The organism is Streptomyces sp. NPDC058198, from assembly GCF_042882605.1.
Taxonomy (GTDB): Bacteria; Actinomycetota; Actinomycetes; order Streptomycetales; family Streptomycetaceae; genus Streptomyces.
In genome coordinates this window covers 41,979-99,649 of the sequence record NZ_JBHVVP010000005.1, presented here as the reverse complement: position 1 = coordinate 99,649, position 57,671 = coordinate 41,979, and the positions used below count along the sequence as shown (strand labels likewise).

The window sequence follows — 57,671 nt, the reverse complement described above, 5'->3', positions numbered from 1 at the left end:
AAGTACGGCAGGAACTGCAGCACGCGCTGGAGGTTGAGGTCGTCACCGATGTCCGGGGTGAGTGACGCGAGCGCGGCGACGGCCAGTGCGACCGGCAGTGGGTGGCGCAGCGCGCGCCAGATCGGGGTGGTCAGCCGCCAGACGAACAACGCGGCCAGGAACCAGGTGAGATACCAGGGGTCGAGCAGGCTGATCGGGTGGCCGGGGGAGTCGTCCGCGTACCGCTTGAAGAGCGAGTAGGCCAGCTCGAAGAGCACGTACGGCACGGCGATGCCGGTCACGAGCCGTTTGATCTGGTGCGGGCGGGCGGTGAAACTCCGGGAGAAGTAGCCGGAAATGATGATGAAGGCCGGCATGTGGAAGCTGTAGACGAGCAGGTAGAGCGCCTTGGTGGCGCGGCTGCCGTCCATGACCGGTTCCCAGGAGTGCGCCACCGCCACGAGCACGATCGCCAGGTACTTGGCGTTGTCGAAGAACGCGTCTCGTTCAGTGGACACCGGGTGCTGATTCGGCATCCGCTCGGCGGACCGCCGAACGGCCGGTCCCGGCGTGTCGGCCACCGTCGGAGTCGGGGTTCTGGGGGTGGGCTCCTGCTGCCTTGCCCGGGGGAGCGGGGACCTCGTATATCCATGGGGCGCCTGGAACATCTGAGGCACCCTAGCCGCGCGTATTGCAATTCGTAAAACCTCCTGCCCAGGTAGTCCATTCGAATCTGAAACCGCCGACAACCGGGCACTATGCCCCAATTAATCGGGTTAAATGGTGTGTTTCGTCGGGCTGCGGCCCGGTTGCGACCGGGCCGTGGCCACAGCTGTGACTCCCGGTTGATTACCGCGACGCCCATCATGGGAATGGCCTGTGAATGGAATGTGTGTGCGATGAAACGGCCGGCTCGAATTCACGTCCGCATTCGTCCGACGCCCCCGCGCGCCGGAGCCGTACCGGCGCGACGCGCCGGGCGTGCGATTGGCGTGATCCCTACGGCGACGATTCGTCACCCGGCAACATCCGCAGGGAGGTTGATGGCACGATGGTCCGAGCGGGGCGCACGACGTCGTGTACCCCCGCCTGGCAGGGGTACAGGGCAAGGCAGGACCGACCAAGGGTGTGATCAGTTGTGGCCATTTCACTGTCTGTGGTGGTGCTGTTGGCGGTCATCCTCGTGGTGCTGATCCGCGGTGGCTCCCTCAAGGCCGGACCCGCGGTCGTCGCGGTGCTCTTCGGCTTCTTCCTCGCCTCCACCAACATGGCTCCGTCGGTGAACCGGTTCCTCAACTCGATAGCCGACACCGTCAGTCAGATCAGCTTCTGAGCCGGATCAGCTTCTGAGCCGACCAGTGTCTGAACCGATCAGCGTCTGACGCCTCCGAACGGCCGCGCCGCGAACGCCGCCGGCCCGACCGGTGGCATGTCCACCTGATCGGGCCGGAGGCTGTGGAGCGGGCGACGGGAATCGAACCCGCGTAGCTAGTTTGGAAGACTAGGGCTCTACCATTGAGCTACGCCCGCACAGTGCGCGCCGCAGGTCGTGCGACCGCGGCATGGTCAGCATCGTAGCGGGTCCTGGCGGTTCACCGCACACCCGTAAGGACGCCACCCCGCGAGACCGGCCGGGACCGTTCGCCGCGCACTCGTCAAAGACTTTGCCACGCACCCGCTGAAGATACCGACGCGGCGGCCGGGGGCATGTACCCTACGTGTCGCACCGACGGGGTGTGGCGCAGCTTGGTAGCGCGTCCGCTTTGGGAGCGGAAGGTCGTCGGTTCGAATCCGGCCACCCCGACCAGTCCAGTCAAGATCACATTGTGGGGCGCTTCCTGCTTGCGGTTACTATGCAAGCTGCGTGCCCGTGTGTCTGAAGAGTCTCTGAAGAACCGGGCCGATCCGCTGGGCCGCCGCAGTGCGGCGGACACAGCAGAACCCCAGAATCAGCCACCAAGGAGACCGAACCGTGAAGAGCGCCGTGGAGACCCTGAACCCGACTCGGGTTCGGCTCACTGTCGAGGTGCCCTTCGAGGAGCTCAAGGACAGCCTCGACGCGGCGTACAAGAAGATCAACCAGCAGGTCACGGTGAAGGGCTTCCGTAAGGGCAAGATCCCGGCCCGAGTCATCGACCAGCGGTTCGGGCGTGGTGCTGTGCTGGAGGAGGCCGTCAACGACGCCCTCCCGAAGTTCTACACCGAAGCGGTCAACGAGGGTGAGCTCAATGTCCTCGGCCAGCCCGATGTCGACATCACCGAGCTGAAGGACGGCGAGCTGCTGGCCTTCACCGCCGAGGTCGACATCCGCCCCGTCATCGAGATCCCGGACTACTCCGGTATCGAGGTCACCGTCGACTCCGTCGAGGTCACCGACGAGGACATCGAGAAGTCGGTCGAGGAGCTCCGCGACCGCTTCGCCTCCACCAACCCGGTCGAGCGCGCCGCCGTCGAAGGCGACGTCGTGACGATCGACCTGGAGGCCAAGGTCGACGGTGAGGTGCTGCCCGACGGCGTCGCCAGCGCCGTGCAGTACACCATCGGCTCCGGCGAGCTGCTCGACGGCATCGACGAGGCCGTCACCGGCCTGGAGGCCGGCGGCGAGGCCACCTTCACCTCCGAGCTGAAGGGCGGCACCGCCGAGGGCAAGGCCGCCGAGGTCACCGTCAAGGTCACCCAGGTCGCCGCCCGCGAGCTCCCCGAGCTGGACGACGAGTTCGCCCAGATGGCGAGCGAGTTCGACACGCTCGACGAGCTGAAGGCCGACAGCCGCAAGCGCCTCGAGAACATGAAGCAGTACGACCAGGCCACCCAGGCCCAGGAGCGCGTCCTCGACGAGCTGCTGAAGCTGGCCGAGGTCCCGATCCCCGAGAAGCTCCTCGCGGACGAGATCAACACCCGCAAGCACAACCTTGAGCACCACCAGCTCGGCCAGATGGGCCTCGACCTCGCGAAGTACCTGGAGATCCAGGGCAAGACCGAGGAAGAGTTCGACGCCGAGACCAAGGAGCAGGCGGTCAAGGGCATCAAGACCCAGTTCATCCTGGACGAGCTGGTGAACAAGGAGAAGCTGAACGTGAACCAGGAGGAGCTCACCGAGCACCTCATGCGTCGCGCGCAGTCCTCCGGCATGTCCCCCGACCAGTTCGCCCAGGCGGTCGTCGAAGGCGGCCAGGTGCCGATGCTCGTCGGCGAGGTCGCCCGCGGCAAGGCGCTCGCGGTGGTCGTCGAGGCCGCCAAGGTCGTCGACACCAACGGTGAGCCGGTCGAGCTGGACGACGACGAGGACGAGACCGCCGAGACGGTCGAGGCCTCCTCGGACGACGCCGGCGACGCCGCTCCGGCCTCCGACGCCGAGCAGGGCGAGGACAAGGGCGGAAAGACCGAGGCCTGAGCGGTCTCGTTCTGAGCACGAGGACGGGCCCCGGGTGCGAGACGCGCCCGGGGCCCGTTCCGTCCGGCCCGCAGAACCCGCCGGAAGACCCCGGCGGTCCCCCGGGTCGGGACAGGGCCCACAGGCCCTCTGGAGCCCGCACAGAGCCTCAACTACCTTGCGCTCCCAGCGAACAGCCACGGAAGCGGGATGGCGCCCGCCGACCAGCGCGTTAGGGTCCATGAATACGAGGGCAGGGGAGTATCCCGTCCCCGGTACGAAGACGCTGAGACGGCCGCAGCCGTCAGAGACGAGCAGGTGTATACGTGACGAATCTGATGCCTTACGCCGCCGGTGAGCCGTCCCTCGGTGGTGGCCTCGGCGACCAGGTCTACAGCCGACTGCTCGGAGAGCGGATCATCTTCCTCGGCCAGCAGGTGGACGATGACATCGCCAACAAGATCACGGCGCAGCTCCTCCTTCTCGCGGCCGAACCCGACAAGGACATCTACCTCTACATCAACAGCCCCGGTGGCTCGGTGACGGCCGGCATGGCCGTCTACGACACCATGCAGTACATCCCGAACGACGTGGTCACCATCGGTATGGGCCTCGCGGCCTCGATGGGCCAGTTCCTGCTGACCGGTGGCACCGCGGGCAAGCGCTTCGCGCTGCCGCACACCGACATCCTCATGCACCAGGGGTCCGCGGGCCTCGGTGGCACCGCCTCCGACATCAAGATCCAGGCCGAGCAGCTGCTCCGTACGAAGAAGCGCATGGCGGAGATCACCGCCCGCCACTCCGGCCAGACCGTCGAGACGATCATCCGCGACGGTGACCGCGACCGCTGGTACACCGCGGACGAGGCCAAGGCGTACGGGCTCATCGACGAGATCATCTCCGCTGCCTCGGGCGTTCCGGGCGGCGGCGGCACCGGGGCCTGACCCCGCCCCGATCAGCCGGCCCAGCCCACCGAACGTCACAGGATGGTGAACACCCACATGAACAACTACTCCGCGAGCGGCCTCTACACCGGCCCGCAGGTGGACAACCGCTACATCGTCCCGCGCTTCGTCGAGCGCACCTCGCAGGGCGTGCGTGAGTACGACCCGTACGCGAAGCTCTTCGAGGAGCGCGTGATCTTCCTCGGTGTGCAGATCGACGACGCGTCCGCCAACGACGTCATGGCGCAGCTGCTCTGCCTGGAGTCGATGGACCCGGACCGCGACATCTCGATCTACATCAACAGCCCCGGCGGCTCGATGACGGCGCTCACCGCCATCTACGACACGATGCAGTTCGTGAAGCCGGACATCCAGACCGTGTGCATGGGACAGGCCGCCTCCGCCGCCGCCGTGCTGCTCGCCGCCGGCACCGCCGGCAAGCGACTGGCCCTGCCGAACGCGCGCGTGCTGATCCACCAGCCGTCCAGCCAGACCGGCCGGGAGCAGCTCTCCGACCTGGAGATCGCGGCCAACGAGATCCTCCGGATGCGTGCCCAGCTGGAAGACATGCTGGCCAAGCACTCCACCACGCCGATCGAGAAGGTTCGCGACGACATCGAGCGCGACAAGATCCTCACTGCCGAGGACGCGCTCGCGTACGGCCTGGTCGACCAGATCGTGTCGACCAGGAAGACCACGGCCGCAGCGGCCGCCTGACGCACCCGGCGCCCTCGGCGCGGTTCGCACGACCATGTGAACCGCGCCGAGGGGGGCCCGAACGGGGGCCCGGGCAAGGTACCGTCGGATATGAGGCACAGGAGCCGCTGAACCAGGCTGCTCCCAGGCGAAGGGGAAGCACCTCGTGGCACGCATCGGTGATGGCGGCGACCTGCTCAAGTGCTCGTTCTGCGGGAAGAGCCAGAAGCAGGTGAAGAAGCTCATCGCAGGTCCCGGTGTGTACATCTGCGACGAGTGCATCGACCTCTGCAACGAGATCATCGAGGAGGAGCTCGCCGAGACCTCCGAGGTGCGGTGGGAGGAACTGCCCAAGCCGCGCGAGATCTACGAGTTTCTCGAGGGGTACGTCGTCGGGCAGGAGCCCGCGAAGAAGGCCCTCTCGGTGGCGGTCTACAACCACTACAAGCGCGTCCAGGCCGGGGAGAACGGCGGCGGGACCGGGCGGGACGACGCGATCGAGCTCGCGAAGTCGAACATCCTGCTGCTGGGCCCGACCGGCTCGGGCAAGACCCTGCTCGCCCAGACGCTGGCGCGCATGCTGAACGTTCCGTTCGCCATCGCCGACGCGACGGCGCTGACGGAGGCCGGCTACGTCGGCGAGGACGTCGAGAACATCCTGCTGAAGCTGATCCAGGCGGCGGACTACGACGTCAAGAAGGCCGAGACCGGGATCATCTACATCGACGAGATCGACAAGGTCGCCCGCAAGAGCGAGAACCCGTCGATCACCCGCGATGTCTCCGGCGAGGGCGTCCAGCAGGCCCTGCTGAAGATCCTGGAAGGCACCACGGCCTCGGTCCCCCCGCAGGGCGGCCGGAAGCACCCGCACCAGGAATTCATCCAGATCGACACGACCAACGTGCTCTTCATCGTGGGCGGCGCCTTCGCCGGTCTTGAGAAGATCATCGAGTCGCGCGCCGGCGCGAAGGGCATCGGCTTCGGCGCGACGATCCGCTCGAAGCGCGAGATCCAGGCGAGCGACCAGTTCCAGGAGGTCATGCCGGAGGACCTGGTGAAGTTCGGGATGATCCCGGAGTTCATCGGCCGTCTGCCGGTCCTCACCTCGGTCCACAACCTGGACCGCGAGGCCCTGCTCCAGATCCTCATCGAGCCGCGCAACGCGCTGGTGAAGCAGTACCAGCGCCTCTTCGAACTCGACGGCGTGGAACTGGACTTCGACCGCCCGGCCCTGGAGGCCATCGCCGACCAGGCGATCCTGCGCGGTACCGGCGCGCGCGGGCTGCGCGCCATCCTCGAAGAGGTCCTCCAGTCGGTGATGTACGAGGTGCCGTCCCGCAAGGACGTGGCCAGGGTCGTCATCACGGCGGAGGTCGTCCGCGACAACGTCAACCCGACGCTGGTCCCGCGCGAGCCGCGCATCGTCAAGAACGACGGCCGTCACGAGAAGTCCGCGTAGCGGTTCCACGTACGTACCACGCGTACCACGCAGGGGCGCCCGGCCAGTCCAACTGGCCGGGCGCCCCTGCGTGTTGGGTCCGCTGCTACAGCTTGACGCGGACCTCGTTGCGCAGCTTGGCGGTGGTGGCGGCGGCGTCCTCGAGCGGGACGGTCTTGCCGGCCATGGCGCTCGCCAGCTCGATGTTCATGGAGAAGCCGAGGGTGCTGTGGTCGCCCCAGATGCAGATCGGGAAGGTCATCTCCTTCGGCCCTTCGGCGTCACCGGTCGCCGAGCCCGGGTCGTTCGCGGTCTTGAGGTTCTGGCACTTCATGACGGCGTCCTTCAGGCCGGCCGGCTTGTACTCCTCGGGAGTGCCGACCATCTCGCCCGCGTCCTTGTTGTCGGGGTCCGCCGCGGACTTCTTCGTCATATAGGCGAACATGGCGTCGACGACCTTCTCCGGGTCGTCGATCTCGCCGTAGACCCCGCCGAAACTCAAGTACTTGGCGGCCAGCGGATTGTCCTCGCTCACCGCCTCGTAGCCGGCGGACACGTCCTTGGGGTTCGTCACCCCCCACGCCTCGGCGTCCTTGAGGTCGCTCTCGCTCATACCGGTGTCGTTGGCGCTGCTGTCGGTCTTCTTGTACTCGCCGCCGAGCACCGTGGCCGGCGTCGTCAGCTTGTGCGGGCCGTCGTCGGCTATCGAGCTGCCGCCACCGCCGGACGTCAGGAAGTACGCGCCGCCGGCGATCACCGCGAGCGCCACGACGACCGCGCCGATGATCAGGCCGGTCTTCTTCTTCGGCGCGGGGCCCGGAGGGGGCGGGAACTGGCCGCCTCCGTACGGAGGCTGCTGCGGCGGCTGGCCGTACGGGCCAGGCTGACCGTAAGGGCCCGGCTGGCCTGGCTGCTGCGGGTAGCCGTAGCCCGGCGGAGGCGGGGGCTGCTGCGGCGGGACACCCTGGGGGGCCTGCTGCGGGTAACCGTAGCCGGGCTGCGGCTGGCCCTGCGGCGGCTGCTGGCCGTAGGGGCCCGGCTGGCCCTGCGGCGGCTGCTGACCGTAAGGACCCTGCTGGCCGTACGGTCCAGGCTGCTGGGGCTGCTGCCCACCGTACGGGCCCGGCTGGTTGTGACTCATGTGCTCTGTCCCCTCCAGATGCTTATGCGTTCCGAACATCCTGTCGGAAGAGGCGGTGGCGCGGGCCGCCGGGGGCGGCACCGTTACGGAACAACCCGTTTCAGTACGCGGCTGTGACACCTCTAAACTGAGCCTCGTGACCGAGAACCCTCAGCAGCAGCCAGCCAGCAACCCCGAACTGCCGACCCAGTACGCGCCGGCCGAGGTGGAGGGGAAGCTGTATGAGCGCTGGGTAGACCGCGGTTACTTCGAAGCGGACGAGAAGAGCGACAAGCCGCCGTACACCATCGTCATCCCGCCGCCGAACGTCACCGGCAGCCTGCACCTCGGGCACGCCTTCGAGCACACGCTCATCGACGCCCTCACCCGCCGCAAGCGCATGCAGGGGTACGAGACCCTGTGGCAGCCCGGCATGGACCACGCCGGTATCGCCACGCAGAACGTGGTCGAGCGCGAGCTCGCCAAGGAGGGCAAGTCGCGCCACGACCTGGGCCGCGAGGAGTTCGTCGAGCGCGTCTGGCAGTGGAAGGCCGAGTCCGGCGGGCAGATCTCCGGGCAGATGAAGCGGCTCGGCGACGGCGTCGCCTGGTCGCGTGAGCGCTTCACCATGGACGAGGGGCTGTCCAAGGCCGTCCAGACCATCTTCAAGAAGCTGTACGACGACGAGCTGATCTACCGCGCCGAGCGCATCATCAACTGGTGTCCGCGCTGTCTGACCGCCATCTCGGACATCGAGGTCGAGTATCAGGACGACGACGGCGAGCTGGTCTCGCTCAAGTACGGCGACGGTGAGGACTCCGTCGTCGTCGCGACCACCCGCGCCGAGACGATGCTCGGTGACACGGCCGTCGCCGTCCACCCCGACGACGAGCGGTACGCGCACCTCGTCGGCAAGCAGATCAAGCTGCCGCTCACCAACCGTACGATCCCGGTCGTCGCCGACACCCATGTCGACCCGGAGTTCGGCACGGGCGCCGTCAAGGTCACCCCGGCCCACGACCCGAACGACTTCGAGATCGGCCGGCGGCACAACCTGCCGAACATCACGGTCATGGACGAGCGCGCCGTGATCACCGCGCCGGGCCCCTTCGAGGGACTCGACCGGATGGAGGCGCGCAGCGCCATCGTCGGCGCGCTGCAGGCCGAGGGCCGCATCGTCGCCGAGAAGCGTCCGTACACCCACTCCGTCGGACACTGCTCGCGCTGCAAGACGACCATCGAGCCGCGGCTGTCCCTCCAGTGGTGGGTCAAGGTCGAGCCGCTGGCGAAGGCCGCGGGCGACGCCGTCCGTGACGAGCGAGTCAAGATTCACCCGAAGGAGATGGAGTCCCGCTACTTCGGCTGGGTCGACAACCTCCACGACTGGTGTATCTCCCGGCAGCTGTGGTGGGGCCACCGCATCCCCGTCTGGTACGGGCCGAACGGTGAGACCGTCTGCGTCGGTCCCGACGACGAGGCTCCGACCGGCGAGGGCTGGACGCAGGACAAGGACGTCCTGGACACCTGGTTCTCGTCCGGCCTGTGGCCGTTCTCCACGCTGGGCTGGCCCGAACAGACCCCGAGCCTCGAGAAGTTCTATCCCAACTCGGTCCTGGTCACCGGCTACGACATCCTCTTCTTCTGGGTCGCCAGGATGATGATGTTCGGCCTGTACGCGATGGACGGCACGCCGCCCTTCCACACCATCGCGCTGCACGGCATGGTCCGCGACCAGTTCGGCAAGAAGATGTCGAAGTCCTTCGGCAACGCGGTCAATCCGCTGGACTGGATGGACAAGTACGGCTCGGACGCGGTCCGCTTCACCCTCGCGCGCGGCGCCAACCCGGGCGTCGACGTCCCGATCGGCGAGGACTGGGTGCAGGGCTCCCGCAACTTCGCCAACAAGATCTGGAACGCCACCCGGTTCGCGATGATGAACGGCGCGACCGTCGAGGGCGAGCTGCCCACCGCGGCCGACATGTCCGCCGCGGACCGCTGGATCCTGTCCCGGCTGAACGAGACCGTCGCCCAGGTCGACGCGTACTACGAGGACTACCAGTTCGCGAAGCTCAGCGACGCCCTCTTCCACTTCGCGTGGGACGAGGTCTTCGACTGGTACGTCGAGCTGTCCAAGACCACGTTCATCGAGGGCGGCGAGCCCGCGAAGGTCTCAGGGCGGGTCCTCGGCGAGGTCCTCGATGTCACGCTGCGGCTGCTGCACCCGATCGTCCCGTTCGTCACCGAGACGCTGTGGACCACGCTCACCGGCAAGGAGTCGGTGGTCATCGCCGACTGGCCGGCCGACAGCGGCTTCCGTGACAAGGCCGCCGAGCGGGAGATCGAGAACCTCCAGCAGGTGATCACCGAGGTCCGCCGGTTCCGCGCCGACCAGGGTCTCCAGCCCGGTCAGAAGGTCCCGGCCCGGCTGGATCTGTCGGGCACGTCGCTCGCCGCGCACGAGGCGGCCATCCGCCAGCTGCTGCGTCTGCAGCCGGAGGGCGAGGGCTTCCACGCCACCGCCACGCTGCCGGTCGCGGGCGCGACGGTGGCCCTGGACCTGTCCGGCACCATCGACGTCGAGGCGGAGCGCAAGCGTCTGACGAAGGATCTCGGCGCCGCCGAGAAGGAGAAGGCCCAGGCGACGGCGAAGCTCGGCAACGAGGCGTTCCTCGCGAAGGCCCCGGACAATGTCGTCGACAAGATCCGTACCCGGCTCGCCAAGGCCGAGGCGGACATCGAGCGGCTCACGGCGCAGGTGGCGAGTCTGCCGCAGGGCTGACGCCCGTACGCAACGACACCGAGGCCCCCCGGCCCGCGACGGCCGGGGGGCCTCGGTGTCGGCGGCGCTCCGTAGACTGGTCCCGTGAGCGAGCACCGTCCTTCCGACCAGCCCGGCGAGTACGACGATTTCGATGAGATCGTCGGCGCCGAGACCGAGCGCGACCCCGACCTCGCGGTGATCGCGGCCGGCAGCCGTACCCTGCGCGCCCAAGCCGGGCCGTCGCAGGACGACGGCGTGCCGGCCCGCCCCCAGGACCCGGAGGTGGACAAGGCGCTGCGCGCCGTCGAGCAGGAGCTCGCGGGGCGCTGGGGTGAGACGAAGCTCGACCCGTCGCTCGCCAGGATCGAGGCGCTGATGGATGTGCTGGGCGACCCCCAGCGCGCCTATCCGTCGATCCACATCACCGGGACCAACGGCAAGACGTCCACGGCGCGGATGATCGAGGCGCTGCTCGGCGCGTTCGAGCTGCGCACCGGCCGGTACACCAGTCCGCACGTCCAGTCGGTCACCGAGCGGATCAGCCTGGACGGCGCCCCGATCTCCGCCGAGGGGTTCATCGAGACGTACGAGGACATCAAGCCGTACATCGAGATGGTCGACGGCGCGCAGGAGCACCGGCTCTCCTTCTTCGAGGTGCTGACCGGCATGGCGTACGCCGCTTTCGCGGACGCCCCGGTGGACGTGGCCGTCGTCGAGGTCGGCATGGGCGGCAGCTGGGACGCGACGAATGTCATCGACGGCTCCGTGGCCGTGGTCACCCCGATCGCCCTGGACCACACGGACCGGCTCGGATCCACGCCCGGCGAGATCGCCGGGGAGAAGGCCGGGATCATCAAGCCCGGCGCGACGGTGATCCTGGCGCAGCAGCCGGTGGACGCCGCGCAGGTGATGCTCAAGAAGGCCGTCGACGTGGACGCGACGGTCGCCCGCGAGGGCATGGAGTTCGGGGTGGTGGCCCGTGAGGTCGCCGTCGGCGGCCAGCTGCTGACCCTGCGCGGACTCGGCGGTGAGTACGAACAGGTCTTCCTTCCGCTGTACGGCGCCCACCAGGCGCACAACGCGGCGGTGGCGCTCGCCGCCGTGGAGGCGTTCTTCGGCGTCGGCGCCCAGCAGGCCCGCCTGCTGGACATGGACACGGTCCGCAAGGCGTTCGCCTCGGTCTCCTCGCCGGGCCGGCTGGAGGTCGTCCGGCGCTCGCCCACCGTGGTGCTGGACGCGGCGCACAACCCGGCCGGCGCCCGCGCGGCCGCCGAGGCCGTCACCGAGTCGTTCGGCTTCAGCCGGCTGATCGGTGTGGTCGGCACCAGCGACGACAAGGACGTCCGCGGGGTCCTCGAAGCACTGGAGCCGATCTGCGCGGAGCTGGTCGTCACGCAGAACTCCACGCATCGCGCGATGAACGCGGACGAACTGGCCGGCGTCGCCGTCGAGGTCTTCGGTGACGAGCGGGTCCAGGTCGAGCCGCGCCTCGACGACGCGCTGGAGGCGGCGATCACGCTCGCCGAGGAAGAGTCCGAGTTCGCGGGCGCCGGAGTGCTGGTGACCGGCTCGGTGATCACGGTCGGCGAGGCCCGGCTGCTCCTGAGGAGGGGCTGAACCCCATGCGTACGCTCTGTGCATCCACCCTGCTCGGCGAGTTCTTCGTGATCGGGTTCGCCGGACTCGTCGCCATGAAGTCCGACGATCTCTCGGTGGGGACGATCTGGACGGTCTGCGGGGTGGGCATGCTGCTGTCCGTTCTGCTCTGCGGTGTGATCACCCGTCCCGGTGGCATACAGCTCGGCTGGGCGCTTCAGATCGCGCTGATCGCCAGTGGCTTCGTGGTGCCCACGATGTTCTTCCTCGGCGCGGTGTTCGCGGTGCTGTGGTGGGCGTCGGTCCACTACGGCCGTGAGATCGACAAGGCCAAGGCCCGCTGGGCCGCCCAGGCGGAGGCCGCCCAGGCGGAGGCCGCCCAGGCGGAGGCGGGCTAGGTCCTGTCCGGCGAGCTTGTGGTCCGGGTGCCGTGCGTTCGGCGGCCCCCGGTAGCCTCACTCCACCGCACGTATCTGCCTGCAAGGAGCCGCACACCATGACTCAGCGCACTCTCGTTCTCCTGAAGCCCGACACGGTCAGGAGGAAGCTCATCGGCGAGATCATCAGCCGCATCGAGCGCAAGGCGGGCTGGACCATCAGCGCGCTGGAGCTGCGCACACTCGACCAGGACACGCTGGAGCAGCACTACGGCGAGCACAAGGGCAAGCCCTTCTACGAGCCGCTGGTCGACTTCATGGCCTCGGGCCCGGTCGTCGCGCTCGTCGTCGAGGGCGAGCGGGTCATCGAGGGAGTGCGCACGCTCGCCGGTCCGACTGACCCGATCGCCGCAGCGCCGGGGTCCATCCGGGGGGACTTCGGCAGCATCGTCCGGGAGAACCTGATCCACGCTTCGGACTCCGAGGAGTCCGCCATTCGGGAACTGAAGCTTTTCTTCCCGGGCCTTTCCTGACCTCAAGTCAGCCAAACGGCGCTGATCGTCTGAGGCGACCGAAGGAATTCGGTCGCCTTTGGGCATATGCGTGCCAATTCCGGGAACGCATCGGTCCGATACATCGTCACCGTTACTGAGGTGGGCCACCGCGCCGCCGCCGTGCAGGCGGCACTACGATGGAAGCCTCCAAGCAAGAGCACCCACCTCGCCATCCTAAAAAGCCGTCAATGCTCGATTTGGGAAGGCCAGACGCATCCTCATGGGGAACAACATGTCGTTCATCGGCCGTGACATGGCTGTCGACCTCGGGACCGCCAACACGCTGGTGTACGTCAGGGGCCGGGGGATCGTACTCAACGAGCCGTCCGTGGTCGCCATCAACACCAACACGGGCGGCATTCTCGCGGTTGGCGCCGAAGCCAAGAAAATGATCGGCCGGACACCGGGCAACATCGTTGCCGTCCGGCCACTGAAGGACGGCGTGATCGCCGACTTCGAAATCACCGAGCGCATGCTGCGCTACTTCATCCTGAAGATCCACAAGCGCCGCTATCTGGCCCGCCCGCGGGTCGTCGTGTGTGTGCCCTCCGGCATCACGGGCGTAGAGCGCCGTGCCGTCATCGAGGCGTCCACCCAGGCCGGCGCGCGGCAGGTGCACATCATCGAAGAGCCGATGGCCGCGGCCATCGGAGCCGGGCTCCCCGTCCATGAGGCCACCGGCAACATGGTCGTGGACATCGGCGGCGGCACCACCGAGGTCGCCGTGATCTCGCTCGGCGGAATCGTCACAGCGCAGTCCATCCGGGTCGCCGGTGACGAGCTGGACAACGCGATCATCCAGCACATCAAGAAGGAGTACTCCCTTCTTCTCGGCGAGCGGACCGCGGAGAACATCAAGATCAGCATCGGCTCGGCGTACGACCTCGACAAGGACGAGCACACCGAGATCCGGGGCCGCGACCTCGTCTCCGGTCTGCCCAAGACCGTCGTCATCTCGGCGGCCGAGGTCCGCAAGGCCATCGAGGAGCCGGTCAACGCGATCGTCGACGCCGTGAAGACGACGCTCGACAAGTGCCCGCCGGAACTGTCCGGCGATGTGATGGACCGTGGGATCGTGCTCACCGGTGGCGGCGCGCTGCTGCGCGGCCTCGACGAGCGGCTGCGCCGGGAGACCGGAATGCCCATCCATATCGCCGAGGACCCGCTGGACTCCGTCGCGCTCGGATCCGGCAAGTGTGTCGAGGAGTTCGAGGCGCTCCAGCAGGTGCTGGACGCGCAGCCCCGCCGATGACGGAATGTCCTCACCATCCCCCTGGGCCCACGGCCCGGGGGGACCTCCGGTATAGGGCCTGACTCCGCCTCACCCCCCGTACGGCGGAACGTTGATATGGGAATCGTTGATATACAGACAGAATCATTCCTACGAGGAAGGCACGGCCGCCGCACGTGAGGGACACACGAGAGAGCCGTCTGCTCCTGGTGCTGCTGATCGCCATCGCGTTCGCACTGATCACGGTGGATATCCGCGGGGGTGAGGAGTCTCCGGTCGACGGCGCGCGCCAGGTCGCCGCGTCGGTCTTCGGCCCGGTGGAGAACGGCGTCGCGTCCGCGGTCAACCCGGTCGGCAATGCCATCGGAGCGGTACGCGACTCCGGCTCGCGGCACGACCGCATCAGCGCACTGCAGCAGGAGAACGCCGCGCTGAAGCAGAAGCTCGGCAGCGACGACCGCAATCGCAGCCGGGTGCGCGAACTCGACAACATGCTCAACAAGGCGGGCGCGGGACAGTACGGAATCAAGGGCGCCGAGGTCATCGCGATAGGAGCGGCCCAGGGATTCTCCTGGACCGTCACCATCGACATCGGCGCCAACGACGGCATCAAGCGCGACATGACCGTCCTCAACGGGGACGGACTCGTCGGCCGGGTCACCACCGTCGGCCCCAACACCGCGACCGTACTGCTGGCCAACGACCCGGACTTCACCGTCGGCACCCGGATGGAGAAGACCGACGAACTGGGCTTCGCCACCGGCCAGGGCGACCGTCCGCTCTCCGTCCAGCTTCTCAACGGCAAGGCCAAGGTCAAGAAGGGCGACCGGCTGGTCACCTTCGGTTCCAGCAGGGACAAGCCCTTCGTGCCCGGCGTCCCGGTCGGCGAGGTCGTCCGTGTCGACCCCTCGGGCGGCGACCTCACCCGGACGCTCTACGTACGCCCCTTCGTCGGCTTCACCAAGCTCGACATCGTCGGCGTCGTCGTCGTGGCCCCCCGGGAGGACCCGCGCGACACGGTCCTGCCGCCCAAGTCCAAGGTCGAGCCCACGCCCACCGTCACCGTCACGGTCACCCCGTCGGCGAACGCCAGCCCCAACGGCGAGAGCGGTCTCGACACCACCGGCGGCGTAAACCCCAGCGCCGGTCCCACCCCCAGTCCCAACGCCAGCGGCAACGCCGATGTGAATGGCACCGACACAGGTTCGGGCGATGGCACCGACCAAGTCGACGAGCAGGAGTAGAGCTGATCCCCATGCGTGTGAACCGGATTCTGCTCTCGGCCACACTGGTCGTGGTCGCCCTGGTCATCCAGGTGTCCGTCCTCGGCCGGCTCCAGCTCCCGGGCGCCGTCCCCGATCTGATGCTCCTTGTCGTCCTCGCCCTGGCCTTCGTGTACGGGCATGTGAACGGCGCGCTCGTCGGCTTCGCCGCCGGCCTGCTCGCCGACCTGGTCCCGCCGGCCGACCACGCGGCGGGACGCTACGCCCTGGTGCTCTGTGTGATCGGCTATCTCGCGGGCCTCGCCCGCCCCGACAACGGCCGGCTCAAGTCGGCCGTCGGCCCGATGACCGTGGTCGTCGCCGCGGCGGTCGGCTCGACCCTGCTGTACGCGGGAGTGGGCGCCCTCGTCGGTGACACCGCCGCCCGCCATGTGGGTCTCGGCTCCATGATCTTCAGCGCCGCCGTCTACGACCTGCTGCTCGCGCCCTTCACCATCCCGCTGATCATGTGGCTGGCCAGACGCGCCGACAGCGATCCGCTCGTCGAGCCCCAGAGCAACGGCGATGTCGCGGCCGGCTGGCTCACCACCGGCACGGGCCTGCGCATCGGCAGCCAGCGGGGCGGACTGCGGGTCAGGGTCGCCCGGAACCGCGCGGCACGGGCCGGACGCGTCAAGCCGGCCCGGGCGGCACGCATCAAGGGGGTCAAGAGCATCAAGGGGGTCAAGAGGCTGTGAGCAATATCCCGGAGACCGGACGGACCCCCCGGGTCCAGATCCGGCTCATCGTCATCCAGATTCTCGTGGTCTCCCTCTTCCTCACGCTCGGCGGCCGGCTCTGGTACCTCCAGATCCGCAACGGCCAGGAGTACACGGACGAGGCCAAGAGCAACCACGTACAGCAGGTCGTCCAGCCGGCCGTCCGCGGCTCGATCCTCGACACCCGCGGTGTCCCGCTCGCCGACAACGAGACCCGGCTCGTGGTCTCCGCCAGCCGTACCGACCTGATGAAGATGAAGGACGACGGCAAGGCCGTGCTGACCCGGCTCGCCGATGTCCTCGACGTGACGCCCAAGGAGGTCATGGACAAGGTCAGGCTCTGCGACTCCAAGACCCCCCAGCCCTGCTGGAACGGTTCGCCCTATCAGCCGATCCCGGTCACCGACGAGGCCACCACCCAGCAGGCCCTGCAGATCCGCGAGCGCGCCGAGGACTTCCCCGGCATCACCGCCGAGCCCACCGCCGTACGCCGCTACACCGCGCCGGGTCTGGCCAACACCGCCCAGGTCCTCGGCTATCTCTCGCCCGTCACCGACGAAGAGATCACCAAGGCCCACGACACCAACTCGCCGTACCTGCGCTCCGACCAGGTCGGCCGCTCCGGCCTGGAGCGCACCTACGACAAGGCGCTGCGCGGCAAGGCCGGAGTCACCCGCTACGAGGTCGACAACCTCGGCCGCGTCATCGGCAAGGCGCAGAGCGACGACGCCAAGCCCGGCGCTCATGTCGTCACCTCCATCGACGCGCGCGTGCAGGCCGTCGCCGAGTACGAGCTCAACGAGGCGATGAAGGCCGCGCGCAAGGAGCTGGACCGGAACACCAACGAGAACTACAAGGCGGACTCGGGCGCCGTCGTCGTCATGGAGGGGAAGACCGGGCGGATCGTCGCGATGGCCTCCCAGCCGACGTACGACCCCAATGCCTGGGTCGGCGGTATCAGTGCCAAGGACTACGCCAAGCTGACCGGCAAGAAGTCCAACTTCCCGCTGCTGAACCGGGCCATCCAGGGCCAGGCGGCCCCCGGCTCGATCTTCAAGGTCATCTCGTCGACCGCCGCGGTCAACGCCGGATACGACTTCAACGGCAGCTACCCGTGCCCCAGTTCGTACAACGTCGGCAGCCAGGTCTTCAAGAACTTCGAGTCCCAGGGCTACGGCAGCATCAGCATCGGCAAGGCCCTCGAAGTCTCCTGCGACACCGTCTACTACGGCCTCGCGCACAAGGAGTGGCTGAAGGACGGGGGCATGAAGCCCAAGCACCCCAATGACTGGTTCTACAAGACCGCCCATCAGTTCGGCCTCGGCAAGGAGACCGGCATCGACCTCCCCAACGAGGTCACCGGGCGGATCCCCGACCGTCAGTGGAAGCAGAGCTTCTGGAAGGCCAACAAGGCCGGCTGGTGCAAGCAGGGGAAGAAGGGCGGCACGTATGTCCAGCAGCTCGCCTACGAAGGCTGCCTCGAAGGCAACCTGATGCGCGCCGGTGACTCCGTGAACTACTCGATCGGACAGGGCGACACCCTCGTCACCCCGATACAGATGGCCACGATCTACTCCGCCATCGCCAACGGGGGCACTCTCTACAACCCCCTCGTCGGCAAGGCCGTCATCAGCGCCGACGGCAAGCAGGTGGAGCAGATCGCCCCCAAGTCCCACGGCAAGCTGCCGATGAACAAGAAGACACGCGACCAGATCGACCAAGCCCTCGCCGGTGTGGCGACCAGGGGCTCCGCCGCCTGGCGGTTCGGCGGCTGGCCGCAGGCCAAGATCCCGATGCACGCCAAGACGGGTACCGCCGAGGTCTACGGCAAGCAGACGACCTCGTGGTTCGCCTCGTACACCAACGACTACACGATCGTCATGACGATCTCCCAGGGTGGTACGGGATCCGGAGCGTCGGGGCCCGCCGTCCGCAAGATCTACGAGTCGATGTACGGGCTGAACGCGAAGGGCGAGCAGGACACGAAGAAGGCCCTGATGCCGCAACCGCGCACGGCACTGCCCACGATCGAGCCGGACGGGTCGATCGACGCGCCGGAGATCAGGCCGTACGAGCCGGTGAAGGAAGCCCCGGAAGACACCCAAACGCTCGCGGGCGCGCCCGCACGGAGGGACTGAGCGATGGCCGGCACGAGTGGCTTCTCGGTCTCCGGATACGGTCCGGAACGCGGCACATGGGCCCGGCTCGCGGCCCGCGACTCGATGGTGCGCAGGCTCGACTGGCCGATGCTCTTCTCGGCGGTGGCCCTGTCGGTCATCGGCTCCCTGCTGGTCTGGTCCGCGACCCGTAACCGCACCCAGCTGAACCAGGGCGACCCGTACTACTTCCTCTTCCGCCACCTCCTCAACACCGGCATCGGGTTCGCCCTGATGATCGGCACGATCTGGCTCGGGCACCGCACCCTGCGCGGCGCCGTGCCGGTGCTGTACGGCTTCTCCGTCGTGCTCGTCCTGCTGGTCCTCACCCCGCTCGGCGCCACCATCAACGGCGCCCACGCCTGGATCGTGGTCGGCGGCGGCTTCTCGCTCCAGCCGTCCGAGTTCGTGAAGGTCACGATCATCCTGGGCATGGCGATGATGCTGGCCGCCCGGGTGGACGCCGGGGACCAGCTCCATCCGGACCATCGGACGGTCGCCAAATCCCTGGGCCTGGCCGTCATCCCGATGCTGATCGTCATGGCCATGCCGGACCTCGGCTCGGTGATGGTCATGGTGGTGATCGTGCTCGGTGTGCTGCTCGCCTCCGGCGCCTCCAACCGCTGGGTCTTCGGCCTGATCGGCGCCGGGGTGATCGGAGCCGTCACGGTCGCGGCGCTCGGGGTCCTCGACGAGTACCAGATCAACCGATTCGCGGCCTTCGCCAATCCGGAACTCGACCCGGCGGGCGTCGGCTACAACACCAACCAGGCGCGTATCGCCATCGGCTCCGGCGGTCTCAGCGGCACCGGGCTGTTCAAGGGCTCGCAGACCACCGGGCAGTTCGTGCCGGAACAGCAGACCGACTTCGTCTTCACGGTCGCGGGCGAGGAGCTGGGCTTCCTCGGCGCGGGGCTGATCCTGCTGCTGCTCGGCGTCGTCCTGTGGCGTGCCTGCCGGATCGCGCGCGAGACGACCGAGCTGTACGGCACCATCGTCGCCGCCGGGATCATCGCCTGGTTCGCGTTCCAGTCCTTCGAGAACATCGGGATGACGCTTGGCATCATGCCGGTGGCGGGACTGCCGCTGCCCTTCGTGTCGTACGGCGGTACCTCCATGTTCGCGGTCTGGATCGCCGTCGGACTGCTCCAGTCGATCCGTGTGCAGCGGCCGCTCGCGGCCTGAGGTCATATCGTCGGGCCGCCGTCATTCGGCGGCCCGACGATTAGACACCGCCGTTCCGGTTAGATTCGGTACATGGCGGACACAAAGCGCGAGATCGAACGGAAGTACGAACTCCCTGAGTCCCTTGACGGTCCCCAGGCCGGTGACCGGACCTGGCTGGCCGATCTGACGCAGGTCAAGGCAGTCTCGGCCGTCGTCCACCAAGGCGTCAGCGAACTCGACGCCGTCTACTACGACACCGCCGACCTGCGCCTCACCGCGGACTCCCGCACCCTGCGCCGCAGAACAGGCGGCGCCGACGCCGGCTGGCATCTCAAGTTCCCCGTCTCCACCGGCATCCGCGACGAGATCCAGACACCGCTGGCCGAGACCGTCCCGCCCGAGCTGTCCGCACTGCTGCGCTCCCGTATCCGCCGCGCCGAGCTGATCCCCGTCGTCCGGCTGCGGACCGCGCGTGACGTCACCCATCTGCTCGACGCCGACGGCGCGCTGCTCGCCGAGGTGAGTGTCGACGTTGTCCGCGCGGTACGCCTCACCGCGCACCCCGCCACCGCCTCCTGGACCGAGGTCGAGGTGGAGCTCGCCGACGACGGCGACCCCGCCTTCCTGGACGCCGTGGAGAAGAAGCTGCGCAAGGCGGGCCTGCGCCCGGCAGCCGCGGCCTCGAAGCTGGCCAGGGCACTGGCCGAGACGGCGCCGGAAGGGGCCGACGGCCCGCAGCCCGGGGAGACCGCGCCCGTGTCGGCCACCGCGCCCGTGTCGGCCACCGTGCCCGCGCAGGCCACCGCCGGGGACCATGTGCTGGCCTACCTGCGGACCCAGGCCGATGTGATCGTCGCCCAGGACCCCGCCGTACGCCGCGACCTGCCCGACTCGGTGCACCAGCTGCGCGTCGCCACCCGCCGGATGCGCTCCGCCTTCCGTACGTACCGGCAGATCCTCGACAGGTCCGTCACCGACCCGATCGCCGAGGAGCTCAAGTGGCTCGCCGGGGAACTCGGCATCGACCGCGACCACGAAGTCCTCGACGAACGGCTCGGAGCCCGGCTCGACGCGGTGCCGGAGACCCTGCTCCTCGGGCCGGTGCGCGCCCGGCTGCGGATGTGGAGCGTCGCCCAGCGGGCCGGCTCCCGGAGCAGCACGCTCGCCGTACTCGACAGCGAGCGGTATCTGTCCCTTCTCGACACCCTCGACGCTCTGCTCGCGGACCCGCCGCTGCGGCCGGCCGCAGCGGGCCCGCCGGGGAAGGTGCTGCCCAGGGCGGTCCTCAAGGACTACGACCGGCTGGCGGGCCGGGTCGCCCACGCGCTGGCCCTCGCGCCCGGCGAGGAGCGCGATGTCGCCCTGCACAACGCCCGCAAGGCGGCCAAGCGCGCCCGGTACGCCGCCGAGGCCGTGCGGCCCGCGCTGGGCAAGCCCGCCCAGCGCCTCGCCCAGCGGATGAAGGCCGTACAGACCGTGCTCGGCGACCACCAGGACAGCGTGGTGGCCCGTGACGCCCTGCGGAGCCTCGCCATCCAGGCCCATGCGGCGGGCGAGTCCGCCTTCACCTGGGGGCTGCTGTACGGCAGGGAAGAGGCGCAGGCCGACCGCCGCGAGAAGGAGCTGCCGGAGGTCTGGGCGAAGGCGTCCGCCCGGAAATGGCGCGCGGCGCTGACCCGGTGACCACCGGGGTAGCCTGGGTGGTCACCCCTGTCAGCCCATGGAAGTGCGAGATGTCTGCCGAATCGGTCTTCCCGCAGCTCGAAGCCCTGCTCCCGCATGTGCAGAAGCCGATCCAATACGTCGGCGGTGAACTCAACTCCACGGTCAAGGAGTGGGACAGCACCGACGTTCGCTGGGCGCTCATGTACCCCGACGCGTACGAGGTCGGGCTGCCCAACCAGGGCGTCATGATCCTTTACGAGGTGCTCAACGAGCGCGAGGGCGTCCTCGCCGAGCGTACGTACAGCGTCTGGCCGGACCTCGAAGCGCTGATGCGCGAGCACCAGGTCCCACAGTTCACCGTGGACTCGCACCGGCCGGTCTCGGCCTTCGACGTCTTCGGGCTGAGCTTCTCCACCGAGCTGGGCTACACCAACATGCTCACCGCCCTGGACCTGGCGGGCATCCCGCTGGCGGCCAGGGACCGTACGGTCGACCACCCCATCGTGCTCGCGGGCGGCCACGCCGCGTTCAACCCCGAGCCGATCGCGGAGTTCATCGACTGCGCGGTCATCGGCGACGGCGAACAGGCCGTCCTGGAGATCACCGAGATCATCCGCGCCTGGAAGGCCGAGGGACGCCCCGGCGGCCGCGAGGAGGTCCTCTTCCGTCTCGCGAAGACCGGTGGCGTGTATGTGCCGGGCTTCTACGACGTGGAATACCTCCCGGACGGCCGCATCGGCCGCGTCGTACCCAACAAGTCGGGCGTCCCGTGGCGGGTCTCCAAGCACACCGTCATGGACCTCGACGAGTGGCCGTACCCGAAGCAGCCTCTCGTGCCGCTCGCCGAGACCGTCCACGAGCGGATGTCCGTCGAGATCTTCCGCGGCTGCACCCGCGGCTGCCGGTTCTGCCAGGCCGGCATGATCACCCGCCCGGTCCGGGAGCGGAGCATCACCGGCATCGGTGACATGGTCGAGAAGGGACTGAAGGCGACCGGCTTCGAAGAGGTCGGCCTGCTCTCGCTCTCCTCCGCCGACCACAGCGAGATCGGCGACATCGCCAAGGGCCTCGCCGACCGGTACGAGGCGGACAAGGTCGGCCTGTCCCTCCCGTCCACCCGCGTCGACGCCTTCAATGTCGACCTGGCCAACGAGCTGACCAGGAACGGCCGCCGCTCCGGTCTGACCTTCGCCCCCGAGGGCGGCTCCGAGCGCCTGCGCAAGGTCATCAACAAGATGGTCTCGGAGGAGGACCTGATCCGTACGGTCTCCACGGCCTACGGCAACGGCTGGCGGCAGGTGAAGCTGTACTTCATGTGCGGTCTGCCCACCGAGACCGACGAGGACGTCCTCCAGATCGGCGACATGGCGGTCAAGGTCATCGCCGAGGGCCGCAAGGTGTCCGGGCAGAACGACATCCGCTGCACGGTGTCGATCGGCGGATTCGTGCCCAAGCCGCACACCCCGTTCCAGTGGGCCCCGCAGCTGAGCGCCGAGGAGACCGACGCCCGGCTGGAGAAGCTCCGCGACAAGATCCGCGGCGACAAGAAGTACGGCCGCTCCATCGGCTTCCGCTACCACGACGGCAAGCCCGGCATCGTCGAGGGCCTGCTCTCCCGCGGCGACCGCCGCATCGGCGCGGTCATCCGCGCCGTCTACGAGGACGGCGGCCGCTTCGACGGCTGGCGCGAGCACTTCTCGTACGACCGCTGGATGGCCTGCGCCGAGAAGACCCTGCCGGACTTCGGCGTGGACGTCGACTGGTACACGACGCGCGAGCGCACGTACGAGGAGGTCCTGCCCTGGGACCACCTGGACTCCGGTCTCGACAAGGACTGGCTCTGGGACGACTGGCAGGACTCGCTCGACGAGACCGAGGTCGAGGACTGCCGCTGGACGCCGTGCTTCGACTGCGGCGTCTGCCCGCAGCTGGACACGCAGATCCAGATCGGCCCCACCGGCAAGAAGCTCCTCCCGCTCATGGTGAAGTGACGGGCCGGCAGGGAGTGACCTGATGTCAGGCCCGGCCGCGGGGGTGATCCGGGGCCGGGCTTGGGTGTGTGGGGGCACAATGGCGGGATGCCGCGGTTCATCGCTCCCGACGTCCGGGTCCATGCCTCCTTCCTCGACGCGATGAAGGAGTTCGTAGAGGAAGGCGCCGGTGAACGGTCGCTGCTCCTGCACGAGATGGAGGAGTTCGCCGCCACCTGGCACCGGCCCGAGGTCTTCGCGACCTATGTGGACCGGCTGAACGCCGAGCCGCTGGAGGAGACTCCGCGCATCGAGGGCTGGGTGCCCAGCACCACGCTCTGGTATGTCGAGGGCGACACCTTTCTCGGGCGTCTGGCCATCCGGCACCGGCTCAACCCCTTCCTGTACGAACTGGGCGGCCACATCGGCTATGCCGTACGCCCCACCGCCCGTGGACGGGGTCATGCGACCGCCATGCTCGCCGAGGCGCTGCCCGTCGCCCGCGGGCTCGGGATCGGGTCCGTCCTGGTCACGTGCGACACCACCAACGTCCCCTCGCGCAAGGTGATCGAGGCGGCCGGCGGGGTGCTGGAGGACGAGCGCGGAGGAAAGCTGCGTTTCTGGATCCGAACGGCCGTCTGAGGCGTCCTGTCCTTCATGGAGCTGGACAAGGACAAGCCGCCCCGGGCTTACGGGAGTCAGCAGGCGCCGCCGCACTACGAGCCGGGCGAGGGCTGTCTGACGACGGCCGTGCGGATTCCGGTGCGGATCGTCGTGCTGGTGGTCGTCGTGCCCCTGCGCCTGGTGTGGGACGTCCTCGTCGTGAGTGGCAGAGCGCTCGACCGGGTGGTGCTGCGTCCGCTGGGCCGGTCGCTGGCGTGGCTGGGCCGGGTCCTGCTCGTGATCCCGCTGGTCTGGCTGTACGGCGCGGTGCTCACGCCGCTGGTGCGGTACGGGCTCGTGGTGCCGGTGGTGTGGCTGTACGGCGCGGTGCTCACGCCACTCGTGCGGTACGGGCTGGTTGCGCCGGTGGTGTGGCTGTACCGGAGCGGGCTCACTCCGGTGGGCCGCCTCCTCGGCCGGTTGCTGGGCCGGTTGTACGAGACGTTGCTCACGCCGCTGGGGCACGCTCTGGGGTGGCTCCTGGAGTGGCTGGTGAAGACGCTGCTGGTGTGGCCGGGGGTGGCGCTGTGGCGGTATGTGGTGGTGCCGGTCGTGTACTACGGGCTGGTGGTGCCGGTGGTGTGGCTGACACGCGTCCTGCTTGTCATCCCGGTCGCCTGGGTGTGCCGCGTGATCCTTGTCCCGCTCGGACGCGAGATCGGCGCCGCGTTCGGTGTCGCCTGGCGCGTTGCCGGATACATCTCGCGCGCTGTCGGCCGCGCCCTCGCCTGGCTCACCTGGAATCTGCTGGGCCGCCCGTTGCGCTGGACGTACCTGAGCGTCTGTACGCCGGTCGGTCACTGGCTGCGTGACAGCGTCTGGGCCCCGGCCAGGAACATCGCCGCCGTGGCGGGCCGGGCGGCGGGTGACGCGCTCCGCTCCGCGCGGGCGACCGTCCGGCAGGCCCGGCGTGACGCCTGGCGCGCGCTGGTGGGTCCACCCCGGGCTCCAGAGCCTGGGGAACCGTTGGTGGACCGGGCGCGTACTCTGGGTAGTACAACGATCGTCCCCGGCGCGGAGCCCGCACCTGAGATCTCCTTGCACAAGCGGGGCTGAGCCGGGATCCGGGGGTCATCCCCACGTCCGAGGGCGGCGCGTCACCGCGTACCGCCCGCACCGAGGAGAAGAACCACTGGGCAAGCGACAGCCCGAAGGCCCGCCGCCCGCACCGGCGGTGCAGCGCATCCGACTGCGCTACACCAAGCGCGGCCGCCTCCGGTTCACCAGCCACCGTGACTTCCAGCGCGCCTTCGAGCGGGCGCTGCGCCGTGCCGAGGTGCCTATGGCGTACTCGGCGGGGTTCACCCCGCACCCGAAGGTGTCGTACGCCAATGCCGCACCCACCGGTACGGGCAGCGAGGCCGAGTTCCTGGAGATCGCCCTGGTGCGGGCATGCGACCCCGACAAGCTGCGTGAGCTGCTCGACGAGTCGCTGCCGGCCGGCCTCGACATCATCGACGCCGTCGAGGCCCGTACGTCCGGACTCGCCGACCGGCTGACCGCTTCCGTGTGGGAGCTGCGGCTGGACGGCGTCGACCCCGCGCAGGCCGCACAGGCCGTGTCCCTCTTCCTCGCCGCCGAGTCGGTCGAGGTGGAACGCCGTACGAAGAACGGTCTGCGGACCTTCGACGCCCGGGGTGCCGTGGCCGACCTGCGGGCGGCTCATCCACAGCCTGATAGGCCCGGGGACGGGCCCTGTGCGATACTGCGGCTGGTTGTTCGGCACGTGACACCTGCCGTTCGACCCGACGACGTCCTGTCCGGTCTCCGAGCTGTGGCCGACCTGGCGCCGCCGGTCCCCGCAGCGGTGACCAGGCTGGCGCAGGGGCTCTTCGACGAGGAGTCCGGCACGGTGACCGACCCGCTCGCGCCCGACCGCGAGGCAGTCACGGCCGCCCCATCCAAGGCCGCCGGACCCGCCGCCGCGAAGGCGCCGGAAGGTGCAGGTTCCGCGTAGGGCGGTCGTTGTAGCGCAGCCCTGGTACTCGGGAGCCACCTGGGTCGGGCAGCGCACTGACCAGAAGACTTTCGCCAGGCCGTACGTACATCGCGTAGGGAACCGGCGAGCCAGACATAACAGCTCCCGTGCGGCGCCCGCGCCCCGGACGGCGGCAACCGCGCACCGCGCGGGCCGCGGCCGGACCGGAATCAGGCGCGGCGCCCGGGAGCGCGACGGGAGAACCGCCCGCATGCTTGAGTCCACCGAACCCGGTACACCCGGGAACACCACCAACGAAGACAACAACTCGCCCAGCGACACGCTGCCGCCGCGCCGCAGGCGCCGCGCCGCGTCCCGCCCGGCGGGGCCGCCCACCGCGGGCGCCGAGGCCACGAACGGCGTCACAGTCGCGGAGACCGTCGCCCCGGCCATACCGGCCGGTGAGGCTGCCGACGCAGCCGCGACCAGCGGGGCGGCGGCCGAAGAGGCCCCCGCGCCGCGTACGCGTCGTCGTGCGACGCGCAAGACCGCCGCACCCGAGGTGACCACCCAGCCGGCCGAGGCCGTCGAGGCCGTGGTCGAGGCCCCGGCCGAGGAGAGCCCGGCCGAGGAGGCCGCGCCCGCCCCTCGTACGCGCCGTCGTGCGACCCGTAAGGCCACCGCGCCCGTGGGTGCGCCGGCCGAGGAGAGCGCCGAGACCGCCGCCGAAGCTCCGGTCGCGGAAGCACCGACCGCCGAAGCCCCGGTCGCGGAAGAGGCCCCCGCGCCGCGCACGCGCCGCCGTGCCACCCGTAAGACCGCCGCTGCCGAGGTCACCACCGAGGTCGCCCCCGAGCCGGTGCAGGCCGTCGAGGCCGTCGTGGCGGCTCCGGCCGAGGAGAGCCCGGCCGAGGAGGCCGCGCCCGCTCCCCGTACGCGCCGTCGTGCGACCCGTAAGGCCACCGCGCCCGAGGGTGCGCCGCAGGCCGCGGAGAACGTGGCGGGCGAGAGCCTGCCGCAGGATGTCGTCGCGCAGATCGCCGCCGAGGACGAGCAGGTCCAGGCCGCCGAGAAGGCCGCCACCCGTGGCCGTACGCGCCGCAGGGCCGCCGCGCCCGAGACCACCCCCGAGCCCGCGCCCGAGCCGGTCAAGGAGACCAGGGCGAAGGCGAAGGCCGGCGACAAGGCCGCCGTGAAGGAGGCCGAGGCCCCGGAGCGCTCGCGCCGCCGTGCGACGCGGCCCGCCGTGGCCGTTTTCCAGGCGCCCGTCTTCACCGAGCCGATGTTCCAGACCCCGGAGACGGCCGCCGCCGCGGCACACGCCGCCGGGACCGTGGAGGACGACGAGGAGGAGGACGTGACGGAGGCCGCGGCAGTGGCCGAGCCCGTCGCCGCGCCCGAGCCCTCGGGCCGCCGCCGGCGTCGCCGCCGCGGTGAGTCCGCCGAACCCGTGGAGACCGCGGAGACCGCGCCGGCCGCCGAAGAGGCGCCGCAGGAGTCCCCGGACGAGACCGACACGGACACCGACACCGAGGCCGAGCAGTCCGGCGACGGTGACGACTCCGACGAGTACGAGGACCGCCCGTCGCGGCGCCGCCGCCGGGGTGGCCGTCGCCGCCGCCGTGGCGAGTCCGCGGACGCGGACGACACCACGGACGAGCACCACGACGACTCCGCCGAGCAGTCCGAGGACAGTGACGGCGACGGGGACGACGAGGAGCACGACGACACCGAGGGCTCCTCGGGCGGCGGTTCCTCCAGCAGCCGGCGGCGTCGTCGCAGGCGCCGTCGCAGCGGTGACGGCGGTTCCGAGGCCGAGAGCGGTACGGACGACCCGGAGCGTACGGTCGTCAAGGTCCGCGAGCCGCGCAAGAAGGAAGAGCGCGAGCACAGCACCAGCTCCGACGAGGTGCAGTCCATCAAGGGCTCGACCCGTCTGGAGGCCAAGAAGCAGCGCCGCCGTGAGGGCCGCGAGCAGGGCCGGCGCAGGGTGCCGATCATCACCGAGGCGGAGTTCCTCGCCCGCCGCGAGGCCGTCGAGCGGGTGATGGTCGTCCGCCAGAACGGCGAGCGCACCCAGATCGGTGTCCTTGAGGACAACGTGCTCGTCGAGCACTACGTCAACAAGGAGCAGGCCACCAGCTACGTCGGCAACGTCTACCTGGGCAAGGTACAGAACGTACTGCCCTCCATGGAGGCCGCCTTCGTCGACATCGGCAAGGGGCGCAACGCCGTCCTGTACGCCGGTGAGGTCAACTTCGAGGCGCTGGGCATGGCCAACGGCCCGCGCCGGATCGAGACCGCCCTCAAGTCCGGCCAGTCGGTGCTCGTCCAGGTGACGAAGGACCCGATCGGCCACAAGGGCGCGCGGCTGACCAGTCAGGTGTCGCTGCCCGGCCGCTATCTGGTCTACGTGCCCGAGGGCTCGATGACCGGCATCAGCCGCAAGCTGCCCGACACCGAGCGGGCCCGGCTGAAGACCATCCTCAAGAAGATCGTCCCCGAGGACGCGGGCGTCATCGTCCGTACGGCCGCCGAGGGCGCCAGCGAGGACGAGCTGCGCCGCGATGTCGAGCGGCTCCAGGCGCAGTGGGAGGACATCAAGAAGAAGGCGAAGAGCGGCAACGCGCCGACCCTTCTCTACGGTGAGCCCGACATGACCGTCCGGGTCGTCCGCGACATCTTCAACGAGGACTTCACGAAGGTCATCGTCAGCGGTGACGAGGCGTGGCAGACCATCCACGGCTATGTCGCGCATGTCGCGCCGGATCTGTCCGACCGGCTGTCGCGCTGGACGAGCGAGGTCGACGTCTTCGCGACGTACCGCATCGACGAGCAGCTGATGAAGGCGCTGGACCGCAAGGTCTGGCTGCCGAGCGGTGGTTCGCTGGTGATCGACAAGACCGAGGCCATGATCGTGGTCGACGTCAACACCGGGAAGTTCACCGGCCAGGGCGGCAACCTCGAAGAGACCGTCACCAGGAACAACCTGGAGGCGGCCGAGGAGATCGTGCGTCAGCTGCGGCTGCGCGACCTGGGCGGCATCGTCGTCATCGACTTCATCGACATGGTGCTCGAATCGAACCGGGACCTGGTGCTGCGGCGGCTGCTGGAGTGCCTGGGCCGGGACCGTACGAAGCACCAGGTCGCCGAGGTCACCTCGTTGGGCCTGGTCCAGATGACCCGTAAGCGGGTCGGCCAGGGCCTGCTGGAGTCGTTCTCCGAGACCTGCGTCCACTGCAACGGCCGCGGTGTCATCGTCCACATGGAGCAGCCCACGGCGGCCGGTGGCGGCGGCAACGGCAAGCGCGCCAAGAAGCGCGGCCGCGGCGGCGCGGCCGGTGGCGACCAGGGTCACGAGCACGACCTCGCCCAGGACCACGACCACGACCACGAGCACGCCGGTGTCGCGGCGGAGACCGAGGCCGAGCTCGCGGCGGAGGCGGCGGTCCCGACCGCGCTGCCCGAGCCCGAATTCGCTCCGGACGAAGAGCTGTTCAGCAGTGCGGCGGAGGCCGAGGCGGCCGTCCGCGGCCGGTCGCGCCGCCGGGCGTCGCGCAAGGCGTCGGCTCCGGCCGGTTCGCCGAAGGCCGCCGAGCCGGAGGCCAGGACCGAGGCGCCCGTCGCCGAGACGCCTGTCGAGGCACCGGTCGAGGCTCCGGCCGCCGAGCCGGAGGCACCCGCGGAGGAGGCGGCCCCCACGGGCCGTACGCGCCGTCGGGCCACGCGCAAGGCGTCGGCTCCTGCCGGTTCGCCGAAGGCCGCCGACGCGGCAGTGGCCGCCGAGGTCGTCCTGCCCGTGCCGGCCGAGCCCGAGGCCGTGCCCGAGCCGGTCGCGGCCGAGGCGCCGGCCGTCGAGGAGGCACCCGTCGCGGCCCCGCCGCGTGCGCGCCGCCGGGCGACCCGCAAGGTCACCGCACCCGCCGGATCGCCCTCGGGCGCCGACGACGCGGCGGTCGTCGTGGTGGAGTCCGTGAAGGACACGAAGGCCGAGGAGCCGGCCGAGGCGCCCGTGGAGGACGCGTCGGACGGTGCCGGGTCCGAGGGCGCCGCCCCGGCCAAGAAGACGGTCCGCAAGACCGCCAAGAAGGCCACCACCGCGAAGAAGACGGCCGCCAAGAAGACGACGACGGCCAAGAAGACCGCGGCGAAGAAGACGACGGTCAAGAAGACGGCCAAGTCGGCGTCGAAGAAGACCGCGGCGGCCGAGCAGCAGGCGCCGTCCGGCGTCACGGCTTCCACGGAGGACTGAGCGCGTTCGCAGAAGGCCGTCGGCCGGACCCTGGATTCCCGGGTCCGGCCGACGGCCGTTCCGTCTCCGCCGCGCCCTCGGGCGCACGGGCCCAGTCACGGTGCGGGGGACCTGGTTTGACCCCCTGTACAGGGGCCCCGTACTCTAAACCTTCGGCGTGTTCCAATGCGCGCCCACTCCTGAGCACCCACCTCCCGGATTTCCGGGGGAGGCCGCTCGTCCTGTCAGGATCGCCATGGGCCCCGGCCCGTGCGAGCGGCTGGCATCAGGGGTTCCGTTCCGAGCGAGAGTGAGATCCGCGTGTACGCCATCGTGCGCAGCGGTGGTCGCCAGCACAAGGTTGCTGTCGACGACATCGTTGAGGTTGACAAGATTCCCACCGCCAAGGTTGGCGACACGGTCGAGCTCTCGACCCTGCTCGTGGTCGACGGCGACACCGTCACCAGCGACCCGTGGGTGCTTGACGGCATCAAGGTCACGGCCGAGGTCGTGGACCACCACAAGGGTGTGAAGATCGACATCCTTCGCTACAAGAACAAGACCGGCTACCGCCGTCGCCAGGGTCACCGTCAGCAGTACACGGCGATCAAGGTCACCGGTATTCCCGCGGCTGCGAAGTAAGGGACTGAGGAGACATGGCACATAAGAAGGGCGCATCGTCCACTCGGAACGGGCGCGATTCCAATGCTCAGCGGCTCGGCGTGAAGCGCTTCGGCGGTCAGGTCGTCAACGCCGGTGAGATCCTGGTCCGCCAGCGCGGCACGCACTTCCACCCGGGCTCGGGCGTCGGCCGTGGCGGTGACGACACGCTGTTCGCGCTGAACGCCGGTGCGGTGGAGTTCGGCACCAGCCGTGGCCGTAACGTCGTGAACATCGTTCCGGTTGCCTGATCAGGCACCCGTAGAGCGGTTTTCTTCGCGAGGGCGGACCTCACTTCCCGGTGACGGGAAGCGGGTCCGCCTTTCGCGTGTTGCAGGTTAGACATTTCCGTATGTACTGGAGGCAACCCCCATGACCACCTTCGTGGACCGCGTCGAGCTGCATGTCGCCGCGGGTAACGGAGGCCACGGCTGCGCCTCCGTACACCGTGAGAAGTTCAAGCCGCTCGGTGGCCCCGACGGCGGCAACGGCGGCCGGGGCGGCGACGTCATCCTGGTCGTCGAGCAGTCGGTGACGACGCTGCTCGACTATCACCACTCGCCGCACCGCAAGGCCACCAACGGCAAGCCCGGCGAGGGCGGCAACCGCTCGGGCAAGGACGGCCAGGACCTGGTCCTGCCGGTCCCCGACGGCACGGTCGTCCTGGACAAGCAGGGCAATGTCCTCGCCGACCTGGTCGGCCAGGGCACCACCTATGTCGCCGCCGACGGCGGCCGCGGTGGTCTCGGCAACGCCGCGCTGGCCTCGGCCCGCCGCAAGGCGCCCGGCTTCGCGCTGCTCGGTGTGCCGGGCCGCGGCGGGGACATCGTCCTGGAGCTCAAGACGGTCGCCGACGTGGCGCTCGTGGGCTACCCGAGCGCCGGCAAGTCCTCGCTGATCTCCGTGCTCTCCGCGGCCAAGCCCAAGATCGCGGACTACCCCTTCACCACGCTCGTCCCCAACCTGGGCGTGGTCACCGCCGGCTCCACCGTCTACACCATCGCGGACGTCCCCGGGCTGATCCCGGGCGCCAGCCAGGGCCGCGGCCTCGGTCTGGAGTTCCTGCGCCATGTCGAGCGCTGCTCCGTCCTCGTACACGTCCTGGACACGGCCACGCTGGAGTCCGACCGTGACCCGGTCACCGACCTCGATGTCATCGAGGAAGAGCTCACGCAGTACGGCGGTCTCGACAACCGGCCGCGGATCGTCGTCCTCAACAAGATCGACATCCCGGACGGCAAGGACCTCGCCGAGATGATCCGTCCCGAGCTCGAACAGCGCGGCTACCGCGTCTTCGAGGCGTCGGCCGTGGCCCATACGGGGCTCAAGGAGCTGTCCTTCGCGCTCGCCGAGGTCATCGCCAAGGCCCGTGCGGAGAAGCCGTTGGAGGAGGCGACCCGGATCGTCATCCGTCCGAAGGCCGTCGATGACGCGGGCTTCACCGTCACGCTGGAGGAGGACGGGATCTACCGCGTGCGCGGCGAGAAGCCGGAGCGCTGGGTGCGGCAGACCGACTTCAGCAACGACGAGGCCGTCGGCTACCTCGCGGACCGGCTGAGCCGGCTCGGTGTCGAGGACCAGCTGATGAAGGCCGGCGCCCGGGCGGGCGACGGAGTGGCCATCGGCGCCGAGGACGACGCGGTCGTCTTCGACTGGGAGCCCACGATGATGGCGGGCGCGGAGATGCTCGGCCGCCGCGGCGAGGACCACCGTCTTGAGGCACCGCGTCCGGCGGCGCAGCGGCGCCGGGACCGGGACGCCGAGCGGGACGACTCGGACCGCGAGTACGAGGAGTTCGACGCCTTCTAGTCCGACGCCTTCTGATGCCCCTCCCGGCCCGGGAGACCATGGCGGAAAGCCGTGGTCACCCGGGCCGGTGTCACAACCGGTGACCGGGTGGGAGCGGTGCGTACGCTCTCATCTGTGACCCCCGCTGCTCCGACGTGAATCTTGTGTGGTGTCCTTCACGTACGACTCCCGCCCCGAACCATTGGCGCACTGGTCTTCGCAGGTGAATCAGGGGTTGCGGGCCGGTGTCGCACAGTTGTGGTCCACCTTGCAAGAGGATTGCCGCGGGTGGGACCATCGCTTCATCCTCTGAGCCCGCAAGGTAGGTCAGTTCTGTGTCTGCAACTCCCGCGTCGCCCGTGAAGCCCCGTACCACCGCCGTCGTCCTGGCGGGCGGTACCGGTCAGCGAGTGGGCCTGTCGATCCCGAAGCAGCTGCTGAAGATCGCGGGGAAGGCGGTCATCGAGCACACACTGTGGATCTTCGAGCAGGCCGATTCGATCGACGATGTGATCGTGCTCATGGCGCCGGGCTATGTGCCCGACGTGGAGAAGATCGTCGCGAAGGCCGGGCTGACCAAGGTCAGCAAGGTCATCGAGGGCGGCTCGACGCGGAACGAGACCACCGAGCGTGCCATCGCCGCCCTCGGCGAGGGCCTGGCCGAGGGCGAGGACCGCAACGTCCTGTTCCACGACGCCGTCCGCCCGCTGCTGTCGCGGCGCGTCATCGAGGACTGCGTGGCCGCGCTGGACCGCTACCAGGCCGTCGACGTGGCCATCCCGTCCGCGGACACGATCATCGTGACCCGTACGCACGGCGAGGACGGCGAGTTCATCACCGACGTCCCCGACCGGTCCCGGCTGCGGCGCGGCCAGACCCCGCAGGCGTTCAAGCTCTCCACCATCCGCAGGGCGTACGAGGTGGCCGCCGGCGACCCCAACTTCCAGGCCACCGACGACTGCTCGGTCGTGCTGAAGTACCTGCCCGACGTGCCGATCTATGTCGTCGCGGGCGACGAGTACAACATGAAGGTGACCCAGCCGGTCGATGTCTTCATCGCCGACAAGCTCTTCCAGCTGGCCTCCGCCGCCGCCCCGCAGCAGTCCTCCGAGGACTCCTACCGTGAGCTGCTGACCGGGAAGACCCTGGTCGTCTTCGGCGGTTCCTACGGCATCGGCGCGGACATCGCGAAGCTCGCCGAGTCCTTCGGCGCCACGGTGTACGCGCTGGGCCGCTCCACCACCGGTACGCATGTCGAGAACCCCGAGCATGTCGACGACGCGCTGTCGCGCGCGTACGGCGAGACCGGCCGGATCGACTACGTCATCAACACCGCGGGCGTGCTGCGCATCGGCAAGCTGGCCGAGACGGACAACACGACCATCCAGGAAGCGCTGAACGTCAACTACCTCGCGCCGGTGCAGATCGCCCGCGCCTCGTACAAGTACCTGGTGGAGACCAAGGGACAGCTGCTGCTCTACACCTCCAGCAGCTACACCCGCGGGCGCGCGGAGTACAGCCTCTACTCGTCCACGAAGGCGGCCATGGTGAACCTCACCCAGGCGCTCTCGGACGAGTGGGCCGGCGAGGGTATCCGGGTGAACTGCGTGAACCCCGAGCGCACCGCGACCCCGATGCGCACCAAGGCGTTCGGCCAGGAGCCCGAGGGATCGCTGCTCTCCTCCGAGGCGGTCGCCAAGACCTCCCTCGATGTGCTGCTCTCCGAGCTGACCGGCCATGTCATCGACGTACGGCAGCAGGACCCGACCCGCGGCGCCTCCGAGGCATCCGATTTCGAGCAGGCGCTGGCCGCCGTCCTGGACCGTCAGGGAGATGTGTAATAATTCTTGACAATCTTAGATCCGGGCCTCTGTGGTCGCCGACGTGCGAACCATGGAGGCCCGAGCTCGTGAAGCTGCGTCTTCACACTTTCCTTGCAAGGCAACAGCAGGCACGGTCTGGAGCAAGTTTTTCGTGATTTCGACAGCCATTCGCGTCGCCCGGGTGGGCAGCGGATCAGAGCTGGCAGCCGCACTTCTACTGGGTCTGGGTTTCCCGTGCGTCATGCTCGCCGCGATAATTCCCAATCTCTGGTTGTTCGCGGCGGCCGCGGCCGTGACCTATCTCGCGGACACTTTCCTGCACCAGCGGGGCAGCTATCTGGTGAACCGGCTCGCCAAAGTGCGGGCCGGTCTGTCGATCCGCTTCCTGATCCGGCAGATGCTGCTGGTGCTGATGGTCGCGCGCTCGGGCCTCGGTGAGGACCGGATCTTCTACGTGACCGTGGTCGCGGTGCTGGTGTTCTACGGACTCCAGGCGCCGCACGGCGCGATCGTCACCCTGCTCCGGCTGCGCCGCAGGCTGCCGGTGGTCACCCGCAATATCGACCTCGGCGCCATCCGGATCCCGGACGCCCCGCCGCGCTGGCTGCTCGACCGCTCCGCCGAGAAGATGCTCCACCTGGACATCTTCGCCGTGGTGGGCGTGATCATCACGGTGGAGACCCGCGACAACATCTTCGGCTTCGCGGGCCTCGCCGCCAGCCTGTTCCTCGCCTTCGGCTACATCGTCGCGCTGCTGCCGTACCTGCGGCCCAGCCGGCTCGTGCCGTCCGCCGAGAAGGTGCTCAAGGCGGTCGACGGCTGGCTGGCTGACTACCGGCCGACCGTGATGTTGTACTTCTCCGGCTCCAAGGAGTCCGCGTACCAGGTCAACATGTGGCTGGACACGATGGACCAGCTCGAAGGACGGCCGCTGATCGTCCTGCGCGAGCGGGTCATCGCGCAGCAGCTGGGCCCGACGGGCGTACCGGTGCTGTGCATCCCCGGCGGAGTGCATCTGATGAACCTGGACCTGTCGACCGTCCGGGTCGCGCTCTACGCGGCCAACGTCGGCAAGAACATCCACATGCTGCGCGTCCCCACCATGAAGCACGTCTTCATCGGGCACGGCGACAGCGACAAGATCGCCAGCGTCAACCCGTACAGCAAGGCGTACGACGAGGTGTGGACCGCGGGCCGGGCCGGCCGCGACCGCTACGCGCTGGCCGACGTCGGGGTGCGCGACGAGGACATCGTCGAGGTGGGCCGTCCGCAGCTGGCCCCGATCGAGCCGGCGAGCGGCGCACCGAAGAACCCCATCCCCACGGTGCTGTACGCGCCCACCTGGGAGGGCTGGGACGACAGCCCCGGCAACACCTCGCTGCTGCTGGCCGGCGAGAACATCATCAAGCGGCTGCTGAAGGCCGAGGAGCCGGTGCGGGTCCTCTACAAGCCGCACCCCTTCACCGGGACGCGCAGCGCCAAGGCGAAGGCCGTGCACGACCGCATCATCGCGCTGGTGGAGAAGGCCGCCGCCGCGCGTGCCACCGACGCCCGCTGGGCGCAGGAGGCGGCCGCGCTCCGCACGGAGCAGACTGCGGCGCGGGCCGAGCTGACCCGTATCGGGGCCCGGCTGACCGAGCTCTCCGGGGTGGCGGACGCGAGCCGGGACGAGGCCGAGGAGTCGCGTGACTCCACGGCGGACCCGGAGCGGCAGGCGGAGCTGACGCGGCTCAGGACCGAGTGGAACAGCGCGTACTGGCGTTCCTTCGGCTGGTGGGAGCACCGGGTCATCGGGGGCGCCGAGCCGCGGCTGTACGACTGCTTCAACGAGTCGGACGCCATGGTCTCCGACATCTCCAGCGTGGTGTCGGACTTCATCGCGAGCGGCAAGCCGTACGCGGTCACCGACTCGGCGGCGCTGGGCGCGGAGGAGTTCAAGCGGCAGAACACCGCCGTACGGGCCGCCGTGATCCTCTCCAACAGCGCGAACGAGCTGGACCAGCTGCTCGCGGCGGTCGCCGATCCGTCCGCCGACCGGCTGGCGGATGCCCGTCATGAGCTCAAGCGGTATCTGCTGGGACCTGACGAGCCCTCGTCGATCGACCAGTTCAACGCGGCGACGCGCGCGCTGTCGGTGAAGTCCGAGGCGCGCAACGTGAGCGTCGAGAAGCGCCTCGCGGAGCCCGAGGAGTCGGCGGCGCCGGACGACTCGGCACCGGTCGAGCCCCGGGCCGAAGAGGGCCTGGAGACGGCCAAGGACGCGCGGACGGAGCCCGAGAACAACGACCTGGACTCGCCCGTGCGCGGCTGAGCACCAGCTGTACCGTTTTTTCCAAGGCCCGGCAGGGCCGCCTTCTGGCGCCCTGCCGGGCCTTTCCGTATGGCCCCGAAAGTCCACTGTGACCGGCATCACATACGCAGAGGAAGGTGACAAGACAACCAATTTCCGGTGCCACCTGTCTTGAATTGCGATGAACGATATGCCTGTTCCTGATGTGAGTGTGATTGTCGGGGCATATGAAGCGATGCCCTACCTGATCCGCTGCCTGGAATCGGTGGAGGCCCAGACCATGGCCCACCGAATCGAGATCGTCGCCATCGACGACGGCTCGACCGACGGCACGGGGGAATATCTGGAGAAGTTCGCCGCCTCGACGGCCATCCCGACCAGGGTGGTACGACAGGCCAACTCGGGTGGCCCCAGCGGGCCGCGCAATGTGGGTCTCGGGCTTGCCCGGGGGCGTTACGTGTTCTTCCTGGATGCCGATGACTATTTCGCCGAGGAAGCGCTGGAACGCATGGTGGCCATGGCCGACCGTGCCGGTACGGACGTGGTGCTCGGCAAGGTGGAGGGGGTGAACCGGGGCGCTCCGGGGTCGATGTGGACCCGAACGGCCGAGCGCGTCGACATTTACAGCTCGCAGGTGATTTTCACGCTGAGCGCGCAGAAGCTCTTCCGGCGCGAGCTGCTCGTCCGGCTGGGCCTGCGGTTCGACGAGGGGCTGAAGACCGGCGAGGACGCGCTCTTCACGATGGAGGCGTACATCCGCGGTAAGGGTGTTTCGGTGATCTCCGACTACACCTGCTACTACCTGGTCGGCCGCGACGACGGCAAGCATGTGACCAAAAGCGGCAGTTACCAGCTGCGGTTCGACTCCGCGGGGGCCCTCATGCGGCTCATCACGGACCTGGTGCCGGCCGGCCCGAAGCGTGACCGGCTGATGGTCAGACCCTTCACGGTCGGGCTGATCCAGCAGTTCGGGCAGGGGCTGCTGAAGCAGCCGGAGAAGGTCCAGCGCCACAAGATGGAGCTGGCGGCGCCCCTGATGGCGCGGTACTGGACCCCGGCGGTGGCCAAGCGCATAAAGGTCTCCGAGCGGCTGCGGCTGGAGTGTGTCGCCCTGGACCGGCTCGACCTGCTGAAGGAGCTGCTCGCCTTCATCAAGGCCGGGACGAAGCCGGAGGTGGTCCGCCGGGGCCGCGCCCGCACGCCGTACCTGGCCTATCCGCACTTCGGGGAGGCGGGGACCGGCCTGCGGGACGCGTCGTACGAGGTCACCGTGCCGGACTGGGTGGGCGAGCCGGGTCTGGAGCGCATCGAGGCTCCGAAGGCCGCGCGCCGGCGCAAGTCGCTGGCCCGCCGGGTGGCGCGGCGCTTACGCACTCACGTGCGATGCCGCGCCCTCGTACTGAAAGGGGGCTCGTGAGCGTACTTTTCCGCGCCCCCCGAGCGCGCCGATCCGCCCACTCAAGGTGACCATCAGCGGGCCGCAGCGGGAATCGTAGGTAAAATCGTGCCGTCGGGCGACGCCCGGGCAGCATCGCAATCAGAGCATGGGATAGGGATCGTGAAGGCTCTCGTACTGTCCGGCGGGGCGGGCACCCGTCTAAGGCCCATCACCCATACCAGCGCGAAACAGCTGGTCCCCGTGGCGAACAAGCCGGTGCTCTTCTACGGCCTGGAAGCCATCGCCGAGGCGGGTATCACCGAGGTCGGTGTGATCGTGGGGGACACCGCCGAGGAGATCCGCGAGGCGGTCGGCGACGGCTCCCAGTTCGGCATAAAGGTCACCTATCTGCGCCAGGACGCCCCCCTCGGCCTGGCGCACGCCGTGCTCATCGCCCGTGACTTCCTGGGCGACGACGATTTCGTGATGTACCTCGGTGACAACTTCATCGTCGGTGGCATCTCCGGTCTGGTGGACGCCTTCCGCGCGGACCGGCCCGACGCGCAGATCCTGCTGACGAAGGTCCCCAACCCGACCTCCTTCGGTGTGGCCGAACTCGACAGCAACGGCCGGGTGGTGGCCCTGGAGGAGAAGCCGAAGGAGCCGAAGAGCGATCTCGCGCTCGTCGGTGTCTATCTCTTCACCCCGGCCGTCCATGAGGCCGTGCGCTCCATCGAGCCCTCCTGGCGTGGCGAGTTGGAGATCACCCATGCCATCCAGTGGCTGATCGACCAGAAGCGCGACGTCCGCTCCACGACCATCTCCGGGTACTGGAAGGACACCGGCAACGTCAGCGACATGCTGGAGGTCAACCGCTCGGTGCTGGAGACCCTGGAGCCGTGCCGTGAAGGCACCGTCGACGCTGCCACGGAGATCATCGGGCGGGTCAGGATCGAGAAGGGCGCGCAGGTCACCGGCAGCCGCATCGTCGGTCCCGCGATCATCGGTGCGGGCACGGTGGTCAGCGACGCCTACATCGGTCCTTTCACCTCGGTCTCCGAGGGCTGCCGGATCGAGGACAGCGAAATCGAGTACTCCATCGTCCTGCGGGGCGCCTCCCTCACCGGCGTGCGCCGGGTGGAGGCGTCCCTGATCGGCCGCCATGTCGAGGTCACCCCCGCGCCCCGTAACCCCTCCGCCCACCGGCTCGTCCTCGGCGACCACAGCAAGGTGCAGATTTCCTCATGACGAATTCCGCGGCCCCCAGCCGCCCCACCAGGATCCTGGTCACCGGTGGTGCCGGCTTCATCGGCTCGCACTACGTCCGTACGGCGCTGGGCCCCCAGGGCCCCGGTGACGTCGAGATCACGGTGCTCGACAAGCTCACCTACGCGGGCAATCCCGCCAACCTCGACGAGGTCCGCGGCCATCCCGGATTCGCCTTCGTCCAGGGCGACATCTGCGATCCCGAGCTGGCCGCCAAACTGATGGCCGAGCACGACCAGGTGCTGCACTTCGCCGCCGAGTCGCATGTGGACCGCTCCATCGACGGCGGCGCGGAGTTCGTCCGCACGAACGTCGTGGGTACCCACACGCTGATCGACGCCGCGCACCGCGCGGGCGTCAAGACCTTCGTGCACATCTCCACCGACGAGGTCTACGGCTCGATCGACGAGGGCTCCTGGCAGGAGACCCACCCGCTGGAGCCCAACTCGCCGTATTCCTCGGCGAAGGCGTCCAGCGACCTGATCGCCCTCTCGTACCACCGCACCCATGACCTCGATGTGCGGGTGACCCGCTGTTCCAACAACTACGGGCACCACCACTTCCCCGAGAAGGTCATCCCGCTGTTCATCACGAACCTGCTGGACGGCAAGAAGGTCCCGCTGTACGGGGACGGGGGGAACGTCCGCGACTGGCTGCACATCGACGACCATGTCCAGGGCATCGAGCTGGTCCGTACGAAGGGCCGCGCCGGCCAGGTCTACAACATCGGCGGCGGTACGGAGCTCTCCAACAAGGAGCTGACCGGGCTGCTGCTGGAGGCATGCGGGGCGGACTGGGACACCAGCGTCGAGTACGTCACCGACCGCAAGGGCCACGACCGCCGCTACTCCGTCGACTGCGCCAAGATCCGCACGGAGCTGGGGTACGAGCCCCGCAAGGACTTCGCCACCGGCCTCGCGGAGACCGTCGAGTGGTACCGCGACAACCGCGCCTGGTGGGAGCCGCTGAAGGGGCGTGCGGCCCTGTGAGCGGCTGGCTCGTCACCGGGTCAGGCGGCATGCTCGGCCAGGATCTGCTGGCCGCGCTCGCCGCGGCCGGGGAGCGCGCGGCCGGCCTGGACCGTACCGCGCTGGACATCACGGACCCCGGCGCGGTGCGCGCCGCCCTGGAGGCGTACGCACCGGCCGTGGTGGTGAACTGCGCCGCTTGGACGGCCGTGGACGACGCCGAGGTCAAGGAGGCCGAGGCGCTCGCGGTCAACGGCGCGGGGCCCCGGGTCCTCGCTGAGGCGTGCAAGGCGTCGGGCGCGGTCCTCATCCAGCTCTCCACGGACTACGTCTTCGCCGGGGACGCGGAGACGCCGTACGGCGAGGAGGCCCCCACGGGGCCGCGCAGCGCCTACGGCCGCACCAAGCTGGCGGGGGAGCGCGCGGTGCTGGACACGCTCCCGGAGACCGGCTACGTGGTCCGTACGGCGTGGCTGTACGGCGTGGGCGGCGGCAACTTCGTCCGCACGATGATCCGGCTGGAGGGCGTCAAGGACACCCTGGACGTGGTCGACGACCAGTGCGGCCAGCCCACGTGGGCCGCTGACCTCGCCGGCCGGCTGGTCCTGCTCGGCAGGGCGGCGCTCGCGGGGACGGCTCCGGCCGGGGTCTATCACGGCACCAGCGGCGGCGAGACGACGTGGTTCGCGTTCACGCGGGAGATCTTCCGGCTGCTCGGCGCGGACCCCGAGCGGGTCCGTCCGACGACCAGTCAGGCCTTCGTACGGCCCGCTCCGAGGCCCGCGTACAGCGTGCTGGGACACGACCGGTGGAAACCCACAGGAATCGACCCGATCCGTGACTGGCGTTCCGCGCTCGCGGAGGCCCTTCCGGCGCTCGTCGAGGCAGACCGCCAAATGGGTGTTACCAACCAGTAGATGTTTACGTACAGGCCAGAGACCTACTAGGTTCACTGAGAATCAATCCCCTGGTTGTTGATTCTCAGTGAAGGGCCCCTTACGTGGATCGCCACGGCTTCCTGCGCCAACTGCACCGTGTTTACAAACCCCGCACCTATCTGGAGATCGGGGTCAATGACGGGCGCAGCCTGGCACTGTCCCGGGTTCCGTCGGTAGCTGTCGACCCGGCCTTCCGGGTGGTCACGGACATCAGCTGTGATGTCCACCTGGTCAAGGCCACCAGCGACGACTTCTTCGCCCGCAAAGATCCCCTGATCCATCTGCGCAATGGCCGTAACCCGTTCCGCGCACTGGCCCGCCGGGATCCGGTCAACCTCTTCGGCGGCGACCCGAAGCTGGAGCTGTCGTTCATCGACGGCATGCACCTGTTCGAGTACGCGCTGCGCGACTTCATGAACGTCGAGAAGCACTCCCGCTGGTCCAGTGTGATCGTCCTGGACGACATGCTGCCGCGGGACGTCGACGAGGCGGCGCGCGACCGGCACACGAAGTTCTGGGCCGGTGACGTCTACAAGGTGGCGCAGGTGCTGCGGCGCTTCCGCCCCGACCTGCTGGTGGTCGACGTCGACACCGCGCCGACCGGGGTGGTGGCCATCTTCGGCGCCAACCCCGACAACGTCGTGCTGAAGAACGCGTACGACAAGATCATCGAGGAGTACGTCGTTCCGGACCCGCAGGACGTGCCCGACGAGGTGCTGGTCCGTAAGAACGCCGTACAGCCCGAGGCGCTGCTCGGCGCCGACTTCTGGCCCGGCCTGATCCGCGCCCGCAATCTGCGCCGCTCCCGGTCGGCCTTCGCGCCGCTGCGCAAGCAGATCGAATCGGTCCTGAGCTGACGCGCACGTATTGAAGGAAGGGGCCTGAGCGATCCTGGATCGCTCAGGCCCCTTCCGTATGCCGCTCAAGCCCGTCCCGGTGGGGGTCAGCCGAGGGCGGCCAGCTGCGCGTAGTACGCCCGGCAGTCCTCGTACGACGGAAGCAGGCCCTGGGCCTCGGCCTCCGCGAGGGTCGGGGCGACCGCGTCCTTGTCGGACAGCAGCGGGGTGATGCCCTCGGGCCACTCGATACCGATCGCCGGATCCAGCGGGTTGAGGCCGTGCTCGCGCCCGGGGGCGTACCCCGTGGAACAGAGATAGATCACCGTCGCGTCGTCGGTCAGCGCCATGAAGGCATGGCCGAGCCCTTCCGCCAGATAGACGGAGTGGTGGTCCACGTCGTCGAGCCGCACGGCTTCCCACTGCCGGTAGGTCGGCGAGCCGACCCGGATGTCCACGATGACGTCGAGCACCGCGCCGCGCACACACTTCACGTACTTGGCCTGGCTGGGAGGCACATCGGCGAAGTGGATGCCCCGCAGTGTGCCGCGGCTGGAGATGGAGCAGTTGGCCTGGGCGAGGTGCAGCGGGTGGCCGGCCGCCTCGGTGACGTCGGGGGTCTTGAACCACTCGTGGAAGCTGCCACGGCTGTCCGGGAAGACCTTCGGTTCATGCACCCAGGCGCCTTCGACGGAGAGCTGCCGCATGTGATCACGTCCTTGTTCTGTTGTCCGGGAAAACGAGGGCCGGTCGGAGCGGCCGGTGGAGGAGCCGGTGGAGCGGCCGGTCAGATGAGGGCGGCGAGACGGCGCACCTTCTTGCGCGCCGACGGGGGGAGACGGCGCAGGATCGGGCCGCCGGCCAGGCTGAGCAGCCGCTTCACCGCCGCTCTGCGGCGCTTGACCGTCACCACCCGGACCAGCAGGGGGTCGACCACGGGCAGACCGCTCTGGTCCAGCCGGATCCGGCCGTCGCCGGTCACGGGCACCTCGCAGAGCGGCAGCCCGGGGTTCCCCTCGCCGTCCAGCCGTACCGACAGCCGCGCGGTACCGACGGGCAGGCCGGGCACGCGGGCGGGGATCCGGACGTGGGCCCGTCCGTGATCGGGGCGCAGCGTGCCGGGCACCGTCCTCGTGACCCCGTCCGCGGAGGTCAGCTCCAACTCGACGGCCCAGGAGCCGGACTTGGTGCCGGTGAACACGTCGAGGCGCAGCTCCTGGCGGCTGCCCGGCATCCGGAGCACGGGACGGTCGGCGAGGTAGACGGCCAGTTTCTTGGCGCGGCCCGCGACATCGAAGGTGAGGTTGCCGTGCGGGTCGGTGAAGTACGGGATGACCGGACGGGCGGGCGAACCGAGCAGCGCCGGCAGGCACTTGGCGTCCACCTGCGGCGCGCGGTCGGCGCCGAGCCGCGCCTTCCGTACGAGCCCGAGGCCGCGCAGCGGCACCCAGACGTCCCAGAAACCGCGGGAGACTTTGCCGCGGCCCTTGACCGCTTCGCTGGTCACCTGGCCGGTGCCGTGCAGCACGACCTCGTACGTGTCGTCCCCCAGCGCCTCGATCTCGGTGGTGTACGTGGCGGGGCACGGCCACTCGACCGCGCTCTCCCGGTTGCGCAGCGAGATCTCGCCCTTGAAGCCGCCCAAGTCGTCGGTGACGTCGAGCAGTTCACCGTCCGGCAGTAGCCCCTCGGTGATGTCCGGGTGCAGGAAGTACCGCTCGTCGCGGCGGATGAGGCGCAGCGGCTCCCGGTCGTCGCCGTGGACCAGCCGGCCGGTCACGGAGAGCGCGACCTTGCCGTCCTGCTGCCAGTCGAAGTCCTCCAGCCGGGCCACGCCCTTCACCGACTTGGCGAAGCGGGCGGTCTTCAGCAGCCCCTCGCGGTCGTCGGCGCGCAACTGGGTGGAGCGCAGCCGGGTCAGTGAGCCGAGTCCGTCGTGCACACCGTCATGCATGAACTCGGCGGCGAGCGGGCGGATCGCCTCGCACATCTCGTCGAGGTGCTCGCGCGGGTAGCCGAGGACGCTCGGTTCGCTCAGCCGGCCGAGCATCTCGACCCGGTAGAAGCGCCGCAGCAGGCGGTCCCGGAATTCACCCGGTTCAGTGTTGTCGACGACGACCTGCAGGACCTCGCGGAGGTTGCCGTAGTAGCCGGCCGGCACGAGCTTCGCCGAACCCGCGTTCTGTCCGTCGTCCCGCTTCGAATAGTAGTAGCAGGTGTAATTCCCCAGAATCGAGACCACCTTGGCGGGGAAATACGCCTGCATCATGTACAGCTGGTCCTCGAGGCGGCGCTTTCCCTCGGGGTACGCGATGTTGTTCTCGCGCAGGAACTGGGTGCGGAACATCTTGTGCGGGGTGAGGCTGTCGTACAACGGAGCATTGCTCAGGTCGCACTTCTCGCGGTTCACCCGGAAAACGCCGTGCGGGACACCGCGGAAATTGGACGCGACCTTGCCGATGACAATGTCGGAGCCGTTGCGGTTCCCCATCTCGTACATCCGCCGCAGAGCGTCGGACGCCAGGTGGTCGTCATGATCCACGAACTGGACGTACTCTCCCTTCGCCTCGGACACCCCGATGTTCCTGGGCTTGCCGGGCCAGCCCGAGTTGGGGATGTGGATCACCCGGAAATGGGGATGCTCGGCCGACAGCTTGTCCAGACGTTCGGGGCTGTCGTCCGTCGAGCCGTCGTCGACGAAGAGCACCTCGAATTCCTCGGCCGGCAGCGTCTGGGCCAGCAGCGAATCGATGCAGGGGTCGATGTACTTACCCGGGTTGTACACCGGAATGACGACGCTCACTTTTACTGACATTGCTGAAAGCTCATCTCGTGTGTGGTTGCCCAGGGTTCTGTACGCGGGGAAGGAGTCGCCGCCGTCTGCGAAGTGCGAGGCACCGCTGATGGCCAGCCTATCTCTGCGCGCGGCAGCGATGTTTCCCGACCGTTGTCTCACCCGTGTTACACCTGACAGACTGTCGTTACCTCCGTTCGGTTGTGCGGATGGCTCATATTTGACCAGCGAGGTGGGCGTGTCGGCCGCCGTCCCACCCACTGAAAAGGCCCGCCGTCCCAGGTCACCGCTCGCGTACGCTGACCGGCCGGGAGGCAGCCCGACAGTGAGAGCAGAGGCAGAGCACGTGGCAGCGGCACGGCAGGACGTAGTGGCGGGCGCTCGCAGGATCGTCGTCAAGGTCGGCTCCTCCTCGCTCACCACCGCCTCGGGAGGGCTCGACGCCGACCGGGTGGACGCCCTGGTCGACGCTCTCGCCACGGTCCGCGGTGCCGGGGCCGGTGAGAACGCGGCGGAGAAGGAGATCGTGCTGGTGTCCAGCGGCGCCATCGCCGCCGGGCTCGCGCCGCTCGGTCTGCCCGGCCGCCCCAAGGACCTGGCCCGCCAGCAGGCCGCGGCCAGCGTCGGACAGGGGCTGCTGGTCGCCCGCTACACCGCCTCCTTCGCCCGCTACGGGGTACGCGTCGGACAGGTGCTCCTCACCACGGACGACACCAGCCGCCGGGCCCACTACCGCAACGCCTACCGCACCCTCGACCAGCTGCTCGGCATGGGCGCCGTGCCCGTCGTCAACGAGAACGACACCGTCGCCACCGACGAGATCCGCTTCGGCGACAACGACCGGCTGGCCGCCCTCGTCGCCCATCTCGTACGGGCCGATCTGCTCGTCCTGCTCTCCGACGTCGACGGGCTGTACGACGGCGACCCGAGCAAGCCGGGCACCTCCCGGATCGCCGAGGTGCGCGGCCCCGCCGAACTGGTGGGTGTCTCCCTCGGCAGCGCCGGCAAGGCGGGACTCGGCACCGGCGGCATGGTCACCAAGGTCGAGGCCGCCAGGATCGCCGCCGCGGCCGGCGTGCCCGTGGTGCTGACCTCCGCCAGCCGCGCCGCCGACGCCCTCGCGGGCCGCGACACCGGCACGTACTTCCACAGCACGGGACGCCGCTCCGCCGGCCGGCTGCTCTGGCTCGCCCACGCCTCCACCCCGCAGGGCGCGCTCACCCTGGACGACGGCGCGGTACGGGCCGTCGTCGAGCGCCGCACCTCACTGCTGCCGGCCGGAATCGCCGCCGTCGAGGGCGAGTTCAGCGCCGGCGACCCGGTGGAGCTGCGGGACACGGCGGGCCGCGCCGTCGCCCGTGGCCTGGTCAACTTCGACGCCAAGGAGATCCCCCAGCTGCTCGGCCGCTCCACCCGGGAGCTGGCGCGCGAGCTGGGCCCCGCCTATGAACGCGAGGTCGTGCACAGAGACGATCTCGTCATCCTGCATCCTTGACCGAACCCCTGAAACGGCTGAAACCCCGGCCTTTGAACAGGGACCTTCACCAAAACCGCCCCACATCCTGCCCGGGACTGGTCAACTTTGTCCCACGGGTACACACGGGGTACAGCACGACGAGCATCAACAGGAGGCCGCTGGTGAGACGAGCGCGCCCGGGTGCGGTGACCCGAGCTACCGGGGGCAGCGCCCACGCCCGCAGGGCAGTGGGCGAAGAACGTGCCCTGACCAGTGTCGAAGCGGGGGAAGACTTCGACGAAGAGCGACAGCGGGAGGCCGGATCGAGGACGGACGCGCGCGGCGGGGGGCGGCGCCCGGCGTCCAAGCTGTGGCATATCACGCTCAGTGTCTCGGGCGCAGACGCTCCGCTGACGGAGGTCCGGCGTGGCCTGGAACAGCTGGCCCATGACCACCCTTTCCTGCTGACCAGCCGGTACGCCCGCGACCACGCGGAGATCCGCTACTGGGAGGAGGCCCGGGACCTGCACGACGCCGCCGCGGTGGCGCTGCGGCTCTGGGGCGAACACCGGTCGAGCGCGAAGCTGCCGCCGTGGGAGATCGTGGGTCTCGAGGTCATCGACCGCGAGACGTACCACCAGCGCATCGCCGAGGGCTACGGCCCGCCGCCGGCGGCGGGCGTGGGCGTTCATCCGTTCTGAGCTCATCCGTTCCTATATGACGGCCGGCCGTTCTGATCCGAGGGCCGTCTCCGCCGAAGTGTCTCGCAGTACGGAATACGTGCGGAATGCCCGCAGGAGGCGCATTACCCTGCGGGCATGACCTCGCTCTCGCCGTACGACAACCTCTCCCCGGTCGCCAGGGCCGCCTACCGGTCCCGCGCCGCGGCCGCCGATATCGCGCCGCTGCCACGCGGGGCCAAGGACGACGCACTGCTGGCGGTCGCGGACGCGCTGGAGGTCCGTACGCACGAGATCGTCACGGCCAACGCGGAGGACGTCGCACGCGCCCGGGAGGCCGGCACCGGTGAGTCGGTCATCGACCGGCTGACGCTGACGCCGGAGCGGGTGCGGGCCATCGCCGCGGATGTTCGGGACGTGGCGGCGCTGCCCGACCCGGTGGGTGAGGTCGTACGCGGTTCGACGCTGCCCAACGGGATCGATCTGCGCCAGGTACGGGTGCCGCTCGGCGTGGTCGGGATCATCTACGAGGCCCGCCCCAATGTCACCGTGGACGCCGCCGCCCTCTGTCTGAAGTCGGGCAACGCCGTCCTGCTGCGGGGGTCCTCCTCGGCGATCTCCTCCAACACCGCGCTCGTGCGCGTGCTGCGCGACGCCATCGGCGGGGCCGGGCTGCCCGCCGACGCCGTACAGCTCGTGCCCGGCGAGGGCCGGGACGCCGTACGGGAGCTGACGCGGGCGCGCGGTCTGGTCGACGTACTGATCCCGCGCGGCGGCGCCTCCCTGATCCGTACGGTCGTCGAGGAGTCCACCGTCCCCGTGATCGAGACCGGCACCGGTAACTGCCATGTGTACGTGGACGCCGAGACCGATCTCGACATGGCCGTGAACATCCTGATCAACTCCAAGGCGCAGCGGCCCAGCGTCTGCAACGCGGCCGAGACGCTCCTCGTCCACCAGGACATTGCGGCCGCGTTCGTGCCGCGCGCGCTGGACGCCCTCGCCGACGCCGGGGTCACGGTGCACGCGGACGAGCGGGTGCTCGCGTACGGCGAAGGGACGAAGGCGACGGTCGTGGCGGCCACCGCCGACGACTGGGAGACCGAGTACCTCTCGTACGACATCGCCGCCGCGGTCGTGGATTCGCTGGACGCGGCCGTCGCCCATATCCGGCTCTGGTCCTCCGGCCACACGGAGGCGATCGTCACCACCTCGCAGGCCGCGGCCCGCCGATTCACCCAATTGGTCGATTCCACGACGGTCGCTGTCAACGCGTCCACCCGCTTCACGGACGGTGGCCAGTTCGGCTTCGGCGCCGAGATCGGGATCTCCACCCAGAAGCTGCACGCGCGCGGGCCGATGGGGCTGCCGGAGCTGACCTCCACGAAGTACATCGTGACCGGCGACGGTCACACACGGTAGGCGACGGGGTGGCGCGGGCCCCGTCCAGGAGCGCTGAACTCCGGAACGGCGAATTTGGGAGAGTCCGGACTCCGCCTGCCCAAAACCACCTCCCAGGCTTACTCTGAAGAGGTGCCGGACGACGTGGGGGGCAGGCCGTTCCCGGACGGCTGGGAGCCCGACGACGACCGCGGAGGCGCGGACGAGGACTTCGCCTCCGTGGTGTTCGACGAGGACTTCGTCCGGTCCGCCACCCTCCATGAACCCTCCGCCGTGGAACGGCTGCTGGCCGCCGCCCAGGCGCGCGCCGAGGCCGAGGCGGCCCGGGCGCGGGCCGGCGGGGGACCGCCCGAGGACGAGCTGTACGACGAGCTCTACGGGCACGGGGGATACGGCAGGGACGGCGCCTACGACGGCGACTACGACCCCGACGACCCCGATGAGGACAGAGGACCGTACGGACGCCACGGCGGCGCTCTGCGCCCCTATCGCGGCACCGCCCGCTGGCACCGCCCGGTCGCCTGGCTGCTCGCCCTGCTGATGGGGATCGGGATGGTCGCCCTCGCCTTCACGGCCGTCTACCGCGGGGCCTCCAGCGGCAACGAGGACCAGGTGCCGCAGCCCGCCACGAGCGGCATCGACATCCCCGGCTCGATCCGGCCCTCGTCCTCTGTGGACTACACCGCGCCGGCGGTGTCCGCGGTGCCGCGCACGCCGTGAACCCTCCCCGGATTCCCGGACACACCCTGAACGGCTGAGCGTGGCCCGAGCGGAACTCGGCCGACAGCTCAGCGTTTATGTTCGGCTCCCCCGACCTACTCTGAAGGTATGGCAGGGCGCGGAGATCCACCCGAAGGGGAACCGGAGGGGCTCCCCGGCGGTGGTGACGACGAGGAGTACCGGTCCGTCGTCTTCGACGAATCGTTCATCCGCGCTGCCCGTCTCCAGGAGTTCTCCGCGCGGGAACGGATGCGTGACCATGACCACCACGCCGTCCGGCGGGTACCCCCGCAGCCGCCGAAGAGACGTATCAGGAGGGGCTCCAGGCAGCTTCTGCTGCTCGTTCTGGTGATGGTGCTGGCGTTCGGTACGGCGATCTTCCTGGGCGTCCGCAGTCCGTACCGGCCGCAGACCGGCCGCGCCGTGGAGCAGCTGCGGATGGCGGTGGTCCCGCTGTCCCCGCAGGGGCGGGTGCCGGGCGGCGCCCCTGACGACCTCTTCGCGCACAGCCCCGCCGCGCAGTTCCGGGTGGGGGGCGCCGGGATCACGCTGCCCGCCGCCCGCGACACCGGGGGCTTCTCGGAGGGCCAGGTGATGTCCGCGCTGGCCACCGTCAAGGACTATCTCGTGGCGTCCTCGCTCGATCCGGACGTCCTCGCGGGCCGTACCGTGCGAGCCGTACGGGTGCTGCTCGACCCGGACCAGCTGGTGCAGTTCGACCGCAGCTTCACCGCCCCGGCCGACGACGGCCGGCACGCGCCGGCTGGCTGGCTGGTGCGCTTCGACGCGGCGAAGGTGGCGCCGGCCGACGACCAGGTGCGCGTACACGGCACGCTGCGCTACCAGGAGTCGAAGCCCGGGACGCTCGAAGTGGTCTCGGACCATGTCTTCGTCTACGCGCTGCGGCCGGCCGGATCCGCCGCACAGCCGGTGCGGGACGCCTCGCTGTTCACCGTCCGGCGGGAGCTGCGCTTTCAGTTCGACCGCGACGATCTGCAGAGACACCGCGCGGAACTGCTGGTCAGTGAGGTCCAGGCAGGGCCGCAGGCCTGCTCGGCCGAGGCGCCGAGGACGCTGCGTCCGCTGCTGGCGGGTGAGCGGGCGGACCCCGGTGACCCGGTCGGCACCGACCCGTACCTGACGGGCCGTTCCGACGCCGCGCTCTGCGGCTCCCTGGCCCGTTCCGCGGAGCCGAGCCCGGCCGCCTGAGTGCGGCGGCCGGGCTCCTGTGGCCGGTGGTTGGTGGCCGGTGCCGGGTCCTTGACCGGGTCAGGCCGGGTCCTGGCCGGTCTCGCCCGTGGGGCGGTTGCTGTTCCCGTTTCCGTTGGACGTACCGCCACCGCCGCCGCCCGCGAACCGGTCGCGCAGCTTGCCGCCCAGGTCGCCCGCGCCGCCCGCGATGTCGCCGACCAGCTTCATCAGCGGGTCCTTGCTGCTGCGGACCGAGTCCGCGTAGTGCGCGGCGGAGTCACGGAAGGAATCCGAGACCGAGGCGTCCTTGTCCTCGTCGCGGCGCGGGTAGTGGCCGTCCATGATCCGCTGGTAGTCGCGGCTCTCCGCCCACTTCTTCAGCTCGGCGGCGCGCACGGTCGTGAAGGGGTGCGTACGCGGCAGCACATTCAGGATCTTGAGCACGGAGTCGCGCAGATCGCCGCCCGACTCGTACTCCGCGGCCTGCTCCAGGAACGCGTCCACGTTCATCTCGTGCAGATGGTTGCCACCGGCGATCTTCATCAGACCGCGCATCGAGGCCCGCAGATCCTGCCCGACCAGCAGCCCCGCCCGGTCCGCCGACAGCTCCGACTTACGGAACCACTCCCGCAGCGCCGTCACGATCGCCATGATCGCGACATTGCCCAGCGGGATCCAGGCGACCTTGAGCGCGAGGTTCGTGAGGAAGAGCAGGATCGTGCGGTAGACGGAGTGGCCGGAGAGCGCGTGGCCCACCTCATGGCCCACGACCGCGCGCATCTCCTCCTCGTCGAGCAGCTCCACCAGACCGGTGGTCACCACGATGAGCGGCTCGTCGAGGCCGATGCACATCGCGTTGGGCCGGGGATCCTGGGCCACGTACATCGTGGGGACCTTCTCCAGGTCCAGGAGGTAGCAGGCGTCCCGCAGCATGGCGTGCAGATGCGCGAACTGGGCGTCGCTGACCCGCACGGAGTCGGAGAGGAAGAGCAGCCTCAGGCTCCGCTCGGGAAGCAGCGCGCTCAGGGCCTTGAACACCGTGTCGAAACCGCTGAGCTTGCGCAGGGCGACCAGCGCCGAGCGGTCCGCGGGGTGTTCGTAGGCCCGCGAGGAAATGCCCGGGAAGCGCTTGCGCTGCCTGCTGGGCACATTCTCGTGGCTGGCTGCCTCGTGGCTGTCTTCGGTCATGGATGTCCCCTGTTCGTACGAGTCCAAGGCCCGTCCCCCTGACGAACCCCACATTAGGTGCTGGAGCTACCGTGTGCCGGGGGCCTGTGGCTGCGTTCCCCGGGGGAGAACCCCGGGCCTCAGCCGGAAAGAACCGAGGAGCACACCCGCCATGCAGGAAACCGCCACACTGCTCGCCGCGGTATCGGATCAGCAGGGACCGGGCAATACGCTGCGGATCGTGCTGCTCGCCTCGATCGTCGGAGTCGCCCTGCTCGCCTGGTTCCTGCTGCGCGGATACCGCGACAACGATCACAACGACTGAGTCGGCGTGAGCGTGCCCGGAGGGCCCGCATACGATGTGGGCGAAGTCCCCGCTACGACTCCCGCTACGACTCCCGATCGATAGGGCCTGCTGAAGATGAGCCTCACCGGCACCGCCGCCACCCTGGTCACGCTCGCCGAGGGCGGCGAAGGCGGCAACCACGAAAGCCTCAGCCCGTACCTCACCGGCGGCGGCGCGCTGTTCGCGCTGCTTCTGCTGCTGTGGATCACCACCCGCTTCAACCGCGACCGCTGAGGCCGGGCCGTAACCCCATGCCAGTAGGCTCTGGACGCATGGGAGAGCAGCAAGCGCCTACCGACCCCGGATCCGGTCGCGGCAACCGCCGACTCGGCGTGATGGGCGGGACATTCGACCCGATCCATCATGGACACCTGGTGGCGGCCAGTGAAGTGGCCGCCCTGTTCCACCTCGACGAGGTGGTCTTCGTGCCGACCGGGCAGCCGTGGCAGAAGAGCCAGCGGGCGGTCTCCCCGGCGGAGGACCGCTATCTGATGACGGTCATCGCCACGGCGTCGAACCCGCAATTCTCCGTCAGCCGCAGCGACCTCGACCGCGGCGGGCCGACGTACACGATCGACACGCTGCGGGATCTGCGGGCCGTCCACGCCGACGCGGACCTCTTCTTCATCACCGGGGCCGACGCGCTCTCGCAGATTCTGAGCTGGCGGGATCACGAAGAGCTGTTCTCGCTCGCCCACTTCATCGGTGTGACCCGGCCGGGCCATGATCTGACGGACGACGGGCTGCCCAAGGGCGGGGTCTCCCTGGTGGAGGTTCCGGCGCTGGCGATCTCGTCGACCGACTGCCGGGAGAGGGTCGCGAAGGGCGATCCGGTCTGGTACCTCGTGCCGGACGGTGTGGTGCGCTACATCGACAAGCGGCAGTTGTACCGCGGCGCATGAGCCACGGAGAGGGGCACCGGTGAACGACCAGCAGCAGCCGTACGACCCGTACGACCCGTATTACGCGCAGCCCCGGATCGTCGGGTACGACGAGTACGGGCAGCCGGTGTACCAGCAGGTCCAGCCACAGCAGCAGTACGACGCCTACGGGCAGCCGCAACAGCAGCAGCAACAGGGGCAGCAGGGGCAGCAACAGGGGTACGGATACGACCCGTACGCCGAGCCTCAGCAAACGCAACAACCGCAGCAGCCCCAGCAGCAGTACGACCCCTATGGGCAGCAGCAGCAGCCGCAGTCGCAGGGGTATGGATACGACGGCTACGGCTACGACACCGGACAGCAGCCCGCGTACGACACGGGACAGCAGCAGCCCGTGGTGGTCGACACCACGCAGCAGTGGAACATCCCACAGCAACAGCAACAGCAACAGCAACAGCAACGGCAGCCCGCGCCCGACGCGGTCGAGGAGCCGGCGCCCCCGCAGGCCGCCGTACCCGAGCAGCGGCGCCCCGCCGCCGAGGACCGCGACTACCGGACCGAGCAGTTCTCCTTCATCGAGGAGCCCGACGAGGACTCCGAAGACGTCATCGACTGGCTCAAGTTCACCGAGAGCCGCTCCGAGCGGCGCGAGGAGGCCAAGCGCCGCGGCCGTACCCGGGTCGTGGCCCTGGTCGTCGTCCTCGCCCTGGCTCTCGCCGGAGGCGTCGGCTACCTCTGGTACGCGGGCAAGCTGCCCGGGACCTCCGCCGCGGAGGAGGCGCAGAGCACCGCCACGGGACCGCAGAAGCGCGATGTGATCGTGGTCCATCTGCACAACACCAAGCAGAAGGGCACCTCCACGGCGCTGCTGGTCAACAACTCCACGACCGGCCAGGGCACCACCGTCCTGCTGCCCAACTCCCTCTCCGTCGCCGACGACGAGGGCATCTCCACCACCCTCGGCAAATCCGTCGACGAGGACGGCTCCGACGGCACCCGCGAGTCCATCGGCACCCTGCTCGGCACCGACATCTCCGGCACCTGGCGGCTCGACACCCCGTACCTGGACAATCTCGTGGAGCTGGTCGGCACGATCGACCTGACCACCGACACCGAGGTGCCCGCCGCGAAGAAGGGCGAGCAGCCGGTCGTCAGGAAGGGCGAGAACCAGACGCTCAGCGGCCGGATGGCCGTCGCGTACGCCACGTACCGAGGGCCCGGTGAGCCGGAGGCCAAGCAGCTCCAGCGGTTCGGCCAGGTCCTCCAGGGTGTCCTGCGGAAGATCTCCGACGATCCGGGGGCCGCGACGATCACCGTCGAGACCCTGGCGCAGATCCTCGACCCCTCGCTGCCCGAGAAGGACCTCGGCGCCTCTCTCGCGAAGCTCGCCGAGCACGCCAAGAAGGGCGACTACAAGACGGAGGTCCTGCCCGTCCAGGCGAACGGCACCCTCAGCGAGCAGGCCACCGAAAGTGTGATCAAGGACATCCTGGGCGGCTCGGTGAGCGCGCCGGAGCAGGGCTCGGCCGTACGGGTCGGCGTGAAGAACGCCAGCGGTGACCAGGACGCGGCGGAGTCCGCCCGGATCTCCCTGGTGAACGGCGGCTATGGCTTCGTGGACGCGGGCACGGCGGGCGCGGTGACGTCGTCGCAGGTCACCTACGGTGACGCGGCGAAGAAGGCGGAGGCGGAAGAGGTCGCCAAGACCCTCGGTCTGCCGGTGAGCGCCGTGCAGAAGGGCAAGGCCGCGGCCAACGCCGATGTCTCCGTCGTCCTCGGTCAGGACTACAAGGTGAATTAAGCAGAGCCGGCCGGGGCGTCCCGCGCCCCGGCCGGCCCCGTTTTTATCGCCGCTTCTGTCGCCGTTTTTATCGTCGCGCTGGGTGTCGGCGGTCCGTGAGATCCTGGGGGTCTCCATGACCGCCGACGAAAGCCTGCCAGTGACCGCTACTGATCGTTCCATCGAGCTCGTCAACGCCGCCGCCCAGGCGGCCGCGGACCGGCTCGCGCACGACATCATCGCGTACGACGTCAGCGATGTGCTGTCGATCACCGATGCCTTCCTGCTCGCCTCCGCGCCCAACGACCGCCAGGTCAAGTCGATCGTCGACGAGATCGAGGAGCGGCTCCAGAAGGAGCTCGGCGCCAAGCCGGTGCGTCGTGAGGGCGACCGTGACGCCCGCTGGATCCTCCTCGACTACGTCGACATCGTCGTGCACGTGCAGCACAGCGAGGAGCGCGTCTTCTACGCCCTGGAGCGGCTGTGGAAGGACTGCCCCGAGCTGTCGCTGCCCGAGGACGCCGTCAAGACCCGGGGCAAGGCCCAGGAGCACGCCGGGATCGCCGGTGACGCGGACGGTGAGCTCAGCTGAACGGCAGCAAAGGCGGCAGGGGCCGCCGCATCGTCCTGTGGCGGCACGGCCAGACGGCCTGGAATCTGGAGCGCCGCTTCCAGGGCTCCACGGACATCGAGCTGACCGACACAGGTGTCGCCCAGGCGCATCGCGCCGCCCGGCTGCTGGCCTCCCTGAAGCCGGACGCGATCATCGCCTCCGACCTTCAGCGGGCCGTGGCCACGGCCGGTGAGCTGGCCGCGATCACCGGGCTCGACCTCTCGTACGACGCCGCTCTCCGCGAGACCTTCGCGGGCGACTGGCAGGGGCTGACCCACGAGGAGATCGTCGAGCGGTTCGGCGAGCAGTACGCGGCCTGGAAGCGCGGTGAGCCCGTGCGGCGCGGCGGCGGCGAGCTGGAGACCGAGGTCGCCGACCGGGCCGCGCCCGTGGTGCTCCACCACGCGGACAAGCTCCCCGACAACGGCACGCTCGTCGTGGTCAGCCACGGCGGCACGATCCGCACCACGATCGGCCGGCTGCTGGGCCTGGAGGCGCACCACTGGGAGGGGCTCGGCGGTCTCACGAACTGCTGCTGGTCCGTCCTCGGCGAGGGCGCCCGCGGCTGGCGACTGCTGGAACACAACGCCGGAACCCTCCCGGAACCGGTCCTCGGCGACGACGACTGAGCGGCCCCGGACGGCGACCGACCCGGATTTCACTTTCCGGCAGGTCGCAGGCTAAAGTTCTTCTTGTTCGCAGCGCGAAGCGCAGAGAACGCGAGGGGCTATAGCTCAGTTGGTAGAGCGCCTGCATGGCATGCAGGAGGTCAGGAGTTCAATTCTCCTTAGCTCCACAATCCGGATCCCGTCCCCACCAGGGGGCGGGATCTTTGGCGTGCGGTATGAGGCCGTACTGAGACGCTCTTTCAGGCTGCCCCCCTTGCCATGGCGTGGCAGAATCGGACGACCGGAGGGGGACGAAGGACCGGGCCGGGAGGGAGAGCGTCATTGTCCGCCAGCAGCATCGAGGAGTCCGATGGCCTGCTTGCCGCGGCGGAGGTGCGCAGCTGCCTCAGCTGTCCTTCGTGCGGATCGTCCCAGGTGGCCCAAGTACTCGGTGACAACGGCGGGATTTCCTACGTGTGCACGGCCTGCGGCCACAGCTGGAGCTGAGTGATGGGTGCACACAGGCGTAAATGCGACTGGTGTGGCGGTGGTACGCCGATCGTCCGGGACATGGATCCGCTCAACCTCGAGTACCAGTACTGGTGCGAGGAGTGCGCGCTGGCGCTGATCATAAAAGGCGACCCCATCGAGACGTACCGGGAGCTGGAGGGGGAGCCGATCTACGGCCGTCTCCTTGAGGAACACTGCACGCTCAAGCGGTTCTACTCGTTCGCGACGGCCTGATCCGACCGGCCTGACCCGACCGGCCCGCCCCGGCCCGCCCGAGCTGTGCGGCCACGTACCCGATCAGGGCCGCGGCCGTCAGCGGATAGAGGGCGGACAGCGCCATCTGGGCCCCGCTCTGGGCCAGTTCGAGCCGGCCGGGTCCGTGCGGCACCCACCACAGGGCGAACGAACAGAAGACCAGGCCCGCCGCGACCGCCCACCGGGCCCCGGCGCGCACCGCGAGGAACAGCACCGTCGGCACACACCACACCCAGTGGTGCGACCAGGAGACCGGGCTGATCAGCAGCGCCGTCGCCGCGCAGGCCACCAGCGCCCCGGCGCGCTCCCCGCGCAGCGCCGCCATGACCGCCACCGCGAGGCCCGCCACCGCCACCCCGGCCGCCGCGACGGCCCACCAGAGCCCCGGATCGCCGGTGTGCAGGAGCCGGGCCAGCACCCCGCGCAGCGACTGGTTGGCGGTGTCCTCCGCGTGGCCCACCCGGCCCGTCTCGAAAAGAGCCCCGGTCCAGAAGCGGTACGAGTCGTGCGGCAGGACGGCGGCGGCCGCGAGTGTCGCGCCGGTGAAGACCGCGGCCGCCGTCGAGGCCTGCCGCAGCCACGGGTTCCAGCCGGCGCCCCGCGCCCGTACCAGCCCGGCGATCAGCAGCAGGACGGCGAAGAGCGCGGGGGTCAGCTTGACCGCGGCCGCGAAGCCGATCCCCGCCCCCGCCCAGCGGTGTCCGTCCCGGCGCGAGAGATCCCACAGCACCGCCGCGGCGAGCAGCAGATTGATCTGCCCGTAGCGCAGCGTCGTCCAGACCGGCTCGCACCAGACGGCGAGCGCGGCCACCCACAGGGTGGTGACCCGGAGCGCGGCCTCCGTAGGAAGCCGGCCCGTTCCGTGGAACACCAGCCGCAGGGAGAGCCGTACGAACACGACCAGGAGCAGCAGATTGCCGAAGGTGGCGAGCGTACGCAGCTCGGGAACGCCGGGCAGGGTGAGCGGGGTGAACAGGAGGGCGGCGAACGGCGGGTAGGTCGTGGGGAGTCGGGCGGCGGTCGCCCGCATCGCGTAGAGATCCTGGCCGTCGAGCACCGTACGGCCCTCCGCGCGGTACACCATCAGGTCGATCATCGAGACCCCCGCGACGCGCTGCGCCGTCCAGAACGCGGCGAAGGACAGCAGACAGACCGAGGCGGCCAGCAGGAAGGAGCGCCGGTCGGACGCGCTCCTGAGGGTGGTCGGTGCGAGTACGGAGAGGGTCACGAAGGGCGACAGTACCGGGCGTATCCGTACAGACCGGAATCGAGTTGGTAGTCGGCCGGATGGACCGTGTAATGTTGGCGATGCCGCCGAGGGGTGATCCCGGAGAGCGGCGCATCGCACGGGGCTATAGCTCAGTTGGTAGAGCGCCTGCATGGCATGCAGGAGGTCAGGAGTTCAATTCTCCTTAGCTCCACAGGTTCTGAACGACGAGAAGCGGGGCCTACCACAAGGTTTGCCCCCGGCTCGGGGGGTGGGGGGCGCCCGCCACCGCGGC

At 69.4% G+C, this 57,671-nt stretch carries 48 protein-coding genes and 4 tRNA genes (1 of these 52 only partly in view); 45 read left to right on the top strand and 7 right to left on the bottom strand.

Features of this window, described 5'->3' with window-relative positions; translation table 11 throughout:
* Positions 1 to 647, bottom strand: partial view of an acyltransferase family protein gene (locus ACFVWW_RS19405; protein ID WP_386877544.1) — the start only. Its footprint begins 661 nt before the window's first position; only the first 647 of its 1,308 coding nucleotides appear in the window; its start codon is at positions 645 to 647; its stop codon lies beyond the left edge, outside the window.
* Positions 648 to 1,117: 470 nt separating this feature from the next.
* On the opposite strand from ACFVWW_RS19405, the gene ACFVWW_RS19400 reads away from it, so the two are divergent.
* Entirely contained in the window at positions 1,118 to 1,312 is a 195-nt protein-coding gene (locus tag ACFVWW_RS19400; protein ID WP_384188231.1) for a hypothetical protein, read from the top strand.
* Between the two features lie 123 nt (positions 1,313 to 1,435).
* Here ACFVWW_RS19400 and ACFVWW_RS19395 read toward each other — a convergent pair.
* A tRNA-Gly gene (locus tag ACFVWW_RS19395) sits at positions 1,436 to 1,509 on the bottom strand.
* Between the two features lie 200 nt (positions 1,510 to 1,709).
* On the opposite strand from ACFVWW_RS19395, the gene ACFVWW_RS19390 reads away from it, so the two are divergent.
* From ACFVWW_RS19390 to clpX, 5 genes are all read left to right on the top strand, one after another.
* A tRNA-Pro gene (locus tag ACFVWW_RS19390) sits at positions 1,710 to 1,786 on the top strand.
* A gap of 165 nt (positions 1,787 to 1,951) precedes the next feature.
* Positions 1,952 to 3,373: a trigger factor gene (gene tig / locus ACFVWW_RS19385; protein ID WP_384188229.1), complete on the top strand. Its 1,422-nt coding sequence runs from the start codon at positions 1,952 to 1,954 to the stop codon at positions 3,371 to 3,373.
* 317 nt (positions 3,374 to 3,690) lie between these two features.
* Positions 3,691 to 4,296, top strand: a complete 606-nt coding sequence (locus ACFVWW_RS19380) for an ATP-dependent Clp protease proteolytic subunit (protein ID WP_384188331.1) — start codon at positions 3,691 to 3,693, stop codon at positions 4,294 to 4,296.
* A 42-nt stretch (positions 4,297 to 4,338) separates the two neighbouring features.
* Positions 4,339 to 5,013, top strand: a complete 675-nt coding sequence (locus tag ACFVWW_RS19375; RefSeq protein ID WP_384188227.1) for an ATP-dependent Clp protease proteolytic subunit — start codon at positions 4,339 to 4,341, stop codon at positions 5,011 to 5,013.
* Positions 5,014 to 5,158: 145 nt separating this feature from the next.
* Positions 5,159 to 6,451, top strand: a complete 1,293-nt coding sequence (gene clpX / locus ACFVWW_RS19370; protein ID WP_384188226.1) for an ATP-dependent Clp protease ATP-binding subunit ClpX — start codon at positions 5,159 to 5,161, stop codon at positions 6,449 to 6,451.
* A gap of 85 nt (positions 6,452 to 6,536) precedes the next feature.
* On the opposite strand, the gene ACFVWW_RS19365 is transcribed toward clpX, so the two are convergent.
* Complete coding sequence (locus ACFVWW_RS19365) at positions 6,537 to 7,571, bottom strand: hypothetical protein (protein WP_384332972.1); 1,035 nt, start codon at positions 7,569 to 7,571, stop codon at positions 6,537 to 6,539.
* Between the two features lie 136 nt (positions 7,572 to 7,707).
* Between ACFVWW_RS19365 and ACFVWW_RS19360 the strand changes: the two genes are divergently transcribed.
* The 25 genes from ACFVWW_RS19360 (at position 7,708) to ACFVWW_RS19240 (ending at position 41,788) form a co-directional block, all read left to right on the top strand.
* Positions 7,708 to 10,329: a valine--tRNA ligase gene (locus ACFVWW_RS19360; RefSeq protein WP_386877543.1), complete on the top strand. Its 2,622-nt coding sequence runs from the start codon at positions 7,708 to 7,710 to the stop codon at positions 10,327 to 10,329.
* A gap of 84 nt (positions 10,330 to 10,413) precedes the next feature.
* Positions 10,414 to 11,928 (top strand): bifunctional folylpolyglutamate synthase/dihydrofolate synthase, encoded by a 1,515-nt coding sequence (locus ACFVWW_RS19355; protein WP_384192262.1) that lies wholly within the window; start codon positions 10,414 to 10,416, stop codon positions 11,926 to 11,928.
* Positions 11,929 to 11,933: 5 nt separating this feature from the next.
* Positions 11,934 to 12,305, top strand: a complete 372-nt coding sequence (locus ACFVWW_RS19350) for a DUF4233 domain-containing protein (protein ID WP_386877542.1) — start codon at positions 11,934 to 11,936, stop codon at positions 12,303 to 12,305.
* A 98-nt stretch (positions 12,306 to 12,403) separates the two neighbouring features.
* Complete coding sequence (gene ndk, locus ACFVWW_RS19345) at positions 12,404 to 12,817, top strand: nucleoside-diphosphate kinase (protein WP_384192256.1); 414 nt, start codon at positions 12,404 to 12,406, stop codon at positions 12,815 to 12,817.
* Positions 12,818 to 13,070: 253 nt separating this feature from the next.
* A complete protein-coding gene (locus ACFVWW_RS19340; protein WP_384192270.1) occupies positions 13,071 to 14,090 on the top strand; it encodes a rod shape-determining protein in 1,020 nt (339 codons plus the stop codon).
* Between the two features lie 155 nt (positions 14,091 to 14,245).
* Positions 14,246 to 15,313, top strand: a complete 1,068-nt coding sequence (mreC, locus tag ACFVWW_RS19335) for a rod shape-determining protein MreC (protein WP_384192253.1) — start codon at positions 14,246 to 14,248, stop codon at positions 15,311 to 15,313.
* Between the two features lie 11 nt (positions 15,314 to 15,324).
* Positions 15,325 to 16,029, top strand: a complete 705-nt coding sequence (gene mreD / locus ACFVWW_RS19330; RefSeq protein ID WP_384192250.1) for a rod shape-determining protein MreD — start codon at positions 15,325 to 15,327, stop codon at positions 16,027 to 16,029.
* A complete protein-coding gene (mrdA, locus tag ACFVWW_RS19325; protein WP_384192247.1) occupies positions 16,026 to 18,188 on the top strand; it encodes a penicillin-binding protein 2 in 2,163 nt (720 codons plus the stop codon). Before mreD ends, mrdA begins: the two co-directional genes overlap by 4 nt.
* Positions 18,189 to 18,191: 3 nt before the next feature.
* Positions 18,192 to 19,391 (top strand): rod shape-determining protein RodA, encoded by a 1,200-nt coding sequence (gene rodA, locus ACFVWW_RS19320; protein ID WP_386877541.1) that lies wholly within the window; start codon positions 18,192 to 18,194, stop codon positions 19,389 to 19,391.
* A gap of 72 nt (positions 19,392 to 19,463) precedes the next feature.
* Complete coding sequence (locus tag ACFVWW_RS19315) at positions 19,464 to 21,056, top strand: CHAD domain-containing protein (RefSeq protein WP_386877540.1); 1,593 nt, start codon at positions 19,464 to 19,466, stop codon at positions 21,054 to 21,056.
* A gap of 50 nt (positions 21,057 to 21,106) precedes the next feature.
* Positions 21,107 to 23,029 carry a TIGR03960 family B12-binding radical SAM protein gene (locus ACFVWW_RS19310; protein ID WP_386877539.1) on the top strand — a complete coding sequence of 641 codons (1,923 nt, stop codon included), beginning with the start codon at positions 21,107 to 21,109 and terminating at the stop codon, positions 23,027 to 23,029.
* 87 nt (positions 23,030 to 23,116) lie between these two features.
* Positions 23,117 to 23,650, top strand: a complete 534-nt coding sequence (locus ACFVWW_RS19305) for a GNAT family N-acetyltransferase (protein ID WP_386877538.1) — start codon at positions 23,117 to 23,119, stop codon at positions 23,648 to 23,650.
* A 15-nt stretch (positions 23,651 to 23,665) separates the two neighbouring features.
* Positions 23,666 to 24,727, top strand: coding sequence for a hypothetical protein (locus tag ACFVWW_RS19300; protein WP_386877537.1), 1,062 nt, complete (start codon positions 23,666 to 23,668; stop codon positions 24,725 to 24,727).
* A gap of 118 nt (positions 24,728 to 24,845) precedes the next feature.
* Positions 24,846 to 25,628 carry a TIGR03936 family radical SAM-associated protein gene (locus ACFVWW_RS19295; protein ID WP_384332951.1) on the top strand — a complete coding sequence of 261 codons (783 nt, stop codon included), beginning with the start codon at positions 24,846 to 24,848 and terminating at the stop codon, positions 25,626 to 25,628.
* A gap of 232 nt (positions 25,629 to 25,860) precedes the next feature.
* Positions 25,861 to 29,841 (top strand): ribonuclease E/G, encoded by a 3,981-nt coding sequence (locus ACFVWW_RS19290; protein ID WP_386877536.1) that lies wholly within the window; start codon positions 25,861 to 25,863, stop codon positions 29,839 to 29,841.
* A 300-nt stretch (positions 29,842 to 30,141) separates the two neighbouring features.
* Positions 30,142 to 30,462: a 50S ribosomal protein L21 gene (rplU, locus tag ACFVWW_RS19285; RefSeq protein ID WP_384192335.1), complete on the top strand. Its 321-nt coding sequence runs from the start codon at positions 30,142 to 30,144 to the stop codon at positions 30,460 to 30,462.
* A gap of 14 nt (positions 30,463 to 30,476) precedes the next feature.
* A complete protein-coding gene (gene rpmA, locus ACFVWW_RS19280) occupies positions 30,477 to 30,731 on the top strand; it encodes a 50S ribosomal protein L27 (RefSeq protein WP_384192338.1) in 255 nt (84 codons plus the stop codon).
* Positions 30,732 to 30,852: 121 nt separating this feature from the next.
* Positions 30,853 to 32,289, top strand: a complete 1,437-nt coding sequence (gene obgE, locus ACFVWW_RS19275; protein ID WP_386877535.1) for a GTPase ObgE — start codon at positions 30,853 to 30,855, stop codon at positions 32,287 to 32,289.
* A 314-nt stretch (positions 32,290 to 32,603) separates the two neighbouring features.
* The gene (locus tag ACFVWW_RS19270) at positions 32,604 to 34,109 is read left to right on the top strand and encodes an SDR family NAD(P)-dependent oxidoreductase (protein WP_384192343.1); all 1,506 of its coding nucleotides are present in this window, start codon (positions 32,604 to 32,606) and stop codon (positions 34,107 to 34,109) included.
* Between the two features lie 223 nt (positions 34,110 to 34,332).
* Complete coding sequence (locus tag ACFVWW_RS19265; RefSeq protein ID WP_386877534.1) at positions 34,333 to 36,402, top strand: hypothetical protein; 2,070 nt, start codon at positions 34,333 to 34,335, stop codon at positions 36,400 to 36,402.
* Between the two features lie 160 nt (positions 36,403 to 36,562).
* Positions 36,563 to 37,798, top strand: a complete 1,236-nt coding sequence (locus ACFVWW_RS19260) for a glycosyltransferase family 2 protein (RefSeq protein ID WP_384337598.1) — start codon at positions 36,563 to 36,565, stop codon at positions 37,796 to 37,798.
* Between the two features lie 141 nt (positions 37,799 to 37,939).
* Entirely contained in the window at positions 37,940 to 39,007 is a 1,068-nt protein-coding gene (locus ACFVWW_RS19255) for a glucose-1-phosphate thymidylyltransferase (protein WP_384192350.1), read from the top strand.
* Positions 39,004 to 40,014 carry a dTDP-glucose 4,6-dehydratase gene (gene rfbB, locus ACFVWW_RS19250; RefSeq protein ID WP_384192353.1) on the top strand — a complete coding sequence of 337 codons (1,011 nt, stop codon included), beginning with the start codon at positions 39,004 to 39,006 and terminating at the stop codon, positions 40,012 to 40,014. Before ACFVWW_RS19255 ends, rfbB begins: the two co-directional genes overlap by 4 nt.
* Positions 40,011 to 40,910 (top strand): dTDP-4-dehydrorhamnose reductase, encoded by a 900-nt coding sequence (gene rfbD, locus ACFVWW_RS19245; protein WP_384192355.1) that lies wholly within the window; start codon positions 40,011 to 40,013, stop codon positions 40,908 to 40,910. Before rfbB ends, rfbD begins: the two co-directional genes overlap by 4 nt.
* A gap of 83 nt (positions 40,911 to 40,993) precedes the next feature.
* Positions 40,994 to 41,788 (top strand): class I SAM-dependent methyltransferase, encoded by a 795-nt coding sequence (locus tag ACFVWW_RS19240; protein ID WP_384192357.1) that lies wholly within the window; start codon positions 40,994 to 40,996, stop codon positions 41,786 to 41,788.
* 86 nt (positions 41,789 to 41,874) lie between these two features.
* Here the strand turns inward: ACFVWW_RS19240 and ACFVWW_RS19235 are convergent, their stop codons facing one another.
* Positions 41,875 to 42,474 (bottom strand): dTDP-4-dehydrorhamnose 3,5-epimerase family protein, encoded by a 600-nt coding sequence (locus ACFVWW_RS19235; protein ID WP_384192359.1) that lies wholly within the window; start codon positions 42,472 to 42,474, stop codon positions 41,875 to 41,877.
* Positions 42,475 to 42,554: 80 nt separating this feature from the next.
* Positions 42,555 to 44,570, bottom strand: a complete 2,016-nt coding sequence (locus tag ACFVWW_RS19230; RefSeq protein ID WP_386877533.1) for a glycosyltransferase family 2 protein — start codon at positions 44,568 to 44,570, stop codon at positions 42,555 to 42,557.
* Positions 44,571 to 44,931: 361 nt separating this feature from the next.
* Between ACFVWW_RS19230 and proB the strand changes: the two genes are divergently transcribed.
* The 5 genes from proB to ACFVWW_RS19205 all read left to right on the top strand — a co-directional run bounded on the left by proB (position 44,932) and on the right by ACFVWW_RS19205 (position 50,027).
* Positions 44,932 to 46,056 (top strand): glutamate 5-kinase, encoded by a 1,125-nt coding sequence (gene proB / locus ACFVWW_RS19225; protein WP_386877724.1) that lies wholly within the window; start codon positions 44,932 to 44,934, stop codon positions 46,054 to 46,056.
* A 143-nt stretch (positions 46,057 to 46,199) separates the two neighbouring features.
* Positions 46,200 to 46,718, top strand: a complete 519-nt coding sequence (locus tag ACFVWW_RS19220) for a hypothetical protein (protein ID WP_384192363.1) — start codon at positions 46,200 to 46,202, stop codon at positions 46,716 to 46,718.
* 117 nt (positions 46,719 to 46,835) lie between these two features.
* Positions 46,836 to 48,119 carry a glutamate-5-semialdehyde dehydrogenase gene (locus ACFVWW_RS19215; protein ID WP_386877532.1) on the top strand — a complete coding sequence of 428 codons (1,284 nt, stop codon included), beginning with the start codon at positions 46,836 to 46,838 and terminating at the stop codon, positions 48,117 to 48,119.
* Positions 48,120 to 48,230: 111 nt separating this feature from the next.
* Complete coding sequence (locus tag ACFVWW_RS19210; protein ID WP_384192367.1) at positions 48,231 to 48,818, top strand: hypothetical protein; 588 nt, start codon at positions 48,231 to 48,233, stop codon at positions 48,816 to 48,818.
* 108 nt (positions 48,819 to 48,926) lie between these two features.
* Positions 48,927 to 50,027: a hypothetical protein gene (locus ACFVWW_RS19205; protein WP_386877531.1), complete on the top strand. Its 1,101-nt coding sequence runs from the start codon at positions 48,927 to 48,929 to the stop codon at positions 50,025 to 50,027.
* A 60-nt stretch (positions 50,028 to 50,087) separates the two neighbouring features.
* Here the strand turns inward: ACFVWW_RS19205 and ACFVWW_RS19200 are convergent, their stop codons facing one another.
* Positions 50,088 to 51,197 carry a M48 family metallopeptidase gene (locus tag ACFVWW_RS19200; protein ID WP_384192373.1) on the bottom strand — a complete coding sequence of 370 codons (1,110 nt, stop codon included), beginning with the start codon at positions 51,195 to 51,197 and terminating at the stop codon, positions 50,088 to 50,090.
* Between the two features lie 151 nt (positions 51,198 to 51,348).
* On the opposite strand from ACFVWW_RS19200, the gene ACFVWW_RS19195 reads away from it, so the two are divergent.
* The 8 genes from ACFVWW_RS19195 (at position 51,349) to ACFVWW_RS19160 (ending at position 56,148) form a co-directional block, all read left to right on the top strand.
* A complete protein-coding gene (locus ACFVWW_RS19195) occupies positions 51,349 to 51,501 on the top strand; it encodes a hypothetical protein (RefSeq protein ID WP_384192376.1) in 153 nt (50 codons plus the stop codon).
* A gap of 96 nt (positions 51,502 to 51,597) precedes the next feature.
* Entirely contained in the window at positions 51,598 to 51,756 is a 159-nt protein-coding gene (locus ACFVWW_RS19190) for a hypothetical protein (RefSeq protein ID WP_384192379.1), read from the top strand.
* A 38-nt stretch (positions 51,757 to 51,794) separates the two neighbouring features.
* The gene (gene nadD, locus ACFVWW_RS19185; protein WP_384192381.1) at positions 51,795 to 52,424 is read left to right on the top strand and encodes a nicotinate-nucleotide adenylyltransferase; all 630 of its coding nucleotides are present in this window, start codon (positions 51,795 to 51,797) and stop codon (positions 52,422 to 52,424) included.
* A 19-nt stretch (positions 52,425 to 52,443) separates the two neighbouring features.
* Entirely contained in the window at positions 52,444 to 54,204 is a 1,761-nt protein-coding gene (locus ACFVWW_RS19180) for an LCP family protein (protein WP_386877529.1), read from the top strand.
* A gap of 139 nt (positions 54,205 to 54,343) precedes the next feature.
* A complete protein-coding gene (rsfS, locus tag ACFVWW_RS19175; protein WP_384192395.1) occupies positions 54,344 to 54,775 on the top strand; it encodes a ribosome silencing factor in 432 nt (143 codons plus the stop codon).
* Positions 54,772 to 55,425: a histidine phosphatase family protein gene (locus tag ACFVWW_RS19170; RefSeq protein WP_384192398.1), complete on the top strand. Its 654-nt coding sequence runs from the start codon at positions 54,772 to 54,774 to the stop codon at positions 55,423 to 55,425. Before rsfS ends, ACFVWW_RS19170 begins: the two co-directional genes overlap by 4 nt.
* Before the next feature lie 94 nt (positions 55,426 to 55,519).
* A tRNA-Ala gene (locus ACFVWW_RS19165) sits at positions 55,520 to 55,592 on the top strand.
* 322 nt (positions 55,593 to 55,914) lie between these two features.
* Entirely contained in the window at positions 55,915 to 56,148 is a 234-nt protein-coding gene (locus ACFVWW_RS19160) for a hypothetical protein (RefSeq protein ID WP_384192386.1), read from the top strand.
* On the opposite strand, the gene ACFVWW_RS19155 is transcribed toward ACFVWW_RS19160, so the two are convergent.
* Positions 56,117 to 57,397, bottom strand: coding sequence for a glycosyltransferase 87 family protein (locus ACFVWW_RS19155; protein WP_386877527.1), 1,281 nt, complete (start codon positions 57,395 to 57,397; stop codon positions 56,117 to 56,119). The genes ACFVWW_RS19160 and ACFVWW_RS19155 overlap by 32 nt on opposite strands.
* Positions 57,398 to 57,517: 120 nt before the next feature.
* Here ACFVWW_RS19155 and ACFVWW_RS19150 point away from each other — a divergent pair.
* Positions 57,518 to 57,590, top strand: a tRNA-Ala gene (locus ACFVWW_RS19150).
* The last annotated feature ends 81 nt before the right edge of the window (positions 57,591 to 57,671 follow it).

Coding starts and splice junctions, on each gene's coding strand:
- ACFVWW_RS19365 (WP_384332972.1), bottom strand. CDS start 7,571: ATGAGTCACAACCAGCCGGGCCCGTACGGTGGGCAGCAGCCCCAGCAG.
- mreD (WP_384192250.1), top strand. CDS start 15,325: ATGCGTGTGAACCGGATTCTGCTCTCGGCCACACTGGTCGTGGTCGCC.
- rpmA (WP_384192338.1), top strand. CDS start 30,477: ATGGCACATAAGAAGGGCGCATCGTCCACTCGGAACGGGCGCGATTCC.
- rfbB (WP_384192353.1), top strand. CDS start 39,004: ATGACGAATTCCGCGGCCCCCAGCCGCCCCACCAGGATCCTGGTCACC.
- ACFVWW_RS19315 (WP_386877540.1), top strand. CDS start 19,464: ATGGCGGACACAAAGCGCGAGATCGAACGGAAGTACGAACTCCCTGAG.
- ACFVWW_RS19190 (WP_384192379.1), top strand. CDS start 51,598: ATGAGCCTCACCGGCACCGCCGCCACCCTGGTCACGCTCGCCGAGGGC.
- ACFVWW_RS19260 (WP_384337598.1), top strand. CDS start 36,563: ATGAACGATATGCCTGTTCCTGATGTGAGTGTGATTGTCGGGGCATAT.
- ACFVWW_RS19215 (WP_386877532.1), top strand. CDS start 46,836: ATGACCTCGCTCTCGCCGTACGACAACCTCTCCCCGGTCGCCAGGGCC.
- ACFVWW_RS19160 (WP_384192386.1), top strand. CDS start 55,915: ATGGGTGCACACAGGCGTAAATGCGACTGGTGTGGCGGTGGTACGCCG.
- nadD (WP_384192381.1), top strand. CDS start 51,795: ATGGGAGAGCAGCAAGCGCCTACCGACCCCGGATCCGGTCGCGGCAAC.
- ACFVWW_RS19350 (WP_386877542.1), top strand. CDS start 11,934: ATGCGTACGCTCTGTGCATCCACCCTGCTCGGCGAGTTCTTCGTGATC.
- ACFVWW_RS19340 (WP_384192270.1), top strand. CDS start 13,071: ATGTCGTTCATCGGCCGTGACATGGCTGTCGACCTCGGGACCGCCAAC.
- ACFVWW_RS19195 (WP_384192376.1), top strand. CDS start 51,349: ATGCAGGAAACCGCCACACTGCTCGCCGCGGTATCGGATCAGCAGGGA.
- ACFVWW_RS19290 (WP_386877536.1), top strand. CDS start 25,861: ATGCTTGAGTCCACCGAACCCGGTACACCCGGGAACACCACCAACGAA.
- ACFVWW_RS19305 (WP_386877538.1), top strand. CDS start 23,117: ATGCCGCGGTTCATCGCTCCCGACGTCCGGGTCCATGCCTCCTTCCTC.
- ACFVWW_RS19380 (WP_384188331.1), top strand. CDS start 3,691: ATGCCTTACGCCGCCGGTGAGCCGTCCCTCGGTGGTGGCCTCGGCGAC.
- ACFVWW_RS19235 (WP_384192359.1), bottom strand. CDS start 42,474: ATGCGGCAGCTCTCCGTCGAAGGCGCCTGGGTGCATGAACCGAAGGTC.
- ACFVWW_RS19200 (WP_384192373.1), bottom strand. CDS start 51,197: ATGACCGAAGACAGCCACGAGGCAGCCAGCCACGAGAATGTGCCCAGC.
- ACFVWW_RS19265 (WP_386877534.1), top strand. CDS start 34,333: ATGCTCGCCGCGATAATTCCCAATCTCTGGTTGTTCGCGGCGGCCGCG.
- ACFVWW_RS19375 (WP_384188227.1), top strand. CDS start 4,339: ATGGTGAACACCCACATGAACAACTACTCCGCGAGCGGCCTCTACACC.
- ndk (WP_384192256.1), top strand. CDS start 12,404: ATGACTCAGCGCACTCTCGTTCTCCTGAAGCCCGACACGGTCAGGAGG.
- obgE (WP_386877535.1), top strand. CDS start 30,853: ATGACCACCTTCGTGGACCGCGTCGAGCTGCATGTCGCCGCGGGTAAC.
- ACFVWW_RS19300 (WP_386877537.1), top strand. CDS start 23,666: ATGGAGCTGGACAAGGACAAGCCGCCCCGGGCTTACGGGAGTCAGCAG.
- rodA (WP_386877541.1), top strand. CDS start 18,192: ATGGCCGGCACGAGTGGCTTCTCGGTCTCCGGATACGGTCCGGAACGC.
- ACFVWW_RS19310 (WP_386877539.1), top strand. CDS start 21,107: ATGTCTGCCGAATCGGTCTTCCCGCAGCTCGAAGCCCTGCTCCCGCAT.
- ACFVWW_RS19205 (WP_386877531.1), top strand. CDS start 48,927: ATGGCAGGGCGCGGAGATCCACCCGAAGGGGAACCGGAGGGGCTCCCC.